Genomic DNA, 57,671 nt, shown 5'->3' with positions numbered 1-57,671 from the left:
CCTGGACATGCGGAGGTAATTGACGTCCGCGAGCCCAAACAGAAAGCCGGGGAACTGTTGCTGAAGGTCGAGATGGTAGGCCTCTGCGGGACAGATCTGAACAGCTTCCGCGGGCGGAATCCTCTCGTCACATTTCCCAGAGTGATCGGGCACGAGATTGCCGCGACAGTGGTGGAGGGATCTGCGAAGGTGCCCGCGGGAACGCGGGTCACGGTGTCGCCTTACACGAGTTGCGGTGCATGTGCCGCGTGCCTGAGTGATCGTGTCAACGCCTGCAAGAACAATCAGACCTTTGGCGTTCAACGTGACGGAGCGTTGACCGAATGGATCTCAGTTCCGGAGGAGAAAGTTTATGCGTCTCCTCTTTCGTTGAAGGAGCTGTGCATCGTCGAACCCCTGACTGTCGGCGTTCATGCTGTCGCTCGAGGACGTGTGAGCTCAAAGGATGTTGTCGCGGTGTTTGGCTGCGGAGGCGTCGGACTTGGCGCGATCGCCGGAGCTGCCTTTCGTGGAGCGCGCACGATTGCGATTGATGTCGACGACGAGAAGCTCAACACAGCGCGTGCTGCCGGTGCGACGGACGTCATTCACTCATTGAATGAAGATGTTCATGCTCGTTTGGAGGAAATAACCGACGGACATAGCCCTTCAGTTGTGATCGAGGCTATCGGCCTGCCGGAGACGTTTGTAGGCGCAGTCGAAGAGGTAGCCTTCACCGGCAGAGTGGTCTACATCGGATATGCGAAACAGCCGGTCGCGTACGATACACGTCTCTTCGTGCAGAAGGAGCTGGACGTGATGGGATCGCGAAACGCGCTGCCGCAGGACTTCCGCGAAGTAATTGCGATGCTTGAGGCCGGACGTTTTCCCGTAGATGCGGCGGTCTCGACGATGATTTGCATGGAAGACGTGCCTGGCATTCTCGAACGATGGTCGGAAGCGCCTGCGGCCTTCCGAAAGATTATGGTCCAGGTGGGGTAATCCCGAATTCACCCCTGCGCTTCGACCTTTTCGACCGGAGAGGACGAACTATTCGGCAGCGATAAACGCCATTGGAGCGCGCGTCTTACCTTGGTGAACCTGGCAAACAGTATGTGCTGTACAACTTCCTCTTCACCTTCAGCGGAATTTACTGTGAAGCGGATTGCGTGACGTTGTGCTGAGCTAGTGCACATGAATCGCCACAAGCTTGCTTTGCACCGGGACGCCACCCGCTATCCTCGTCCCAATCACCGCTTCGAAAGGTCGGATCGTATCCCCAGGGCCGGCAGCTGCTTTCAAAAGCTGCGCTGCACCACTCGGGGTGCAGGAAAATTCTACGGCCGCCTGGGTTCCGAAAGTTGTGAGTCCGCTGAATATCAGCATCTTACGTCCGGATTCGAGGCCGGGCATGAAGGCCAAAATGGCATAGTCCTGAGTAAGCGGTTGCTCAGCGCGAGAATAGAGAGCGCTCTCTCCCGGTCCCGGATGCCGATTAGCGATTCCTGAGTAACCATCGCCGGCCACGTGAGTGAAATCCGAGTTTGCGTCAATCTCACGCAATGCCGGATTTTCGGAGGCGGCTCCAATAAAGATCAGGTTCCGTCGTCTGGCTTCATCCCAAGTGACCAAAAGGCTGCGTTTCAATGTGAAAGTCGCCCGATGGCCATCAAAAAGCCGGGTCAGTTCATAGACACTGTTTACCTCACCGATACCCGTATATGTCTCATTCGTCGGGGATTCCCCTGCTTGACGGGGATCGCTCACCGAGGAAGACGCACGCAGTCCATCCTTGGAATTTCCGAGGAAAACAGCATTGCTAAAGATGACGAGAGGCGGATCTCCGGTCCAGAACGGACCCCACAAGCGGTCTAACGTCGCGTCACTTTGCGGGCGGTGCCAGCGCATGCCCAACCAAGTCCCGACCGCAAGGAGAGTGGCGAATGCCAAACCAAGTACGAGCCACAAGGTGCGGCGCTTTTTGTGAAGGTCAACTGGCTGGACAGGCTCAGGGTCCAAAGAGGCACGGGCCGGCTCAGGATCGAGTGGGGGAATGCGGTCGATTTCTGGAGGACCTAGAACATTGAGCCTGACTCGGTGTTGGAAGACGGGTCGATAGTGCCCCTTAGGGATTTCAACCGTGATTTCCTCGTCGATGCCCTCATTCTCAAAATACTCAGACAGCTTCCGCCGGAGATGGCGAGCGTAATTTCGAACGATGTTATCTTCGCCGGTGTGGAACGATTGTGGGCGGCCGAGCGCCTGAATACCGATTTGGTACTCGGTGATCTCCTCCTCGCGTCCGCGAAGCTTCCGATCGCAGACGTAGAGAAGAAAGTTGGTCAGGAAAGGTGACCGCACAAAGGCCGGGGACGCAACGATGCGCTGGACAAGAGCCCACTCGTCACCTTCTGGGGCAAGCCGGGCGTCCGCGTCGATTGTATTTTGAATACTGCCCTTGATCATCGCCCCCGCAGTTGGCCCAATGACCGACGCAAGCTCGACATCCATGATCCGCGAAACATACTGATGCCGTCAACGAGGCCCCGCAGGGTCCATTCCACGGTGGAATGGACCCTGGGCCACGTTGTCTCAACTTCCGTCATGTTACTGAAAAACAGAGGCTTGCCCGAAGCAGACCCGTCTCGCCCCGTTCTGCACGGTGATACCACGTTTCTGCGACCATTGCGGCGAGTTATGGTTCTGTTCGCCCCGAAAAGTCCCGCTTGAATGAAGCGTCGCTTATTTCTTGCCGCGCGACAGCGACAGTATGGAGCGTTCGGCCACTTTTCGGCACCTTGAAATCAGACCAATGAACCAACGAATGGAATGCGCTTTTACAAATTTTGGAGGCTTGACTATGAACAGAATTAGTTTTCGCAGCTGGCGATCAGGCATCACCGGGCACTTGGGTGCCCTTGTGCTGCTCATCCTGTCAGCGTGCATGATTCACGCGCAAGTGGCAGGATCAGGAAACATTCAGGGCACGGTAACGGACGCGACAGGAGCTGTTGTGCCCAGCGCTAAGGTAGTTCTCGCCGACTCCGCATCGGGCGTTACGCACGTGACGCAATCGAACAGTGTGGGCGAGTTCCTTTTTCCCAACATGCAGATCGCGACCTACAACCTGAAAGTGACAGCGACCGGATTCGAGACGTTCGAACAGAGGAACATCGTTCTTGAGGTCGGCAGCAGTATTGCGATCAACCCCAAACTGACGATCGGCAAAACCGACGAAACGGTTGAAGTCCACGCTGACGCCCTGGCACTGCAAACCGAGGACACCTCTTTCAAGCAGACCATTGACAAGGCGGCCGTGAATGAGATGCCGCTGAATGGCCGACAGATGACGGCTCTGATTACGCTTTCCGGGGGATCAAGTCCGGCACCGGCAGGCGACTTTACAGGCAGCAAGTACTCTTACCAGACGATCTCCGTCTCCGTCGCAGGCGGCATGGGCAATACCACGGAGTGGAAGCTGGACGGCGGCAATAACAACGACTATATGTCGAACAGCAATCTGCCGTTCCCCTTCCCCGACGCTGTGCAGGAGTTCAGTGTGGAAGCAATCGACCTCGGCGCACGCGGAGGTGGACATTCCGGCGGCCTGGTCAACGTCATCACAAAGTCGGGCACCAACCAGTATCACGGCGACGCATTCGAATTCATCCGCAACAACTTTCTCGATGCCACTAACTTCTTTTCCGCGAGCAAGGATACTCTGCACCAGAATCAGTTCGGCGGAACCTTCGGCGGCCCCGTAATCCCGGGTCACAAGAAGCTCTTCGGCTTCGCCGGCTACCAGCGGACGGTTTCGAAATATTCCACGTCGGTCAACACCATGTACATCCCGACCGCGGCCAACTTGCAGGGCGACTTTTCCGTAACGGATCCGCCCCCTGGATCGGTGAGCAGCTGCGGAAATAGCCCTCAGCAACTTTACGATCCGCTGACGGGCAATCCGATTCCGGGCAATAAGTACGCCTCGCCGCCGGCATTCAATAAGCAGGCGCTAAACCTGATGAAGTACCTGCCGACGGCAAGTTCCCCGGGAGTGGCCTACTTCGACCCCAACTGCGGCGTCGTGAAATTCTCGCTGCCGGGCGCCGTCTTCGACAACCAGTTTGTGACGCGCGCAGACTACTACATCAGTGGGAAACACAGCCTTTACGGCCGTTACATGATCGATGGCTACCAGTTCCCCGCGTTCTTCTTCCCCAATAACATCCTGGTCACATTCCAGGCGCCCGGCCAGTACCAGCGGGTACAGACGGCAGTGGTGGGTGAAACCTGGACCATCTCTCCGAATCTGGTCAATAGCTTCCATGTCTCGGGATCTAAAAGGGTGGACAATCGTGCTCCTGCCCCCGGCATTAACAGCAATACCCTTGGCATCACCCAATACGACCAAATGTCGACCGGTCTAGTGCTCACGGCGTCGACCTCAGGTAAAAACGCCAACTGGAGCACGTATTGCGGAACATGCACCAACGGATTCTTCAATGTCGACAATGAAGGCGTATCTGACGACCTGACCTGGGTGAAAGGAAAGCACCAGGTCGCGATTGGCGGCGAATTTGTACGCGTTCACTTCAACGCCGTGGTCGGATATGACGCGAACGGGAAGTATACGTTCAACGGCGAATATAGTGGCAGCGGCCCCACGGGGCAACTGAACGGCAAGACTGTTTACGGCGACTCAAACCTCGACTTCCTGTGGGGCGCTCTGAGCGCGTTCGATCAAAGCAAGCAGCAGCAGCTTGCTCTCCGGGGCTCGGTTCCGAGTCTTTATATCGAAGACACTTATCATGCCAGCCCGCGCGTGACGGTTGTAGGCGGCATCCGCTGGTCACCGGAGTTCATGCCCTCGGACTACTTCAATCGCGGCACAACATTCGATTACAGCGCTTTCCTGGCCGGCAAAACCAGTTCGGTCTATCCAAACGCGCCGGCAGGTACCTTCTTTTACGGGGACCCCGGGGTGACCAGACAGTTCACCCAGAACTCTCCGTGGCTGTTCGATCCGAACCTCGGAGTCTCGTTGGATCCGTTTGGCCGCGGCAATACGGTTATTCGCGCTGGTGTGGAAATGGCATATGATCTGGCCAATTACTACACGACAAACCGTGTTCACCAGAATCCTCCCTTTGCCACAGACGCTGTTGCCAGCCCCATCGGGCCCATTTGCTTCAGCGAGCCGTGGTTGGCAGGTGGCACCGGCTATGGATGCAACATGGTTGGCGGCAGTAACACCAGCCCCTATCCGCAGCCAGCTCTGCCGACGGCTGCCCAGGCGGTCTTCCCAGCGCAGGCCCAGTACCTCGTACTTCCCAAGCAATTCCATATTTCTGACACTATTCAGTGGACGTTCAGCGTTCAGCACCAGTTCCCACGCGGCTGGCAGGCTCAAATCGACTACATCGGAACCAAAACCAGCCACATGCAGGCTGGTCTTGGCCTCAGTCCGGCGATCTACACACCGGGAACCTGGGGTCCCAATGCGACGGGTTGCGGGCCAGTCGTGACCACCGGCCCTGCGGCCGTCGCCGCCGGGACTACCAATCCAAAGGTTGGCTCTCCCTGCTCGACGACCGCCAATCAGCGAGCGCGCTTCGCTCTGACCGAAGCTAGCCCGATTCAGGGCGATATGTATGCAGGAGGCGCAAGTTCTGCCACCATCGGCGATGTTGCCTGGGCGAACTATAACGGCATGGTAGCTACACTGCAGCACCGCCTATCATCCACCTTCAGCATGCTGTCGAACTACACCTGGTCGAAGTGCCTCAACACTCACGATGCGACCGGGGATACCGGCGGCAATGACGCTACGAATCCATACAACCAGGCCTTGGACTATGGGCGTTGCGGCTCCGACTATCGCAACATCTTCAATACGACATTGGTCGCCACGAGCAGATTTCCGCTCCAGGGCGTGGCTGGCTACCTCGCTAATAACTGGGAACTCGCACCGCTGTTCCATATCATGAGCGGCGCGCCGATCAACGTAACGAGTGGCTCGGATATTTCCCTGACGGACATTGGGAACGATCGTCCGAACCGCGTGCCCGGCGTAAACCCAATCAACCACGTGAAGATCCAGGGTGGAACTACAGCTACGACGCAGGCTACCCGCGGATACCTCAACCCCGCTGCTTTCTGTGCGAACAGCCCAACATCCCTGCCATGCCCCGATCCGGTTGCTCCCGGAACGTATGGAAACCTGAGCAGGAATGCCGTCAACGGACCGATGTTCTTCGAATTCGACGCTCAGCTCTCACGTATCTGGCCAGTAGCCGGAGATCGGTGGAAGTTGGATACTCGACTGGAAGCATTCAATGTCCTCAACCACCCGAACTTCGCCAACCCAAGCTCGAGCAATCCGTCGGGGAGCACATTCGGCACCATCACCTCCACGGCCGGCGGCGCGAGTATCGCGAATATTCCGGCACTAACCGCGAGGGTGTTCCAAGGCTCGGTAAAGATCATCTTCTGAGCTCCGGAACATAAACCAAACGGGGCGCCTTGCAGGTTCGGCGCCCCGTCCCTATCTCTTCGCACACGCTCGAAACGTTCTCGATACTCAAGGCGTGAGCACAAACGTGCAAACAGAGTGAGCTTCGCCCTGTACAGAGAGCAGCGATGTCAAAGTCCCTCCTTATGCATAGCTTCAGAAAATCGATCATCATCGTCATGACATGCTTGCCCCTAGTGGCCGCTGCTGCTGCCAGTGGTCAGTCCACACCGGTGACCCTCGACGGTTCGATCGCTATTCTAGAAAGTGCTCATGAGGCAGCCTCAGTGCGTCACGCGACAGAAGATTTGCGCACCGACTTCGCCAAAGTTTTTGGCCGCGCGCCCCGGCTGACAGATCGCCTAGAGGCCGCAGGCCCGACCGTCCTGTTGATTGCAGAGCGTTCAAGTCTTCCTGCAGGAATCAACTGCGTTGCAAGCAGCGAAACGGAAGCCTTCGCATTCTCTATCGTTAACGTGCAGTTGAACGGACAATCAATACGCGTGGTTTGTCTCACTGGCGCAGATGTGCGTGGAACGATTTACGCAATCTACGAGTTCTCGCAAAAATATCTCGGCGTCGATCCCATGTATTTATGGACGGACAAAGAGCCCCAGAAACATACCTCCATAAAGCTGCCAGTAGACTTCACGCATGCCTATCCCAGCCCGGTTTTCCGCTATCGCGGATTCTTCATCAACGACGAAGATCTACTGACCGGATGGGCACCATCAGCAAAGGGCGAACAGACGGGAATTTCCTTGAAGGCGTGGGATCAGGTTTTCGAGACTATTCTGCGGCTAAAAGGAAACATGGTGGTGCCCGGCTCGTGGATTTTTCCGGACGACGCGCAGGTCCATGCAGCCACCGAGCGCGGACTCATCGTCAACCAGCACCACGCTACGCCGCTCGGAGTAAATTCTGCCCGCTGGCCTGACAATATTCCCTACAATTTCTCGACCCATCCTGAAATATTGGAGCGCGCCTGGAAGAATGCTGTAGCGTCCTACCAGCCTGATGACGAGATATTGTGGACCGTGGGCCTGCGTGGACTTTCGGACCAAAGCTATGCCGAGCTCGATCCAAGTGTCCGCGACAACGATCCTCTGCTCGGGCAGAGGATCAGCCAGGCTATGGTTGAGCAGATCAGGATCGTGCGCGCTCGGTTTCCCGATGCGCACTTCATTACTAATCTGTGGCAGGAAGGCGATCGTCTGATGCGGGAGGGTTATCTGCATATTCCGCCAGAGGTCACCTTGGTATGGGCCGACACTGGCTACGGCGATATGCAGGACGGGGGCAGGGTGGCTTCTGGTCAGGGAGCCTATATTCACGTAGCCATGATGAACTCCCACGCCAACCAGCTTTCCGAATTGGTGTCAGTAAAGACGCTTCAGTCGGAACTTGGGCGATACATTCAGAAGGGCGCGACTGCATTCCTTCTCGTGAACACCAGCGACATTCGGCCTGTGGCCATGACAGCCCGTGCAGCGATGGACATTGGCTGGGGCGGAGTGTCTAAAGAAACGACCGACGGCGATGGGGCCTATTACCGCAGCTGGGCTCAAGAGGAGTTTGGCTCCAAGTCAGTCGCCGCCTTGGAGCACCTATACAAGGACTACTTTGCGGCGCCAGCGCTGCGTAGGCCCATATCGGTCGGAGCAGAGAGTACTGCCCCAAGGTTCTTGGGCGACCAGCATTACCATACCGATGCCCGCTATTTGATTCTTGAATCGCTCAGTGGTCATCAGGTGGCGTCCCTGGGTGGGCAGTCGCCCCGATGGTCCAGGCCGGGATTGGTCAACTTCCACGGCGATCAGGCGTTCCGGGCAATGCTCGACGCAGATATTGAAGATTGTCTTGCAGCGCAGCCGCGCTGGGACGCTGTCTGGAATGAGGCTGTCGCGGCGGAGAAGCTCGTCGACCTCGACCGGCGAAATTACTACCAGGCCCAGGTGCTCACTATGATTGCAATCAATCGCCAGAGTAACCGCATGCTTCTGGACGTGGCGCGCGCCGTCCAAGATGCCGGCGACCACCCCGAGAAGGCACGCAGCGAAGTCGCTAACGCGCTTATTTCTCTCGATTCGATCCAGCAATCCATGTCCGCCGCTGAATACGGCAAATGGAAAAATTGGTATCGAGGAGACTGGTTGACCAACGTATACCGTACTCGGACACTTGTGGAGGCCTATGCAGATCACCTCAACAATCCCCTGGCGCCATTGCCTCCTCCGTTGGTTTGGAATAGCTGGGAAGCATACTTCCACATCATGGGATATGAGGATGATCGGTCGGTCGATGTGCACTAAGCAGAACAAAGAGGGGGCGATGGAAAAACCAGTGCTGGCTATGAACAGTGTTTCCCTCGATAAATTAACAAGACCCTCACATTTCCAATCTACTTTCCTTCACAACAGCAACTTAGACACGGGCAGGAACGACACAAAGGAAGATATTCAATGAATCGCCGCCACTTTCTTATCAGCGCGTCCGTCGCGAGCGCGCTCTATCCGCTCCGCAGCTGGGCAACTCGTCTCCAATCGCCGTTCAGGATTTCCGTGATCAACGACGAGATTTCGCAGGATTTCGATCATGCGTGTTCGGTAGCAGCCAACGATTTCGGCATGAACTGGATTGAGCTGCGCTCGATGTGGGGTAAGAACGTATGCGAGCTCAGCGACGACCAAGTAGCGGATGCGAAGAAGATCTTAGCGAAGTACAACCTGCAGGTGACCGATATAGCGAGCCCGCTGTTCAAGACCGACTGGCCGGACGCACCGAAATCCAAGTACGGCGCCAAGGGCGATACATTTCGAGCAGCCGACACCACGTTCAAGCAGCAGGAAGAACTTCTTGAGCGGTGCATCGCGCTGGCAAAACAGTTCGGGACCAATAAAGTGCGCTGCTTCGACTTCTGGCGAATCGACGACGTGACTCCATATCGCGCGGCAATTGACGCCAAGCTGCGTGAAGCTGCAGAGGCGTGCGGCAAACAGGGTGTCTTGCTGGTACTGGAAAACGAATTTGAGTGCAACACCGCAACCGGCCGCGAGGCCGCAAGGTTGCTGAACTCCGTAAAGACGCCGCACCTTGCACTTAACTGGGATCCCGCGAATGCGGTCATGCGCGGGGAGCTGGACGCATTTCCAGGCGGCTGGAATCTGCTGCCGAAAGACCGCATTCACCACTGTCATTGCAAGAACGCGCAGAAGAATGCCGACGGGAAAATTGTATGGGCGCCGGTGGATGTGGGATACATCGACTGGGCTGCGCAGTTCCGTGCTCTTAAGAGCATCGGCTACCGCGACGCTGTGAGCCTGGAGACACATTGGCGTGGCGCCGGCACCGCGGAGCAATCATCTCGGATCAGTTGGGCCGGAATGAAAAAAGAACTGCAGACCGCCGGAGCCATTTAGCTCTTTTCGGAAAGTTCCCAGGCGACAGTTCCCTCTACGCACAAGAAGGAGTCTTTCTGAAATGAAGATCGAGCGGCAATACGCTCGGCTGGGTGGCGGCTGGCTTCTGTTACCCGCTCTCTTGTGCGCTACGGTTCTGGGCCGGGCGCAGGCGCCGCTCTACGCCGCAGCAACGGAGCCGTACCGTTTTATCGCGGCACACGGTCGTCGAGCAGCGATCTTTGGATACGCCGGGAGAAGCCTTGAATTCTGGGGCTATCCGTTTCAGATTCTCGATCGTTACACTGTCGATTTTCAGCAGATTGGAAGCCCAACCATCCTGAAGGGCTCAAATCTGCTCACCAGCATCGAGGTTGGCCCAGACAAGGTCGTTCGTCTCTGGACGGGACCAGGGTTCAAAGTGAGCGAGACCGATTTTGTGCCGCTCGATGAGCCGGATGCGATTGTGCGTTACGAAGTTACCGGCGTTAGACCAGTGAACATCGTCGTCCGATGGCGGCCGGAGCTAGATCTGATGTGGCCCGCATCGGCGGGTGGGCAGGGTGTGCAATGGAGCGATGCGCTCAAGGGCTACCTGATTTCCGAATCTACCTACGGGTACAAAGCTGTGCTTGCCTCGGCGGAGATCGAGGAGCACCAGCCGATCGTCAACAACGTGCGGCGCGAAACCCTGACCCAGACCTTCACTCTTCGCCCCAAACCGCACTCCGACGGTAAATCCAGTGCCACAGTTTATGTGGCGCTTGTATCGCCGGAGAATGATCCGCAGGTGGCTGTCCACCAACTTGAGGAACACGCGGCAAAGTTCGCTCAGGACGCGGAGGAGGATCTCCAGAAGTGGAAATCGGATTCGGTTTCGATCACCACGCCGGACAAGGACATCAATCGCGCTCTCGCCTGGGCAGATACAGATCTCGACCAGGCCTGGGCGTGTGATCCGAAGATCGGCTGTGGCGCAGTGGCCGGATTTGGGCCGTCGCGTCCGATAAGAAGACCGCAATATGACTGGTTTTTTGCCGGAGACGGAATGATCGCTGCGGATGCGATGCTGGCCGCGGGTCACAACAGCAGAGCGAAGGAGGAGCTGGAATTTATTCTTCGTTACCAAAGCGCCGCGAACGGAATGATCTGGCATGAGATTCCGCAGAGTGCCGGATTTCTGGACTGGGCAAACAACCCCTATCTCTACATCCACCCCGACGTGTCACTCCAGTTTCTCTCTACATTGGCTCGTTACTACGCGGCAACTGGCGATGTCGAATTCCTGAACAGTCACTGGTCCGCCATTCACAATGCGTTCCAATACTGCAAATCCCTGCTGTCTCCTCAAACGGGACTGCCCCTTATTCCCGCAGGGAAGACGGGGCCCAATGAGCAGGACCGAATGCTGGACGATCAGGGAATGTCGGCCAGCTGGGTGGCTGCGGCGGAGAGCTACGCTCAACTGGCCCACGCGACCGGGCACACGGACGAGGCGGATCTGGCCGCTCGGCTGAGCCAGCGCGCACGCGCTTCCTTTCCCTCGCGATACTGGGATGCTACGCAGCATTTCTGGATCAGCGGCTACGACGTCTCCGGCCGCGCAATGACGGTAAAGCGCAGCGGGCCTTCCGCAGCCTTGAAGGAGCATCTTTTTTCTCCAGAACAGGAGAGCGCGATGCTCGATAGGTTGGCGGGACCTGCTTTTCAAAGCGACTGGGGCACGCGCAGCCTGGCTGCGGGTTCGCCTAACTACGACCCGAATTCCTACTCGAAGGGAAGCGTCTCCGCCCTGCACACGGCACAGACCGCGGTCGCGTTCTGGGATGCACATCGTCCGCTGGCCGCTTGGCAGATTTGGAGCGGACTCGTCCCTTGGTCGTCGATGGATTCTCCGGGCTACATGGAGGAAGTACTGGCCGGTGACGTTTTTCAGCCGCAGGTTGAGTCTGTCCCCCAGCAGACGTGGTCGTCAGCGGGGTTGCTGGATTCAGCGATTTCCGGATTGCTGGGCGTTGTCATCGACGCCCCTGCAAACCGGCTCACTCTGGCACCGCATCGGTTTCCGGGGGGAGGCGCGGTAAGCATTGCGCACCTGCGTGCAGCTGGTGCGTCGGTCTCCGCGACGATTCAATGGCAGAGCCAGAGCATTGAGGCGACCCTCACCAATGACGGAAATCCGGTTCACCTTGAATTCGCGCCAGAAATTCCGCTGGGCGCCTCCCACTTAGTCGTGGATGTAAACGGGAAGCGAGCAGCCACCGCGATCAAATCATGGGATGAGGAGCAGGAGGCCCGAATAGAATTCGTGCTGCCGCATGGCGTCACACGATGCCGGTTTCAATACTCTGGCGGCGCGTGGATTGAGGTTCCACGTGCCGAACCGCTGCCCGGAGACGTCAGCCGCCAGCTTCGCATCCGCCAGGTTGCATTGCACGGGATGGAGCTCGTAATCGAGGCAGACATTCGAGTAGGAACCGAATCGTCGTTGAACCTAGAAACGCCTTGGCGCATCGTCGATGTGGAGGGCGGTTCAGCGAACGCGCTCTCCACCACCCGCACGGAGATTCACTTTACGCCGGCAACGGCTCCGAGCGGAACGGACCAGTACGTCCCCGCGCGGTTGCGCATTCGGTTTCAGTAACCCTAATCGGAGCCATGGTTGAATGCCAGTGATTTTGGAAAGCACTGTTTACCTACGATCCTCCGGAGGCAAGAAGAGGAAGCCTATGCGCCTTTCGATCTTGGGTCTCGGCCCTCTTATCGTTCTCCTGATTTCCGGTCCCACCCCTGACCTAGCCGCCCAACTCGCGCCAGCTCAACCCGCGAGTCAGGCTGGCGTGCGCAGCATCCCGGCCGCCGACAATCCGGCGGCTGACCCCAAAGCCGAAGTTGTGATGGGCAACGCTCGTTTTACAGTGCTGACGCCGGAACTCGTTCGTATGGAATGGTCCGCCAACGGCAAATTCGAAGATCACGCGTCATTCGCTTTTATCAATCGCCGCATGCCGGTGCCGAAGTTCGAAGAGAGCGTCGATAGCAGCCGCACAAAACTGATTATCACGACCAGCACACTGACGCTCCGCTATACGGCGTCAGGCGATGGGCACTTCACGGCAGACAATCTCTCCATTTCGGTTACGGTCGATGGCAAGCCGGTCATCTGGCATCCAGGACTCTCCGATCCCCAGAATCTGCTCGGCACTACGCGAACGCTCGACGGTGCACGCGGAAGCCACACCAAGGAACCCATCGAGGAGGGCCTGATTTCGCGCGCGGGTTGGGCGCTCGTGGATGATTCGACCCGCCCACTCTTCGACTCCTCCGACTTCCGCTTCCTCAAGGGCGAGAAGAGCCCGTGGCCATGGGTCATGGAGCGGCCTGAGAACGAAAGATCCGGATCCTATGTGGACTGGTACTTTTTCGGCTATGGCCACGATTACCGTAAGGCTCTCGGCGACTTTGTCCGTGTAGCAGGTCGGATCCCGCTACCTCCGCGGTTTGCGTTCGGCGTGTGGTGGTCACGCTACTGGGCTTATAGCGATCAGGAGTTCAACGACCTGGTGCACGGATTCCGTGAGAACGATACTCCGCTGGACGTTCTAGTGATCGACATGGACTGGCACATCAACAATGAAGAGCTCCAGGAGATGGGTAAAACCGATCAATCGGGTCAGAGACTCGGCTGGACCGGGTACACATGGAACAAGCTGCTCTTCCCTGATCCCGACGCGTTCTTGAAGAACCTGCACGACGATGGCTTGAAGATCACCATGAATTTACATCCGGCGTCGGGCATTCAACCATGGGAACAGGCCTATCCCGTAATGGCGCAAGCCATGGGTATCGATTCAGCCACGAAAAAATATGTTCCCTTCGACCCGACAGATAAGCAGTGGGCGACGAAATACTTCGATCTCGTGCTGCATCCGCTGGAAAAACAGGGCGTGGATTTCTGGTGGCTCGACTGGCAGCAGCAACAGTACACAAAGCTGCCCGGCGTGATGCCCACCTGGTGGTTGAATTACCTGCACTTTACCGATCAGCAGCGCGAAGGTAAGCGTCCGCTGCTCTTTCATCGCTGGGGCGGGCTCGGCAACCACCGTTACCAGATCGGCTTTTCCGGCGATACAGTCTCAGTGTGGGATTCGCTTGCATTCCAGCCTTGGTTCACTGCAACCGCTAGCAACGTTGGCTACGCATACTGGAGTCACGATATCGGCGGCCACATGCCGGGTGCTGTGGATCCTGAGCTTTACACGCGGTGGGTCCAGTTCGGCGCCTTCAGCCCCGTCCTGCGCACCCATACCACCAAGAACCCCGATGCCGAGCGCCGCATCTGGGCCTATCCCGAGCCCTACTCCGCGGTTCTTCGTTCCACGTTCCAACTTCGTCACGCGCTGCAACCATACCTGTATACCGAGGCCCGACGCACCTACGACACAGGCGTAGCCTTCTTCCATCCCCTCTACTACGACTGGCCTGAGGACGACCCAGCTTACACGACCAAGAACGAATACTTGTTTGGCGACCAGATGCTCGCCGCCCCAGTGACGATGCCGGCTGATCCTGTATCTGGTCTCGCGACAGAGAAGGTTTGGCTCCCGAAGGGTAATTGGATTGAATGGCCCACTGGAACGCATTTCACAGGGCCGACATTCGTCGAGCGTTCGTTTTCCATCGACCAGATCCCCATTTATGTCCGCCAGGGTGCAATCGTACCCATGCAGCCGCCAATGCAGTACACCGGCCAAAAGCCCGTCGATCCGCTCATTGTCAACGTATGGCCGCTGCTTCCTGGGACATCATCCAGCTACTCCGTCTATGAAGACTCTGGCGCGTCAGTCGACTATCAGTACGGTGTATTTAGTCGCACTCCTATCAAGGCCACGCAAACCGGCGACGTGCTGCGCGTCCAAATCGGACCCATCCAAGGTGGTTATCCGGGCATGTTGAAAAGCCGCGCCTACGAGTTATGCCTGCCTGATGACTGGCCGCCAGCGTCAGTCATTGTGAACGGCATACCAGTAAAGCATAGCGCGCCCGGCAAGACTGGCTGGTCTTTCGAAGGCAACACCCTTACCACCGTCATTCCTGTTCGAAGCAACAGTGTTGCGTCGCAGGTGACAGTTGAGGTGCGGCGGGCTGTCGGTCTTGTTGCTCGTCGAACTGAGTTAGATGGTTTCGCTGGCGCCATGACTCGTCTGCGCGGTGTCTACGATTCCCTGCAGCAGACCTTTCCGATCAGCTCCGCACCCGATCCTCTGATAGATGTCATGCAAACCGGCGACCGTCTGAGCTACCACCCCGAACAGGCCATAGAAGAGATTGCACACTTCAAGGCGGCTCTGCCCCAGGCCGAGAACTCAGTAGCAGAAACAGCTGCTGGGTTTGGTAGGCGTCTCAACGATACGAGCCGCCATCTCGGCGGCAGCGACCAGGTGCCCGGAAACCTCGCTCAAGAGCGCGAGCGCCGTCTGCATTCGATGGACCGCGCGCAAGCTCTTATGCAGGAGGCGGCTCGGCAACAAAATCATGCAGACGGACATAACCAATAAAGATCCCGTAGGGGCGAATTAGAGGAATAGCTGGGTTGCCACGATATCTACGGGTTCTAACGAGGTCACTCCTCCGGCCGTCTTCGGACGGCCGTTTTTTTGAATGGATAGCTCCCTCGAAGCTACGCCGAGTCGCCGACGGGCCGCTGGCAACCAGCAGTTCCTCAGGACGGCAGAACAAATCCGAGGATACGAGCGGCGCGCCTGCAATTCTCGGAGCTGCTTGTCCGCGGGCCGACACAGCAACGGATACTACCAAGCGACATTGTCCGCCCACGTCTCATCACTCGTCGGACCGACTAGGCTTGTGATCGAACGTGTTCGCTAGAGACAACTGAGCAAGCGAAAAAACCGCGGACCAATTTTCAGTTCTGTTTTCGGGAGGGTGCAATCGAACCCATCAGCATCCAACTTCGGGTCACAAAGGAATGGACAACGCCGTAAACCTAAGATTCTATTCTGGTTTATGGCGGGGACGACGGGGCTCGAACCCGCGACCTCTGCCGTGACAGGGCAGCGCTCTAACCAACTGAGCTACGTCCCCAAGCTGGATTACCAACTCGGATAATTGTTGCGATTGATTCAGCTTTCGCGCTCAAGCGCAGCTCAACACAATCGCAGCAACAGGTTTGAGTTTATCAGAATTTCGAGAGGCGCGTCCCGCTGGAGACCAGATTTCCTGCCGGGTGCATTTTGTCGCTCCATCATGTTTGCTGATCGCGCTTGCGCGAGACCTGCGCGGGCTTCACCACCATGGTCTCCTGCATCTCGATCAGTCCCGTCCCCGCGAGCTCCTTGAGCTTTTCCATCAATTGCTCGACCTTCTCAGGCGTCTCGATAAACTCGACCTTCAGCGGCAGTCGGTCCGATATCTCGACAAAGCTGCTCGAATGCATATGATGGTCTGCCCCAAAACCGGCAACCCCCTTCAAAACGGTCGCTCCCGAAACTCCATGGAAGAACAGGTAATCCAGAATCGCCGAATAAACGGACACACCATGCCGCGTCGATCCGTCGCTGAGATAGATGGAGACCTTGATAGCTTTTCCGGCAGACAACATATCCCTCCTTGTCGAGATGTGAAAGTTCGGCTAGGCGCCTGGCTGTGCGGCGCTAAGGAATCATTTTCGCCAGCGTCAGCCCGCACCATGCGGCTATCAGCCCCAGCATCACACTCAGGCACAGGTACAGTCCAGCAATCAGAAAGGCTCCGAGCTGCAGGTTCGAGAGGATCTCCCACTCAAACGTCGAGAAGGTACTGTACGCTCCAACAAAACCGACGGGGATCAAATACCTCCACGCCGGCGTCAGTTCAATATGCCTGCCAAGGTACTCCAACGAAAAGCCAATGATAAGGCAGGCGGTTATGTTGATAATGAACGTCCCGTACGGGAATCGTGTTCCCATCCTGCTCGCTACAGCCGACCCCACCCAGAACCGCGTGATCGATCCCAGCGCTCCGCCAAGTGCAACCCAAAAGTATTTCTGCACGCTTCGCCTCTCCTATCCTTCCAGCCCCATGCGCAAAAAGGCCGTCGGGAGCATCTGCTCCTCTTGCGTCCTAATTGTTCTTGGGAACTCAGGCGAGTCACTCCACGACAGAGTTCCCTGTCAGGAGTCATCAGCACTCCGTTTCGGAGCGCGGTTAGGGCGGATTCCATCGCCGCAATCAGCAGAACACAGAATCGTCCTTGCGGCAACCCAATCACTCGGGCCGCTTGTGGCCGGTTCTGTGCGAGAGCATCGAAGTGGTGGGCAGAGAGGGACTCGAACCCCCGACATCCTGCTTGTAAGGCAGGCGCTCTAACCAACTGAGCTATCCGCCCTTCGCCGCTCGATCTTCAGTGTAGGCGATAGAGGGCGCGAGCTCCAAACTCAGCCAGACCACCGCTCTTCACAGATTCCCCCGTAGCGCCTGCTCCCGCTCGATCGCTTCAAACAGTGCCTTGAAATTGCCCTTGCCGAAGCTGCGGCTGCCCTTCCGCTGGATGATTTCGTAGAACAGGGTCGGCCGGTCCTCGACAGGGCGCGTGAAGATCTGGAGCATGTACCCCTCGTCATCGCGATCAACCAGAATGCCAAGCTTCTCCAACTCGTCGACTGGTTCGTCGATCTTCCCCACGCGACCCTGCAACTCCGCATAGTACGTATGTGGGACTGTGAGGAAGCTCACGCCCTGCTCTTGCATCTTCGTAACTGTGCTGAGAATGTCGTTGGTCGCCAGCGCGATGTGCTGCACGCCCGGGCCCCCATAGAAATCGAGATACTCTTCAATCTGCGACTTCCTCCGGCCCTCCGCCGGCTCATTGATAGGGAACTTCACGTAGCCGTTGCCGTTGGCCATCACCTTCGACATAAGCGCGGAATATTCAGTGGAAATGTCCTTATCGTCGAAGTGCTGATACAGCGAAAAGCCCATCACCTTCGCGTAGAAGTCCACCCACTCATTCATCGCACCCCAACCGACATTCCCAACGATGTGATCGACGTGCAGCAATCCCACTGGATTCGCGATCGTGTCCTGCGCCACCGCCCGGTAGCCGGGGAAGAAAACTCCGCGATAATCCTTGCGCTCCACAAACGTGTGCACAGTATCGCCATAAGCCGCGATGCTGGAGGTCACTAAGCTTCCGTCCGCATCTTCGCTAACCGTCGGTTCCTGCACCGATCGCGCGCCACGCTTCGTCGTCTCCTCCCATGCACTGCGGGCATCATCGACCCACAGCGCGATCGCCTTCACACCGTCGCCATGCTTATGCACGTGCGCAGCGATCTCAGAATCCGAACGCAGCGCCGTTGTCAGCACAAAACGCACCTTACCTTGCTGCAGCACGTACGACGCGCGATCGCGGCGCCCCGTCTCGGGTCCCGCATACGCCACCAGCGACATGCCGAACGCAGCGCGATAGTAATACGCTGACTGCCGTGCGTTTCCAACATAAAACTCAATATGATCCGTCCCCTTGAGCGGGAGAAAATCACGCGCTACGGATTCGGGACTCGGAGCAATCGCGGCCATGAGGGCCCTCCTTCTAAATTCAACGGCGTTCACTACTCAACAGACAACTTCATCGCGCAACAACAGTCGCCCGGCTCGACAGAGTAGCAGGAACGATGGTTCCCTGGCACTCACCCAGGCTGATTCGCCGCAAACCTTCGCGTTCACAAAACCCGCGAATCGTAATCTCATCCCCATCCTGCAGGAAGCTGCGCTCCTCACCCGAAGCTAGCTTCAGGGGCTCGGCGCCCCGTCGCGTAATCTCCAGCAGAGATCCCTGCGAACCCGTTTGCGGGCCGGAAATCGTGCCGCTGGCCAGCAGATCGCCGGCACGCAGGTTGCACCCGTTGCTGGTGTGGTGCGCCACCATCTGCGCAAAGCTCCAGTACAGCTCCGTCGCACTTACCTGGGTCAACCGAATCGGTCCGAGCGATTGATTCCGCATCTGCTCGGTCGTCAGATATACCTCCAGCCGAACATCGATTCCCTGCTTCGCCGCATCTCGGACAACGAGATAATCCAACGGCATTGGATCGCCCTCAGCGCGCATTGCAAGCGGAACCCGGTAAGGCTCCAGCGCATCCATCGTCACCACCCACGGAGACACCGTCGTCGCGAAGCTCTTACCCAGAAACGGTCCCAAGGGCTGATACTCCCATGCTTGAATGTCACGCGCCGACCAGTCGTTCACTAACGACACGCCGAAGATACGCTGCTCGGCATCATCAATATCAATCGAGCTACCCAGCGCATTGCCTTCGCCGATGTACGCTCCAAGCTCAAGCTCAAAGTCCATTTGCTTCGAGGGCCCAAACGTCGGCACCTCAGCAGACGGCGGCTTCGTCTGCCCATTCGGGCGCTTCACCGGCGTGCCACTCACCACAATCGATGACGCGCGCCCGTGATAGCCAATGGGCACCCACTTGTAGTTCGGCATCAAAGGCTGGTCAGGCCGAAACAGCTTTCCCACATTCGTCGCGTGATGAATCGACGCGTAGAAATCCGTGTAGTCGCCAATCTCAACGGGCAGACGAAAACGCGCTCCCTTCATCGGCCGCAGCAACGGCCTCAAGCGATCGACAACACTCGAGTCCGCGTCGTGAGCAAGCATGTCAGTCAGCGCGCGCCGAAGCTCGCCATGCCTCTCCTTGCCACGTGACATCCACATATTCAGTGTCGGCTGCGCCCAGGCGACGTCCATCTCTTCGATCTTCGCCAGCTCTGCCAAATCCAGAAGCGCGTCGCCGATCCCCACACCGAGATGCTGCTCACCACTCTCCACCTCAAACGCGCAGAACGGCAGATTCTCCAGCGGGAATCCGCAGCCTGGATCGTTCGCCGATTCAACCCAGCTCTTGGGACAAGCGGTCATCGAATCCACCCCATCGCACGCAGTTCCTCGATCGGCTCCTCGAACGAGCAAGAACCAAAGCCTGCTAGAAATTCATCGCGCATCTTTCGAATGTCCCCCATCGAGAAGCTGCGTTCTCTCCAGCGCAGCTCGTTCTCACTAGCATCGAAGTGCCCGCAAGCTTCGTCTCCGAGAATCTCGCTGACCACGCCTTCGTCCGCGCCCTGATACGCCGCCGCGGCTGCCACAAACAAATTCACAAATCCATGCATGTATGCGGTCGCGGATTGCGGTTCATAGGTCAGCTTTTGTTCTCCTCTAATCGCGTGATGCAAACCAGCCGTCGCCTTCATACGCACGCGCTGCCGGACACACGTCGTCAGAAAAGCAGCCACTACATTCGATGGCGGTACGGCTTGCGGCACAACTCCTCCTGTACGAATTTTGGCGCACGCGCCCGCAGTCGCTGCAGCCGCAATCAAATCCTCCGGCGCACACCCGCTCGGCGCTTCGACAAACAACTCGCCTTCGCTCGGCATGCGCCGCCGAATCTCGGCGATGTTCTCGAGCCTCTCGGGCCTGCATTCCACAGCATCCAGCCTCAGCCCCACATCGATCGCCAACCGCATCTCAGCGTCATAGTCGCTGCCGAGCAACAGACTGATCGGCCACTCCACATACTCCGGCCATCGATCCCCAAACTCCGCGACCTTGCCTGCCGGCAACACCAATCGGCCAAGCGCCCACTCATCGCGGCCGCTCCGATAATCCGCGTAGTTCCGCACGGTCGTCTCAAGATCGAGCGCCGCCGGTGGAAACAAACCCGCGTAATCAATTGCTCCTGCCAGCAGCGCCTGCACGGCCATCATGCTACTTCGCATCTCCCGGATACAGCCGCTTTAACCCTTGCCAGCACTCGTAATACTCATGCTGCAGGATCTTCGATTCGAGCGCCCACCTGCTCGGCCTGACCGGAAGCCTCGTCTCGAACATGAACGCCAGCGTGTCCTCCACATGCTGCGGCTTCAACTCCGCCGCGCTTGCTTTCTCGAACGTCTCCGCATCCGGTCCATGGCCCGACATGCAGTTGTGCAGACTCGCTCCACCGGGCAGAAAACCTTCAGCCTTGGCGTCATACACACCAAAGATCAAACCCATGAACTCGTTCATCATGTTGCGATGAAACCAAGGCGGCCTGAAGGTGTGCTCTGCCACCAACCAGCGCGGCGGAAAGATCACGAAGTCCACATTCGCGACGCCTTCAAGATGAGAAGGCGCTGTCAGCACGCAGAAGATGGACGGGTCCGGATGGTCGAAGCTCACCGTGTTAATGCAGTTGAACCGCGCCATGTCGTACTTGTACGGCGCATAGTTTCCATGCCACGCCACAACATTGATGGGCGAATGATTGTACGTCGCATGCCACAGCCTGCCGAGAAACTTCGACACCACCTCGACATCGCCTTCGCGGTCCTCGAACGCCGCAACCGGCGTTAGAAAGTCACGCGGATTCGCCAGCCCATTCGCTCCAATCGGTCCGAGATCCGGCAGACGAAAAGGCTGCCCATAGTTCTCGCAGATGTATCCGCGCGCGTTGCCCTCCAACAGCTCCACGCGAAACTTAATCCCGCGCGGAATCACCACCAGTTCGCCGGGCTTGACGTCGATGATCCCGCACTCCGTCGCAAATCGCACCGCGCCCTGCTGCGGCAAAATCAGCATCTCTGCGTCTGCGTTGTAGAAGTAGCGGTCCTTCATCGATGCGGTCGCCGTATAAATGTGCACCCCCGCACCATCCTGCATCGCCGGATCGCCACTTCCTCCAATCGTTGTCACCCCCTCAACGAAATCTGTCGGCTCTGATGGAAACTCCGGGGGATTCCACCGCATCTGGTTCGGTGGGGTCGGCACCTCATCGAACGGCCCGCTGCGCCACAGTGTCTGCTTTTCGAATAGCTGATACGGCTCATGCACCACCGATGGCCGAATCCGGTACATCCACGTGCGCCGGTTCTTCCCCCGCGGCGCCGTAAACGACGACCCGCTCACCTGCTCCGTATACAGCCCAAACGCATTTCGCTGCGGCGAATTCTGCCCCACCGGCAACGCGCCCGCGCGCGCCTCCGTCGCAAACTCATTCCCAAACCCAGACTGATACGTCAGCTCCGCCATTCGTCTTCCCTTCTTCGCTAATCACTCGGCGGCCCGCCCGCACCCCGCAAGCTGCCCGAAGCATCATGGTCTGCCCGCGCATGCATCGTCAACCCGTGCGGTACACTCGCGCAGAGCGCGCGTCCTCACGCCTGCCATCCCGCGTCTCACCATCAATGCTTGTTCGCCTCATCATCAATGCGGATGACTTCGGTCTTACGCGCGGCGTCAACCGCGCCATCGCCGAGCTGCACGATGCGGGTGCCGTCACCTCCGCAACTCTCATGGCCAGCGGGGCAGCCTTCGACGACGCAGTCAACCTCGCACTTGCCCGTCCCTCACTCGGCATCGGTTGCCACATCGTTCTCGTAGACGGCATCCCGGTCTCCGACCCGGCAACCATCCCCACCCTCCTCGGTCCCGATCGCCGCACCTTCCGCACGTCGCTCGCAGACTTCGCACTCGGCGTTCTCCGCGGTGCCATTACACAAGCCGACATCCAGCGCGAGGCACTTGCACAGATCCAGAAGCTCCAGCGCGCGGGCCTTAAACTCACACACGCCGACACGCACAAACACACCCACCTCCTCTCGCGCGTCAGCCAGCCCATCATCCGCGCCCTCGAGCAGTCCGGCGTCCGTTCCATCCGCAATCCATTCGAGCCACGCTGGGCCGCCTCCATCGGCGGAAGCACGCGGCGCAGTCTCTTCGTTCGCGCCTTTCAACCCGGCCGCCGCCGCTTCGAGGCCTCGCTCCCGATCGCCAGCCTCCAAATTCTCACCACCCGCGGCACCATCGGCATCTCCGCTACGGGCCACCTCAACAGCACAACGCTCAACCAACTGCTCGAAAGAACCCCCGACGGCACGTGGGAGCTCGTCTGCCATCCCGGCTACAACGACCACGATCTCGACGCCATCAGCACACGCCTGCGCACCGAGCGCGAAACGGAGCTCAACGCGCTCTTCGCCGCCTTTGCAAAATCTTCATCAAACACCTTGCACCCTTCCGGCCTCCAACTCATCCATTACGGAGAGCTCGGCGGATAATTCGTCTCGCGCATCATTTCGTATCTCGGATCTCCCATGAAGATCGGCATCACCTGCTATCCCACCTACGGCGGCTCCGGCGTTGTCGCCACTGAGCTCGGCATCGAGCTTGCCGCTCGCGGTCACGAGGTGCACTTCATCACCTACTCGCAGCCCTTCCGCCTCAACGGCCGCGAAGAGAACATCCGCTATCACGAAGTTCCCGTCTCCAACTACCCGCTCTTCGAGTACCCGCCCTACGATCTCGCGCTCGCCACGCGCATGGCAGAGGTCGCAGAGATCTACTCTCTCGATCTCCTGCACGTTCACTACGCGATCCCGCACTCCGTCTCCGCGCTGCTCGCGCGCCAGATGCTTGCCGCTCAGGGTCTGCATCTGCCGTTCATCACCACGCTCCACGGCACTGACATCACTCTCGTCGGCCTCGACCGCTCCTACCTTCCCATCACTCGTTTCGGAATCGACCAGTCCGACGGCGTCACCGCTATCTCCGAGTACCTCCGCGAGCGCACCCGCGAAGCCTTCTCGGTACAGCGCCCCATCGAAGTCATACGCAACTTCGTTAACTGCGATCTCTACCGCCGCGACCCCGAGCTCGTCGCTCGCGAACGCCCGCGCTTTGCTCAGCCAAACGAGCGCCTCCTCGTTCATCTCTCGAACTTCCGTCCGGTCAAGCGCGTGCTCGACGTCATCTCTGTCTTCGCACGCATCTCCAAAGAACTTCCCGCACGCCTGATGCTCATCGGAGACGGGCCGGAGCGTTCCGCCGCCGAGTACCTCGCCAAGCGCATGGGCATTAGCGATCGCGTCGAGTTCGTCGGCAAACAGGAGAATGTTCACGAGCTTCTTCCACTCGCCGACCTCATGCTCATGCCGAGCGAGATGGAAAGCTTCGGCCTCGCCGCCCTCGAGGCGATGGCCTGCTGTGTTCCGACCATCGCGACCCGAGTCGGCGGTGTCCCAGAGCTTATCGAGCACGAGGAAAACGGTTTGCTGTTTGAGGTCGGCGACATCGCCGGCATGTCCGAGTCCGCCATCGAACTCCTCTCGGATCCCGACCGTCTGGAGGAGATGGCCAGCGAAGCTCGTCGCACCGCGCAGGATAAGTTCTGCGCCTCCCGCATCATCCCGCAGTACGAGCGCTTCTACCAGAGCATCATCCGCTCCTCGCCGAAACTTTCGGCCGGTTAGCCGGGTTAATCCAGCAGATGCCTGCGACTCTCTCACATCCCAATCCTCTTTTCACCGGGCCTATCCTCTAAGCACCGGCGCTACGCGCGCTCGGGTTCGAGAGGTTTTCATGAAACTCAAACTCACCATCGCCAGCCTGGCCGCGGCCACGATTCTTCTTCCCGCGGCACACGCCCAGATGAGCGGCACCTCGCATCCGGAAAAGCTCGACGACGCCATCACGACTTCGCCCGATCCCTCTACGACGCCGCATTACGTCAAGCCTTCGCCCGCTGTACCGATGACCGCCCCTGTCACCGCGACAGACACTCCTGAACCGGCAGCCGCTTCGCCGGCCGTAGCATGCATGTCCGCCGTCCCCCAGGAAACGACCCAGGGTCGCCGCCCGCTTGCTGCGGCCAACGATCCAGACGCCAACATCGTTCTGTCTGCGCCGGACGTTCCAGGCCAGGTGAACGAGGGTACCCCGCTCTACGTCGAACTCCAGACACCGCTCTCCACCACCGAAAGCCGCGTCGGCGACACCTTCCTCGCCGCACTCACTCAGCCAGTTAGGCAGCACGGCCAAGTCCTTCTTCCCATCGGCTCGCAGATCCGCGGCCGCATCTCCGAGATCCACGGCGGCCGTCGCATCAGCGGGCGTGCCTCCATCCGCCTTCGTCCTGAATCCGTCACCCTGCCCGACGGCTCCACGCACCCGCTCTACGCTGAGGTCACGGGACTCGGCCAGTTCTCCAGCTCACACGTCAATTCCGAGGGCACCATCATCGGCGACAGTCATCCTAAAGCCGCACTCACAGCCGTGGCCGCCGCTACCGGTGGCGCTGCCGTTGCCGGAGCCGCTCTGGGCGGAGGAGTCGGCGCGGCGGTTGGTGCAGGTGTCGGCGCAAGCCTCGGAACCATCTGGTGGCTCAAGCGCGACGTCCAGCAGGAACTCCCCTCCGGCACACGCCTCATCTTGTCGCTTGACCAGCCGCTCAATGTTTCCCCCACAGCTCAAACTGCAGAGCTGTCACACTAAGGGCCTTAACTCAAACCCGCCCAGCAGAAAGGCCCTCGATCCGTCGAGGGCCTTCTTGCATTCCGTGCAAACATTACAGCTCTATACGCTGAAGGATGCCGTGGCACGCTGAACGATGCCGTGGCGCCCTCCGCGTTCTTCCTTGGCGAGGGCGAAGCCCTTTGCGTGAGAGCTTTTCGCTTCTCAAGCCGAAAACGTCCCGCGATCACCCCAGCAGCCGCTTCCAGTTCTTCTGATTCCGCCGATAGCTCTTCTTCAAATCCTCGAGAATCCGCTGAAAGTCGCCGTTCTCCGTCAGCGGACGCCACGCCGGATTCTTGCTGAACCACGGATAGTTCTCATTGCCCAGGTAGATCGCTCGCCTTAGCCAGTGCAGCGCCTCCGGCGCGTCTTCTTCCACTGCGAAGTACGTCGCGAGCCTGTACGCCATCTCACTGTCCGCACCCGCAGCCGACAGCACATCTTCAGTAATAAACGTCGCCGCTCTCGAGCGGTCGCCTAACTGCACGTAGCACATCGCAATCGTCGGAAACACAATCCGCAGCGAAGCATCGTCTCGAATCACCTCTTCGAGCGTATTAACCGCGCGCGACAACTGGCCCTCGCGCATGTACTGATAGCCCTTCGAAATCCTCAGCAGCGGCTGCTTCGGCTCCAGCGTCAGTCCCTTGTCGATCTCGTCGCTCGCCAGCTCCAACTGATTTTGGTACTGGTACACACGCGCACGATGGTTATAGATAACCGCTGCATTCGATGGGTTCAACCGCAACGACGTGTTGAACTGATCAAGCGCTTCCTCGTACAGGCCATCGATGCGTAGCGTTATGCCGGCCACCAGGTGCACGTTCCAGTCGTTAGCTGCCTCCTGCAGCAGGTGCTCAATGCCATGCCGTGCGCTCTCTTTCTCGCCGCGCGACAGGAGCATATACACGCGATAGAGATTCGCCTCCACCGAATCCGGATCACGCTCCAGCGCGCGATCGAACGCCCTGCGCGCCTCCAGCACGTGCATCTGTCCGCCCATGCCATGCCGCGCATACTGCAGATGCGTTACGCCGAGCCCCGACCACCCAGGCGCATACCCGGGATCACGTGCCACAACGCGCTCAAACATCTCTCGCGCGCGATCCAGTTCATCCCGATTTCCCGTTCTCGACATGAACGACGACAACAGAGCCCGGGCCTGCAAATACTCCTCTGACACCGCTCCGCCCAGCGAGTTTTCACCACCAGATTGCGCGTTCCCGCTCGTGAGCTCGCCTCTGCCCTGCAACTCCGCGAACACTTGATCGCAGATCTCCGTCTGCACCGCGATCAAGTCAAACGTCCCCACGCTTATGGCCCCGCCCGTTCGCACGCTCTGCCTTTGCACGTCCAAAAGCTGCCAGTTCAGATCAAATCCCCGCTCCGACCGCAGAAAGCTTCCCGTCAGCACGAAGTCCACCAGCAGCCTCCGCCCCACACTCAACGGATCCAGCTGCCGTGTCGGAATATTCATCAGCGTGCTCGACGGCCGCACCACCAGCGATGGCACCTTTGCCAGTCGCGTCGCCACCGCATCCGCCAGCGCCTGCCCATAAAAGTGCGTGGCCTCCGTCGTGCCAAGGTTCACGAACGGCAGCACCACAATGTCCGTACCCTTCTTCTCCTGGCTCGTCGTACTCTCGCGAAACCGTTCCGCCAGCATCGACAAAATTCCCGTGGTCCGCTTCTCTTCTTCCGGCGTTTCGAGGTCCAGCCGCTGCTGCGCCGGCATGTTGATCGCGCCCTCGCCCGCCATCACCATCGAATCCAGTTGCAGCGACTTCACAATCGTCTTCAGCCCCTCACGCACCTCCGCGGCCGAGCCATACCGCTCCGACGGCTGTTTCTCCAGGCAGCGGAGAATCACACTCTCCAACTCGCCCGGAATATCCGGCACAATCTCTCGCAACGATGGCGGCGCCGCAAACTGAATCGCCCGAATACTCTGCAGCTCCTGCGCATCCGGCCGGTGGAACGGATGACGCCCGCTCACCATCTCGTACAGAATCAGCCCCAGCGCAAAGATATCGCTCTGCACGCTCGACTGCCCCGTCACGAACTGCTCCGGCGCCATGTACGCGATCGTTCCTCCGCGCGCGGTGTAAGTTGCCCCCGCCGGAATCTGCGGCGGATGCCCCGGCAGCGACGGATCAAAATTCCCGTTCGGCTCTTCGAGCTTCTCGCGCTTCAACTGCCGCGCCAGCCCGAAGTCCAGAATCTTGATCAGCCCGCCATCGGTCAGCATCACATTGGCCGGCTTTAAATCCCGATGAAAAATCCCCAGACCATGCGCCGCCTGCAGACCATCCGCAATCTGCATCCCGCTTGAAAGCACAAGCTGCACATTCGCAGGTCCCTCGGCAATGACCTTGTCCAGGCTCTTGCCCGGGATGTACTGCATCACAATGTAGGCTTCTTCATCCTCCTCGCCCACTTCGTAGATCGCGCAGACGTTGGGATGGTCGATCGCCGACGCCAGCCGCGCCTCCCGCAACTGCGTCGCCCGCACCTGCTCCGCCGTCTGCACCCCGCGCTTCAGCAGCTTCAGGACCACCGGCCGCTGCAGCAGCGTGTCGTTGGCCAGGAAGACCACGCCGCTTCCACCCGAGCCGATCTTCCGGATGAACTCATACTGGCGGATTACACGGCGCTTCATGGGGGCATTATCTCAAGTAACTCATTGATAACCATGTGGAAGAGCTCTGAAGCCAAACAACCAGGCACCAACCTGCACTTAATGCGATACTCGCTCGACGACCTGAATCGATATAGTTCCCGCGGCCAACAACTTGGCAGGCAGCCCCCAACCGAGTGAACTGCATCGAACAGAAGACCCCTGAAGCAGGCTGGCTTCGCTGTATTTGGTCAGCACGTTATCTCCATCACGACAAGGTACGAATGTCCGCGACCATCCTGCTCATTGACGACAACGCTGTGCAAGCGGCCACCCGGCAGACCATCCTCAAGCGCGCGGGGTATTTCGTCATTGCGGTCCTCAGTCCTCAGCGCGCGCTCGAACAGCTCCGCAGCAACGACTTCCCTGAGCCCATCGATCTCGTACTCACCGACCACATCATGCCCGGCATGACTGGCTCCGAGTTCGTCGCTCACCTTCGCGAGTTCCAGCCCAACCTCCCCGTGCTGGTCATCAGCGGCATGGCTGACGCCGAAGAGGAATACGAGAACCTTGGCGTCGAGTTCCGCCTCAAGCCCCTGCTTCCCGACAACCTCCTCGCCAGCGTCCACCGCCTGATCTCTTCCGGGACCGCCCAAAGCGCCTCCGCGTAAGCACGAGCCCCACAATTTCCCACCGCGAAACTCAAAACTGAACGAGCTCCGCGTTCAGGTCTACACTGCGCTCATGAAGAGCCCTTCGCTGCGAAACGCGATTCTCGTCTGCGCGCTGGCCTTCTTCTTCTCGTGGGCGTTCTTCTTTCTCAAACACAATCCCCTGCTCCGCGACATCATCCCCTTTGCCGAAGACCCCTACGATGCCATTGGCTCTTTAGCCTTCATCGCTGCCAACCTTCTGGCTGCAACGTCACTAGCTCGGGTTCTCCTGCCCCGCTTCATGGGCCGAAGCGGCGCCAGCATCTATGTCTCTCGCACACAAGCCGCCGTTTCGCTCTGCGTTCTCATGACTGTCTCGGCAGACACGATTGCAATGCTGCGGCATCTCTCGCAATGGTCGGGCACCCCAGGAGAACCTGACCTACTCGCGACTCTCGCCTCCATGCTTGCAGCGTCTATTGGCGTGCTGATCATCGTCTGCCATCGATCGCAACGCCCGGGCTTCCGAAATTGGGCAACCGCTTGCATGATTTTCTTCGCAGCTCTTCTCTGCCTCTGGTTCTACCCCGAGTCCCTGATCCACAACCTACTGCCTCACCTGATCACCTGCGACCTCGCCGACGTGCTCCTGGCCGTACCCGTTGCATCCTTCGCCCTTGCCCTCTTTCCGAGCCAACACTGTTCAACACCACGCATTGCCCGCACATCCCTTCGTTTCGCACGAATCCCTCACTGGACCATCGTGGCCCTTCTGGGACTTGCGATCGGCCTGGCCGCCTTCATCACAGAAATCCGCGAATCCGCAGCTTCCGTCCCCATCACACGGCTCGCCTTCGTCGGCTCTGTCTACGCCTATTTAGGGCTCTCCGGTCTGCTCATCGCGTACGCCTTTCTCCGCAAACCGCTTGGCTTCGAAATCACTTGCCCCAATCACCACCACTGATCTCACCGAGCCACAATCGCCACCGTCCGGTAATCACCCCCGGAAATCTGAGAAAATAGACACCGAGGACACCCGTTCCCGATGCTGCACCCCATGCCGTCCTTCGGCAGCCTCTCACTCCTGTTCGCTCTCATGTTCTGCGTCTATACGCTGTTCAGCGGAGCTATCTCCTTGCGCGCATTGGCAACGGGCCGCCCGCTGGCCCTCTCCCCCGAAGCCCTCCGCGAGACCTCGCGCCGCGCCGGCATCGCCAGCTTCATCGTCATCTCCTGCGCCGCCTTCGCGCTCATCTGGGCCGCCTTCACCAACGACTTCTCCGTCGACTACATCCTCCACCACACCAACCGCGACCTCAACCCGGTCTACAAGTTCTCCGCGCTCTGGTCCGGCCAGGAAGGCTCTCTCCTCCTCTGGGCCTGGCTGCTCTCTGCCTACGGCTTCGTCATGCGCATCCGCGACAAAGCCGACGTCACCCTGCACGCCTACGCCTCAACGATCCTCAGCGCCATCCAGGTCTTTTTCCTTCTCCTGCTCGTCTTCGCCGCGCCGCCCTTCGCCATCGCACCCGGTCCGCTGCGCGCCGACGGCTTCGGCCTGAACCCACTCCTCCAATATCCCGAGATGGTCATCCATCCCCCGATGCTCTATCTCGGATACGTTGGTTTCTCCGTGCCCTTCGCCTTCGCGCTCGGCGCGCTCATGATGCGCTACCCCGGCGAAAAATGGATTCACATCACCCGCCGCTGGACGATGGTCACCTGGCTCTTCCTCACCTGCGGCATCTGCCTCGGTATGCACTGGGCCTACGCCGTGCTCGGCTGGGGCGGCTACTGGGGCTGGGACCCCGTCGAAAACGCCTCGCTCATGCCTTGGCTCGCGGGCACCGCCTTCCTTCACTCCGTCATGATGCAGGAGAAGCGCGGCATGATGAAGATCTGGAACGTCTGGCTCATCTTCGCCACGTTCATGCTCTCAATCCTCGGCACGTTGCTCACACGCTCCGGCGTCGTCAGCTCCGTCCACGCGTTCGCCGAAAGCAACATCGGCAACTGGTTCTACGCCTTCCTTCTGATCGTCTTCATCGTCTGCCTCTTCACCTTCCTGCGCCAGCGCGATCACCTCAAGGCCGAAAACAAGCTCGAGTCTCTCGTCTCGCGCGAATCCAGTTTCCTCTTCAACAATCTCGTCCTTCTCACCGCCTGCTTCACCATCCTCTGGGGCACACTCTTCCCCATCCTCAGCGAGTACGTGCAAGGTTCCAAGGTCACCATGGGGCCGCCGTTCTACAACCGCGTCGCCGTTCCCATCGGCCTCTTCCTCATCTTCCTTACCGGAGTCGGCCCCCTCCTCGCCTGGCGCGCCACCTCGTTGCGCTCCATCCGCCGGAACGTGCTCCTTCCCTGCCTCGCCATCATCGTCAGCGCGATCGTTCTCATGATCACCGGCCTGCGCCCCTGGAACGAAGCCGACGGATCCACCGGCGCCATCTACTCGCTCGTCTGCTTCTCACTCGCCGCCGGCGTCATCACCGCCATCGTCACCGAGTTCCTTCGCGGCGCCAACGTCATCCGCAACCAGACCAGCAAAAATCTCCTGTCCTCCGCGATTCTCCTCACGCGTCGCAACACTCGCCGCTACGGTGGATACATCATCCACTTCGGCATCGTTGTCCTGTTCATCGGCGTCGCCGGCTCGGCCTTCAACCAATCGCGCGAGCTCGAGATGTCCTTCGGCGACTCCCTCCAGATCGGCTCGTACAAGTTCGTCTGCCAGTCCTACTCGCAAGACTCGAACCCCAACTACGACACCGACTTCGCTCTCCTCGACGTCCTCCACAACGGCAAGAAGATTACGCAGCTCACCCCCGAGCGCCGCTTCTACAACGCCAGCCAGGAGTACGAAACACGCGTCGCCATCCACTCCACCCTCGCCCGCGACATCTACGTCGTCTTCGAAGGCCGCAACCCCGAGACGGACAAGCCGATCATCAAGGTCTTCCTCAACCCGCTCGTCAACTGGATCTGGATCGGCGTCGCCATCGTCATCTTCGGCACCGCCATCGCTCTCGTCCCGCCACTGAAACCCCGCGCCCCGTCTTCCACAGCGGCTTTATCGTCCAAAGCTGACGCAGAGCGCCGCGAAGTCGTCCATGCGTAAGCGCCTCCTCCACGTCGCGCTGCTCTGCGTCCTCGCCGTCCCCATGCTCGGCGCCGGCGGACCCTCCTCGCGCTTTGACGCCCTCGGCCACAAGCTCATGTGCGTCTGCGGCTGCGGCCAGGTCCTGCTCGAGTGCAATCACGTCGGCTGCCCAGACTCCGACCGCGAGATCACCGAACTCCGTACCGAAATTGCTACTGGCCTTCCCGACCCCGGCGTGCTGAACTGGTTTGTCGCAAAGTACGGGCCCACAGTACTCGCCGCTCCTCTTCGCGGCGGCTTCGACATCGTCGCCTGGATCGTTCCCTTCGCGGCTCTCCTTCTGGGCATCGCAATCGTCGTCTTCCTCATCCACCTCTGGCGCCGCCGTTCACCCAGAGGCCCATCGGACGGTCCGCCATCGCCAGTCGACGACACAGTTCGGGATCGCATCCGCCGGGAGACTACATACTAGGTCACCCGGACGATTACCCATTAGTCACTTTTTCCTGTTACTCTTGTTCGCGTTCCATGACGCGTTCAGAGTTGCTCACGATCGTCATTGGTAGGGCCCGGGCCAACGGATTCGAATTCCGCCGCTGGTACACCACTCGCCTCGCCCTCCCCTGGACCTCCCACGAGGACGCCATCGCTGCGCTGGAGCAGCACCGCCAGTACTACGCCCTGCTCTTCTCCCACGAGTTCGCCATCGCCTTCTGGAAGCCCGGCGCCGAGATCACCTTCCAGGTCCCGTCCCGCACCTTCGCTCGCCGTATGCCGGACGGCTCCGTACAGATGGTCCACCGCAAGCCCTTCATCCGCCGCAGCGCCCGCAAGGATGCCTGGCGCTATCACCTCCGCGAGATGTCGCTCGCGGAAGAACCGCTCCGCTACATCCGCCGCTATCTCAACGTCGAAGACGATCTCGCAGAGGCCCCGCCGGAGACCGCGTCTCCCGCCACCCCAACGTCGCGCAAGTCTCCCTCGAAAGCGGCTACAAAACCTCAACGTCCCATGCCCGAGCACCCACCCGCGTTCCTGCGCCGCCCCTACCCCTGAGAATTGTCGATCCTCAGTCGCGCTAAGAACTTACAACTTAGAACTTACAACTACCCCCCGCCGGTCATCTCCTTCAGCGCCGCCTGCGCCGCTCTCTTCGTCTTCGGCACCGGATCAAGCTGCAGGCACTTCTTGTAGTTCTGCTCCGCCTCATCCAGCTTGCCCAGCTTTCGCGCGGCCTCTGCCAGCGCCAGGTGCGCATCCGGATCATTCGCATCCAGCGACACCGCATCCTTGGCCCGCATATACGCGCCCATGAAGTTGCCGTCGTTCTGGTAGAACCCGGCCACCTGCATATCCTCAGCAAATCGTTGCGAGCTCGTCACCACTGGCTCCGACGGTCTCTTACGGCTCGCCCGCGTCTTCGTCGGCACTCCCTCATCATCCTCGTCCGGCGAACCCGACGGCTGATCCGCACCTGAGCTCGAGTACCCCGACGAGCTCGAACTCGAACTACTGCTCGCACCCGAGCTCCCGGCATCCTGCAACCCACCCGGCGGCGCCGGCTTCACATCGCCTGCACCCGGTGACGACGAAGATGAAGACGATCCCTGCGCGTCATCTCCCGGAAACGGAAACTGCTGCGCCGGACTCTTAGGCGTCTGCTGCGCGTCCGGAGCACTCGGCGTCTGCGTCGCCGGCTTCGGAGTCTCCGTCTCGCCCGGATACGGAAATTGTTGCGCCGCATTCGACGGCACCGGCTTGTCCTGCGCCGGCCCACAGTCGCTCGCCGTCGTCCACTTTCCGTCAGGGCCCTTCGTCGCCCCTCCCGAGCAGGTCACATTTGGCTGCGGCGACGCAGGCCGTCCCTCCGGCGTCTGCTGCCACTGCGGGGTGTTCGCCTGGCTTGCGGGCGTCTGCGCGCACGCCACGCCCACTCCCAGCCCCGCCACGCACACCGCCAGCCACAATCGCCTCATACCTCTATTAGACGACAATCCCTCCCCGCTGGCACGCGACCTCGCCCCGCGACAACTCCGCAGTCTCTACCCTCTACTCTCTAACCTCTACTCTCTACCTTGCTATACTCCACCCCATGCCTCGGCCTGCAGCCCCCGCCACACCCCGCCTTCTCATCCGCTCTTCCGCCATCCACGCCGCCGGCGTCACCACCCTCGACCCCATCCCCCGCGGCCGCCGCATCCTCGAGTACGACGGCCCTCGCATCCCCAAGACCGTCGCCGACGACCGCTACGCCGACAAGCCCGTCACCTACCTCTTCTCCATCGAGGGCACCGACGACGTCATCGACGGCTTCTCCGCCGCCATGTTCGTCAACCACTCCTGCACGCCCAACTGCGAGACCGAAGAGGACAAAGGCCGCGTCTACATCAAGGCCATCCGCAACATCGCCGCCGGCGAAGAGCTCGTCTACGAGTACAACCTCCACGACTCCGACGACGACAACGCCGACTGCTACTGCGGCGCCCCGCAATGCCGCCGCACCATGTTCTCCGACGACGAACTCAAACGCCGCGCACGCCTCGCCAAACGCAAAGCCGCAAAGAGCAAGTAACGCTGGCGACTCATCGCTTCATCCTGCCTTTCACCATAGGCGGCCGTGGCGAACCTCCGCGCACCTTTGCGTCCTTAGCGTCAAAGCTTCTCAGCCGAGCCGACCTCAAAATCCATTCACTCGCCGAAAAATCCCATCCCGCAGCCGCTCGACATTGAAGTTGATCAGCAAACCGAGTCTCCGATCCGACAACTTCAAATACGAGATCAGCTGCGACAGGTGTACCGGAGCGACCGTCTCGATCGACTTCACCTCAACCACCAGCTCACCTGCCACAAGAATGTCAATCCTGTACCCAACATCCGCCAGCTTCACACCCTGATACACCACCGGAACCGGCACTTCCGTCTTGATCTCTAATCCAGACTGCGCCAATTCAAAGACAAGACACGCGCAATATGCGCTCTCCAGCAGCCCAGGCGCAAGCGCCGAGTGCACGCGAAACGCCGCATCCAGCACTCGCTTCGCCAACCCATTCAGCTCTTCAGGCCCCACATCACCCTCATCCCACCCCAACTGCCGTGGCCCCACCCCAACCGCCGTGGCGAACCTTCCCGCACCTTTGCGCCCTTAGCGTCAAAGCTTCTGCCAAGCATTACCGCTTCAACAGATCCACCGGCACATTCACATCCTGCACCCGGAACATCTCTGCCAGCGCCGGATGTTTCACCGCGATCGCGCGATACATCTCCCACGCCACGCGCCGATAGCTGAAGTGCCCCGCCACCCCTGACCTCAGCTCCGAGATATACAGCGCCTCTGCAAAATCCATCTTGAACAGCGCCCTGCATCGCGTGCCCAGCGGCAGCAGATACTGCGCGCTCTGCTTTGCCTCAGGTTCATCGGAATCGCACAATTCGCGATACGCCACCCGCGCCGCATCCATCGCGCTCTTGTATTTGTCCGCCAGCCCGGCCTCTTCCAGCGTTGGCTGCCCCGGACACACCGGCTCGTCATACCCATGCACATCGCTGAACGCCTGCATCAACTGCACGCACCGCCGGTGCCGATGCATATCGCGGAACCCGCCCACATCCATCAAAATGTCGAACCTGAACCCATGCCCCGCGCTGAACGCGCGAAGCAGTTCATCATGCCGCCCGCGGTGCGCCGTGCCCAGCTTCAGAATCTCATTCCGCCGAGCCTCACTCAGCGCCGCCACCGCCCCGCGCAACTGCCTGTACGAGTAATGACAGTGCGGATACAGCAACGACGTCGCAATCTCGACCTCAATGTCCTCGTCATCATCCAGCAGATCGACCACCGGCGCCGGATACACCGGAGCATCGCCCATCAACTCCCGCGCAGCCTGCGCCAGCTCCTTGCGACTCTCAATCGCGTACTCACTCGCCTCCGCATACTTCACCAGCGTCGGCGCGGCCTTCACCGGAGGCATCAACACCTGCAGAATCTCCTGCGTCGCTGCCGGATCAACAACACCTTCTCCGGCCATCTCCTCCAGTCGGTCGCGCAGCACGTTCCACGCCGGATCGCTCGCCGCCGCACGCAGCTTCCCGCCCAACTCGCGAATCTCCGCAAACTCACTCGACAGCAGCCGCGACACCTGCGTCTCCAGCGTGCGCGCATTCACAATCTGTCCCAGCGACGTGTTCGTCGCCAGCGGCAGCAGGTACCGCGCCGCATCAAACGCCCGCGCCTTCAGCGTCCGCGCATACGTCTCGCTCTTCATCTCGCTTGGCTGCGGAATCGCCTGCGCCAGCGCCGCAAACATCCCCATCCCAATCTCTTCGTACGCCTTGAACAGCGCTTCAACCGCCGCCGTGTACTGCTTGCGCGCTCCCTTGCTCAGTTCCGGAGTGCACCACCCGCTCTGCCGAAAATTTTGATATCGAGTAGACCGCTCCTGCCCGTCCCACCTGGTCTCATCCACCAGCGTGATCGCTGCCAGCAGCGACAGCTTCTCCACCGCAAACGGAATATGCGCCAGGTCCGCGATCGACCTGTGCCCATACTGGAAATAAAACGTGTTCAGAAACTGCTCAGCCTTCTGCGAGCTGATCTCCACCAGCGACTCCCGCATGGTCAGCGCCGACCGCGAGTACCTCGCCATCGCATACGCCAGCACCTCCGGCTCCGCTCCATGGATCGCATACACTTCGGTCGTGCTTTCAGCACCCGGCTTCGGTTCAGTTGTCGAGGTCTGGGGCAGGTCAGGGGCGGCGGCAGGGGAAGACATGTCCGCACAAGAATACCGCGCCCAGCCCGTGTTGGAATCTGGTCAGTTTCTCAGACAGCCGCCCCGCCAGACCCCCCTGACCTATCGATCTCCGACGAGAAGCCGACTTCCTCAACGAGTCCCACAGATAGCCTTCAACCAGCCTTGAACATCTGCTTGATCCCGCGCAGCGCCTGCCGTGTCCTCTCCTCGTTCTCAATCAGCGAAAACCGCACATGGCCATCGCCGTGTTCTCCAAACCCAACCCCAGGGCTCACCGCCACCTTAGCCTCCAGCAGCAGCTTCTTCGAAAACTCAATCGAACCCAGCTTCCGGTATTGCTCCGGAATCCGCGCCCACGCAAACATCGTGGCCTTCGGCATCTCGACCGGCCACCCAAGCTTGTTCAACCCCGGCACCAGCACGTCGCGCCGGTGCCTGTAGTTCTCCACAATCTCACGCACACAATCCTGCGGCCCCTCCAGCGCTGCAATCGAAGCCACCTGGATCGGTGTAAACGTCCCATAGTCGAAGTAGCTCTTGATCCGCGCCAGCGCCGCCACCAACTCCTTATTCCCCACCATGAATCCCACACGCCAACCCGGCATGTTGTAGCTCTTCGACAGCGTAAAGAACTCCACCGCAATATCCTTCGCGCCGGGAACCTGCATCACGCTCGGAGCCTTATACCCATCAAAGGTCAAATCCGCATAAGCCAGGTCGTGCACAAGGTAGATTCCCAGCTCCTTGCAAAGCTCCACCACCTTCTCGAAGAACGGCAGGTCCACACACTGCGTCGTGGGATTCGCCGGAAAATTCAGGATCAGAATCTTCGGCCTTGGTTCCATCCTGCGCAGATCATGATCCAGCTTCTCCAGCAACGAAGCCTGGTCCATCCCGTCCACCGTAATGCTCTGTACCTTCGATCCAGCAATCACCGGCCCAAAGATATGAATCGGATAGCTCGGATTCGGCACCGCCACCGTGTCCTCATCGTCCAGCAGCGCCAGGCACAAGTGCGCAATCCCTTCCTTCGACCCGATCGTCACAATCGCCTCAGTCTCCGGATCCAGATCCACCCCATACCTGTTCCTGTACCAATTACAAATCGCCCGCCGCAGCCGCGGAACGCCCTTCGACAGCGAATAGCGGTGCGTTCTCGTCTTCAGCGAAGCCTCAATCAGCTTGTCCACAATATGCTTCGGTGTCGCGCCATCAGGATTCCCCATCCCGAAGTCGATAATGTCTTCGCCGCGCTTGCGTGCCGCTGCCTTCAACTCCGTCGTTATGTTGAACACATACGCCGGCAGCCGCTGCAGTCTTCTAAACTCTTTCATGCTTTCCTCTGCTTACTTTTTACCTTGACTATTCAATAATGCGCGCGCTCCGAACCGCATGAAACATTCGAAAGGGCTTTCACCAATCGGAATCCCCTTGTCGCACGTATGCTGCGCCTCGGCAGGGGTGGGCTTCGGCTGGCCCAGCGCGGCTCCGAAAGGTCATGGAGCAAGTCTACCCACAGCTCAACTCGGAAGGGCGTATTGCTGATGAGAAGCCGACTTGTCTGTACTAAACGCCGCCTTGATGAGCGACTTGGCGATTTTGCGCCAAGTGAAAATTGGTAGCTGACGATAAGGGCGCTTGTGACGGCTTCTCTAGGACTCGACCACCTTCATCTGTTCTTCGTTCATACGGCCGCCATGAACCTTGAACTCGGACACAGCAAGGTCAATCTCTTTCAGGTCTTCCGCGGTCAGTTCAAGGTTGGTTGCTTTGATGTTCTCCTGAAGGTGCGTGACCTTGCTCGTGCCGGGGATTGGGACGATGAACGGCTTTTTGGCCAGCAACCATGCGAGCGATAGCTGCGCCGTCGTTGCGCCTTTCTTTTTCGCCAGCTCGGTAATGCGATCGACGAATGGCTTGTTCGCGGCAATGCTTTGTGGCTGGAAACGATCGAATCCAGAACGCAGATCCGATTTCGGATCAAAACTGGTCTTCGCATCAAGTCTCTGCGTCAGGTAGCCCATGCCTATTGGTCCCCACGGCACGAAGCCGATTCCCAACTCCTCACAGGTGGCGAGCAAGCCGTTCTCTTCTGGGTCGCGGTTCATAAGCGAATACTCTGTCTGAAGTGCAGCAACGGGCTGAACCGCGTGTGCCTTGCGGATGGTGTTCGGGCTCGCTTCCGAAAGCCCAAAGTGCAACACCTTGCCGTCCTCGATAAGCTCCCTCACCGCACCAGCGACGTCCTCGATCGGCACGCTCGGATCCACCCGATGCTGGTAGAACAGGTCGATGTAGTCCGTCCGCAGACGCTTGAGGCATCCGTTCACCATCCACTTGATGTGCTCAGGGCGACTGTTTAGACCGCCCTTCTCGGTAAGGTCAAAGCCGAACTTCGTGGCGATCTTCACCTCGTGGCGGAACGATTCAACCGCTCCGCCAACAATTGTTTCGCTTGTGTACGGGCCGTACACTTCAGCCGTATCGAAGAACGTAATGCCGTTGGCGTGAGCCTCACGGATGACCTTGATCGCCTCGTCAATGGGGGCTGCAGGGCCGTAGTTTGTGGCCAGATTCATGCAGCCGAACCCAAGCTCTGATACTTCCAGCGCTCCCAGTTTGCGTGTCTTCATGTCAAAATCCCTTTCCAATTCAACGCTAAGCGGAGGGGCTGCCACAGCGGTAGCCTGATCGACTGAAATCATTGCCTATTCGGCCGGAGACGCTTCTATATATGGCCAAGCTCTTGTCTGCTGTCTTATGTTTAGATGTGCCAGGGAGAAGAGAGTAATGCCTGAGAAATTGGAGCAGAACGAGAGTTCCCCCATCGCACAACGACTAAAGGAGCTGAGTGGGGCGATTACCAAAGCACTCGGTCGATCCCCCCAGTTGTCAACGCCGCTTCTCGGGCTCACGCTCTACCAAAATACTGCTCCGACTGCGCCGAATCCCTGCACCTATGAGCCGAGCCTCCTTGTCATTGCGCAAGGCAGGAAGCGCGTAGATCTGGGCAAGCAGAGCTATGAATTCGGCGGATCAACCTTCCTCGTCACATCGATCGAACTTCCAGTCGTCAGCCGCGTGTGCGCCGCAAGTGCGGAGAAGCCGTACCTGGCCTTATTTCTCAAACTTGATATGGGGATGGTTCGCGACGTTCTCCATTCTGAAGAGGTACGCATCCCTCCTCCGTCTGTTGGAACGCGCGGCATGAGTCTTGGCAATACAACGGTAGAACTGCTCACGCCATGTATACGTATGGTCGAGATTCTCGCCACTCCCCAGGACGTTCCATTCCTGGGCAAACTGCTCCAACGGGAGATTATCTACCGGATTCTGCAAAGCTCGCAGGGAGATCGACTGCGTTCGGTTGCAACGCTCGCGGACCACGACTACAGAACCGCAAAGGCCGTTACCTGGTTGCGTGAAAACTTTAAGAGGCCGCTTAACGTGGATGAGCTAGCCACATTGGCGGGGATGAGCAGATCGACCATGCATCATCACTTCCGAACTCTCACCGCAATGAGCCCTCTTCAGTTTCAGAAACAGCTTCGGCTCCATGCGGCACGGCAGAAAATGCTCACAGACGAACTCGATGCGGCGAGCGCGGCCTTTGAGGTTGGATACGAGAGCCCAAGCCAGTTCAATCGGGAGTATAAGCGTTTCTTCGGAAAGCCACCAATGCGCGATGTGCACGCATTGCGTGCGTCTGTGTGAGCGGGGGACTTCGTTGGCGTTGTTATCGCGGTGCCTGGTATTCACTAGTCCCCCCTGAGGCGGCTTGTGTTTCCTTTATCACCAGCGATTCCAGATCTCACTTGGCAAAGACAGACCAAATCACTCGTCGACTGTGCCTGCAATAGGCCAGAGGATAGTTACCCGGAAGCGCGCTTTTCGCCACTAACTCAAATACTCGGTGCCTCAGCTTAGCAACTGCGAGTTTCCCTCACCTTCCTCGCAGTGTGGCGATCGCTCTTCTTCGAGGTCCTGCCGGAATAGGGCCATCGCACATCTCCGGCGGTAAGCTCATTGCATACCTTCGAATGATTGCGACAATGCTCTAATACCGAAGGACATCACTGCAGGAGAACTCATGGCCACTGACCTCACCGGCAAAGTCGCGCTCGTCACCGGAGCCTCCCAGGGCATCGGTCGCGCCATCGCCCTCGATCTCGCGAAACATGGCGCCACGGTAGCTGTCGCGGCGCGGAGCACAGACAAACTGGAATCGCTGGCCTCTGAAATCACCTCCACCGGAGGCACCGCCAAAGCCTTCGCCCTCGACGTCACCTCCGAGGACTCCATCAAGTCCTGCGCCAAAGCCGTCCTTGCCGACCTCGGCGCCTGCCACATCCTCGTCAACAACGCCGGCATCACCCGCGACGGCCTCGCCCTTCGCATGAAGCTCGCAGACTTCGATGACATCCTCCGCGCCAACCTCACCGGTAGCTTCCTCCTCACCCAGGCTGTCATCAGCAGCATGATGAAAGCCCGCTGGGGCCGCGTGATCAACATCACGTCCGTCGTCGGCGAGACCGGCGCCGCCGGCCAGGTCAACTACGCCGCGTCCAAAGCCGGCCTCATCGGCCTTACCAAGTCCCTCGCCCGCGAGTTCGCCTCCCGCAACATCACCGTCAACGCCGTCGCCCCCGGCTTCATCTCCACCGCCATGACCGACGCCCTCACCGACGACCAGCGCTCGGGAATCCTCGCGCAGGTCCCGCTCGGCCGCTACGGTACGGTGGACGACATCGCCTCCGCCGTCACCTTCCTCGCCTCCGACGCCGCGGCCTATATCACCGGTCACACGCTCGACGTCAACGGCGGAATGTACATGGGTTAGCTAGGTTCCCTGATATCAACGACTCACAAACCTAACGAATCCGAATTGGTACAGTCAAAGAAAGATATAGAAGATTCCCCTTGCCACCACTACCTTCGGTGGTTACTTTACGGCTAATGGCAAACATGCACACAGCTCTGCCGCTCTCTGAAACTGCGGCTTTTACGGTTCCTGAGCCGATTAATATTGGGGTGACCATTCGCGGGTTCCGTCTGCAAAAAGGGCTGTCCCAAGGTGATATTGAGAAGCGCACGGGCCTGCTTCGCTGCTACCTTTCGCGTGTGGAAAACGGTCATACGGTGCCCTCGCTGGAGACGTTGCAAAAGATCGCAGCCGCCCTGGACATATCTCTAAGTCATTTCTTTTCTGAAGATCCAGTTCGCGACGTCCCGGGGTTTTCGTTGAGCGAGGACGAGATTCGTTTCCTCACGCAGGTGCAGCGCTATGCTGCAAATCTCACCGAAAGCGACCGCCGGCTCCTGCTGGCCATGGTCCGCAAATTCGCCGCTACGGTGTCCACGAGCTTTGAGTAAGTCTTTGATTCTTCGTGGAATAGTCGCGGGACGATGATTCAATTTTGAGGCATTTACACGTATAAAAAGTGCGTATTTGCGCACTTTTGAGGGCTCAATTTTTGGCCTTTTCAGCCTCTCGCGTACCTGGACAGGGCATATCCGACCAGCGACAGGATCAGCGCCGCAGCCGCGAACGTAGCCCGCTGCCGGGCACGATAGCTGGCTTTACCGGTGGTCATCTTCGGCAGCAGCGGAACTCCCAGCGCCAGCCCGCTCAGCAGGCCACCGAGGTGGGCTGAGTTGTCGATGTGCGGAATGTTGCCGGGGTTCACGTGCAGCTTGGCCCACTCGGCCGCAGTCAGGGAGGGCGAGAACTGCGGCGCAATGCCCAGCGCCAGGTTAATCACCGCAAACAGGATGACCTGCCGCCGGAGGTTCTTCAGCTCTTCCCAGGGGAGGTTGAGCTTGCGGTTCGAGAGCAGAACAATCAGGATGCCGGCAATGCCGAAGATCGCGCCGGATGCGCCCACGGCGATCGCGTCGGTGCGCGTGATGATGCTCGCCGCAGCGGACAGCAGATTCCCGGTGACGCCGGTGAGAAGGTAAACCCAGGCGAGGCCCCACCGGCCAAGCAGCGGCTCGCCGAACAAGCCGAGGTTCCAGAGGCACCACAGGTTGGTAGCGATGTGCAGGATGCTGGCGTGGACAAAGCAGGCCGTGACCAGCCGCCACCACTGGCCGCCGCCGATGGCCACCCAGTCATCGCATCCGCCGAAGTAGTACAAGACGTTGCCGTCAAACTGAGCGGTCAGAATTGAGCCGAACTGATGCGCCTTCCAGAGAGGGATGATCGGGCTCCAGCGAAACATCGCCGCGAAGACCAGGAGGTTAATCGCCATCAGGATCGACGTGGCAGGGTAAGCCGCAATCAGCGAGGGCCACGGGCGCTTGCGCACCTGCGGGCCGCCACCCCGCGTCACTTCACCGGCTCGCGCGGCGACGGCGGAGGCCGGCTCATGCGCATGTCCCTGCGCGTACACGACATCAGGGTTTTGAGGATTCGAGGACAAAAAGACTCTCAAGGAGCGGAATCAATCACATCATAGCGGAGGAAGAGAATAAGAGGGTAGAAACGAACGAAGGCTTTGACGCAAAGGGCGCCAAGTCACCCCAGCGAACGAGTTCGCCCTGCACCCAGACGACGCGAAGGAACGCCACGGTAGTGGTGCTCTACTATCCTGTTCTCTATTGTCTGTTTCTTTACGCTTGTTTCCAGAGGCGGTCGCGGAGTTCGGGCGACACATGCTCACGGAGCATTGCGGAGACCATGCCGGGGACGGGCGTGGTCATGAGCACCAGGGCCCACAGCAGAAGCGAGAAGATCACACCGGAGACTGCCACGGCTTCCAGACTGATGGTGATGCTCTGCGGAACATGAGCCAGGAGCAGAGCGCGGTCCGTTCCCAGGTGCAGATGCACGCTGCTGGCCAGGTGTCGAATGTTCTCCAGCCGGTGGACAACCACCGCTGCGAGGAAGAAGGCCACGCAAGCCATGGTGGTTACGGCCAGCAGCAGCAGATCGACCATACGGTGAATCCGCTGCTTCCCGCGGCAGTGCGCGCAGCCGTGAAGGTGGGCCTCGTAGTCGCCGCGCAGTCCTGCAGGCGTGCCGGAGATGTCATAGCGCCATCCCGAAAGGATGTGGCCGATGACCTGGTCTGTGCAGGGGGTATGCGCGTCTTGGAGGGGATGTCGGGAAAGAGTCGGCATTTCTTTTACGCAATCTTGATTTTACTTCACTGGCTGGTGACCGGGAAGCTGCAAGCTAGAGTCTTTGCGTTGCCGTGTGGGTGGACCCATCTCTTATTTAAGTCCATGTTTTACAACCGAATTGGCTCCAATGCAACATCCTGTTGGGCCAATAAGACCCGATTACCCAAAAGGGTCATTCGGTCGCCAATAGCCTGCTCCGCCGCCAGCCGGGCCAATTCGGGTAAGTTGTTCTGTTCACTGAGATGTCCCAGCACGATAGTATGCGCGCCGCCGTCATAGTCCCTCATCAGGAACTCGGCGGTTGCGGCGTTGGAGAGGTGGCCAACCCGGCTGAGAACGCGCTGCTTCACGCTCCACGGGTAGGGTCCGTCCTTGAGCATCTCGAGGTCGTGGTTGGACTCGAGCAGAAGGACATCCACATTCTTGAGCGCAAGTTTTACATTCGGCGGGACATAGCCGAGGTCGGTCGCAACGGCCATGCGGATCGACTCGCCGGGAGCATAGAAGACGAATCCGCAGGGGTCGGCGGCATCGTGGGGAATGGTAAAGGGGCAGACCTCGAGCTCGCCGATGCGGAAGCTGCGCCCGGCTTCGAAGAATTCGAGTGCGGGGAGTTCGGTGGGGTTAATTTTGGGACGAACCTCTTCCGGCGTGGACGCTTCGGTTTCCGGCTCTTCGCAGGGGGTCTCTGTCCCGGCCTCCATAGCCTCGCGCTCGCGCTGGATCTTTTCGAGCCAAGCCTTGTAGCTCATGCGCTTCTGGGGGGTCAGCATGCGGACCCAGGCGCGGTGCGTGGCCTCGGTGAAGAAGACGGGGATCCTGAGCTTGCGCGCGAGTACGGAGAGACCGGCGACATGGTCGAGGTGTTCGTGGGTGATCAGGATGGCCTTGAGGTCGGCGGGGTCTTCGCCGGTGGCGGCCATGCGCTTGAGCAGTTCGCGGCAACTCAGCCCGGCGTCGACGAGGACCGCAGTCCTGCCCGCGGCGACCACCGTGGCGTTCCCACGAGATCCCGAGGCTAGAACTGTCATGCGCATCGGTATGAGGATACAGCGGCGGAGGCTGTGCAGAAACGGGTGGGAATCAGGGAGGGGACGGGAGGCAGGGGGTAGAGGGTAGAGGGTAGACAAGGGCAAAGGCGTTTCACGCAGAGCGCGTACGCGCTCGCAAAGAAGTGCGCGAAGGTCGCCACGGCGGTTGTGCGTCTGTTTTCTACTCTCTACCCTCTAACCTCTATCCTCTACCCTCTGTTTTCGCCGGATTGCGCAGCGGTGCGAGGAAGGTGACGATGGAGCGCATCACCAGTTCGTTGCGCTGGTTGTAGACCGTGGTGCGGGAGCGGACGACACCGTACTGAGGGCGGGATTGCGAGTGGCGGACGGTGAGAATCTCGGCCTCGGTGCGCAAGGAATCGCCGGGGCGCACGGGAGCGGTCCAGCGCATCTCTTCGACGCCCGCGCCGAGCATGCCGCCGGCGATGTGCAGCGACTCGACGCGGAGACGCATGACGATGGCGGCGGTCAGCCAGCCTGAGGCGGCGAGACCTTTGAAGAACGAGCTCTCGCCCGCGGACTGGTCGATGTGAAAGGGCTGCGGGTCGTAGCGCTCGCCGAATTCTTTGATCTCCTCGGCGGTCACTTTGTACGACCGGCTGGAGTTGAAGGTCATTCCCGGGTGCAGATCTTCGAAGTAGAGTTCTTTGGTGCTCACGAGGTCTCCTGAAATTAGGCAGTGAGGAATTAAGGGCGTGAATAGTGAGTAGTGAATAGTGAATAAGGCAGAAGCAAAGACGACGTCGGTTCAGTTTCGAGTTGTGAGTTTCGGAGTTGTGAGTTTAAGCAGGTTCCTCGCTGCGCCCGGAATGACAGAAAGAAAGACAACGGCAGATGCAAAAGCAACAACTACTCGTGACTGCCTCTAACCAATAACTAGTTCTTCGCGTAATCGTAGAACCCTTTGCCGCTCTTGCGGCCGAGCCAGCCGGCGTCGACCATGCGGATGAGGAGAGGGCAGGGGCGGTACTTGGGGTCGCCGAGGCCGGACTCGAGGACGCGCATGATGTCGAGGCAGACGTCGAGGCCGATGAAGTCGGCGAGTGTGAGCGGGCCCATGGGATGGGCCATGCCGAGGCGGAAGATCTCGTCGACGGCTTCGGGCGTGGCGACGCCTTCCATGACGGCGAACATGGCCTCGTTGAGCATGGGCATGAGGACGCGGTTGGAGACGAAGCCGGCGGCGTCGTTGACTTCGACGGGTGTCTTGCCGAGCTCGAGGGAAAGACTGTGGACGCGCTGGAATGTGGCGTCGGTGGTCTGGAGGCCGCGGATGACCTCGACGAGACTCATGACCGGCACGGGGTTGAAGAAGTGCATGCCGATGACGTTGCCGGGGCGCGTGGTGGTGGCGGCGAGCTTAGTGATGGAGATGGACGAGGTGTTGGAGGCGATGATGGCGTCGTCGGAGAGCAGATCGTCGAGCTCGCCGAAGATGTATTGCTTGATTTCGAGACGCTCGGTGGCGGCTTCGACGACGAGCGTGCAGTCCTTGAGAGCGGCGAGATCGTGCGCGGGCTTGACGCGCTGCTGGATGGCCTCGACTTCGGCGGGGTCGACTTTGCCGCGGGCAGCTTCGCGGTCGAGATTGGTGCGAATGGTGGCGAGGCCGCGGTCGAGCGCTGCCTGGTTCGCGTCGCAGAGGACTACCTCGCAACCGGCGCGCGCCATGACGTGGGCGATGCCGTTGCCCATGGTGCCGGCGCCCACGACGCCCAGCCGTTCCTTCACCGCCATTTGGACAATCCTTTCATCGCTCGTGGCAAGAGAAGCGAGTTTATCAGCCGCGCACGACGCCTGCGAAGCGGAACGGAGTTATGCTCAGAGCGAACCCGATTCAAAGCTGATTTGCGGAGTGGCGAGCGATGACGACGCCTGACGCGGAGGTCCTGATTGCCGGGGCCGGACCCACGGGCCTGGTGCTGGCGCTGTGGCTGGCGCGGCGGGGCGTTCGCGTGCGTATCGTGGACAAGAATCGCGAGCCGGTGGCGCATTCGCGGGCGCTGGCGGTGCAGGCGAGGACGCTGGAGTTTTATGCGCAGCTCGGGTTTGCGCAGGAGCTGGTGGAGCATGGGCACCAGGTGCCGGCGATCAATCTGTGGGTTTCGGGCAAGCAGGTTGCGCATGCGCCGTTTGGGGATTTCGGGCGGGATTTGAGTGCGTTTCCGTACGCGCTGATCTTTCCGCAGGATGAGCACGAGCCGCTGCTGATTCGGCATCTGGCGGAGGCTGGCGTGAATGTCGAGCGGTCGACGGAGCTGCTGAGCTTTGTGCAGGACGCGGATCAGGTGGTGGCGCGATTGCGTCTGCGCGACGGGACGGAGCAGACGTGCCGCGCCGGCTTCCTGGCGGGGTGCGATGGGGCGCGGTCGGTGGTGCGGCAGGGGCTGCGGATTGGGTTTCCGGGCGGTGAGTACACGCATCTGTTTTATGTCGCGGATGTGGTGGCCGGCGGTGCGGTGGGGAATGGCGAGCTGCATGTGGCGCTGGATCACACGGATTTCCTGGCGATCTTCCCGCTGGACAGCCATGGAAGGATGCGGTTTGTGGGGACGATTCGCGATGAGATGGTGAATGAGAAGGAGGCCGATGCGCAGCCGCAGCTGAGCTGGAACGATGTGTCGAAGCGGGTGCTGAACTGGATTCACGCGGACGTGCAGCGGGTGAACTGGTTCTCGACGTATCGGGTGCATCACCGGGTGGCAGAGCATTTCCGCGAGGGGCGCGTATTTCTGCTCGGAGATGCCGCGCACATTCACTCACCGGTGGGTGGGCAGGGGATGAATACGGGGATTGGCGACGCCGTGAACCTGGGCTGGAAGCTGGCTGCGGCGCTGCGGGGGCGCGCGCCGGCAACGATTCTCGACACGTTCGAGCCGGAGAGGATTGCGTTCGCGCAGCGGCTGGTGGCGACCACGGACCAGGCTTTCACGGCTGTGACGTCCAATGGCGATCTGGCGCGGCTGGTGCGGCTGCATATTGTTCCGTACCTGATTCCGGCGCTGTTCTCTGCGAACCGCAGCCGGCGGTTCATGTTCCGCACGGTGTCGCAGATCGCGATTAACTATCGCTCGAGCGACTTGAGCGAGGGACGCACGGGGAAACTGCATGCGGGTGACCGGCTGCCCTGGGTGAAGCTGTCTGATGAGGCGGACAACTTCGCTCCGCTGACTTCGCTGGACTGGCAGGTGCACTACTACGGGAACGCTCTTTGTCCTGACATTCGAAGGCTGTGCACGCAGCGCGGGCTGGCGCTGCACACCTTTGCGTGGCAGGCGCAATTTGCCGAGCAGGGTTTGCGCGAGAACGCCGCCTATCTCATTCGGCCGGACGGCTATGTTGCGCTCGCTGACCCTGCGGCGAAGGCGCGCACGCTGGCGGAGTTCCTCGACAGCCACGGCTTGACGTTTGGATGAATTTCACCGGCCCGTTTCGGTGCAACTTCGGTGTGACTTCATGCAAGGTTTTTCTTGAATTGCATGACCGCGGAACGTATAAATCAGCCACGATCTCTTTTCACCATCGCGGCGGGGACTGATGCAATGTCCTGGCCGCGTAAATCAGGAGTCTGCTCGACATGGACCGGGCCCGCCATTCTCTATGCGCCGATCGGCTTGCGCGTGTTGGTCGTCTCACGACCACTGCGGCAGTCTTTGTCGCGCTCTCGTGCTGGTCTGCCTGGGCCTCGAACTCCGTTCCCGACTGGGTGAAGGCTGCGGCCCAGCAGCCGCTTCCGAAGCTTCCTGAAAGCACTCGCGCCGTCATCCTGCTCGATGAGGAGACATATACCGTCGACGCAAAGGGGCAAGCTGTCGAGCATATCCGCAAGGTCGTCAAGATCCTTCGCCCGCAAGCACGCAAGCTCGAGTCCACCTATCCGGCCGTTGAGTACGACAAGGAATCCAAGGTGCTCTCGTTTCATGCGTGGAGCATCGATCCAGCCGGCCACGAATATGCCGTTAAGGACAACGAGCTGCACGACGTAGCGATTGGAGAGGGGTTCGAGCTCTACGACGACAGCCGCGCCAAGGTCGCCGATCCTCCCGGCCGCGATCCCGGCGGCGTCATCGCCTGGGAATATGAAAGGCGCGAGCGTCCCTATCTGGCTGAAGCCGACTGGTCCTTTCAGGGCGGTCTTCCCCGGCTCAGCGAGAGCTTCAATCTCATCCTTCCTGCCGGCTACACCTTCACGACCACATGGGCGCACCACCCGAAGATAGAACCCATCGACCTTGAGAATCAGAAGTACCGCTGGGAGATGAATAACGTGCCTGCGATCGATCTCGAGCGCATCCCGTTGTCGCCTTCCACTGAATCGCTGGCGGGACGCATGACGGTACACTACTCCGGGCCTGGGCTTGCTTTCCCTGAAGACGGGACGTGGAGGGGCGTCGGCGAGTGGTACACCGCGATCTCACGCGATCGGCTCACCGCAACGCCCGAAATCGCCGCCAAGGCTGCCGAGCTCAGCGCGGGCAAAACCGACTTCTATGACAAGGCCGAGGCCATCGGCAGCTTCGTTCAGCGCAATATCCGCTACGTAGCGGTTGAGATTGGTGTCGGCGGTTTCCAGCCGCATCCAGCGGGCGCGATTTTTCACGGCGGCTACGGCGACTGCAAGGACAAATCCACTCTTCTCTCTGCCATGCTATCCACCGTCGGCATTCACAGCGCGCTGGTAATGGTGGATACAAACCGCGGCGTGGTTGATCCCGACGACCCATCGATTTCCGCCGGCAATCACGTGATCGGCGCGATCGAGATCCCGAAGGGCTACAACTCGCCCAAAATGCACAGTGTCATCACCGCGGGAAACGGCAAGCGCTATCTCATTTTCGACCCCACGTGGGAACAGACTCCCTTCGGCCAGGTCGAGGATAATCTCCAAGGAAGTTATGCGCTTCTAATCGAGGGCTCGGACAGCCAGGTCTTTCAGATTCCCGTCCTCAGCCCGGACCTGAACACCGTCCACCGCTCCGCCACGCTCACGCTCACTGCTGATGGCTCCCTGAAGGGTAGCGCCGCCGAGAGCTGGCTCGGCGATATTGCCGCCGACCCTCGGGGATATCTCGCGGAGATTGATGTCGATAAGCGGCAAAAGGCCTTCGATCGCCTGATCGGCGAAGACTTGATGGCCGCCTCGCTGACTGACCTGAAGATTCAGAACCTTGCCGCGCTGGACAAGGACCTTACGACAAGCTTCGACCTCTCGGCCGAGCACTTCGCGAGCTCTGTTGGCCCGCTGCTGATGGTGCGGCCGCGCGTCTTCGGCAGTTACACGCTGCCTGTCGATCACAAGAAGCGGGACGTTGCGATCGATCTTGGCGCGACGATGCAGGCCACGGACAGCTTCGACATCCAGCTGCCAGAGGGCTATACGGTCGACGAGCTGCCCGATCCGGTCAAGGAAGACGCGGGCTTCGCCACGTATCAGAGCTCGACGGTTCTGAATGGCCGCACGCTCCACTACACCCGCACTTATACCGTCCGCCAGGTTTCACTGCCGCCGGACAAGTACCCCGAGTTGCAGCGCTTCGTCGCAACCATCGCCGCTGACGAGGACAGTCGCGTAGTCCTGAAGCGCACGACCAGCACCACGGCCTCACTGCCCTAAGGAGCACCATGAACACCACCGCCCCGCAGCGCATCACCGGTAAGCCGCGCCGCATCGTCTCCGCATTTCTTCTCGTCACCGCGTTCGCGCCCGCCGCTCTCGCGCAGAAGTTCATCCAGCCCACGCAGGAAGAGCTGTCGATGACGTCGCTGCCGGGCTATCCGGGCGTCTCCGCGGTCATCCTGAACAAAGAGGAGATCACAACGGACGACAAGCACTCGGCCCAGCACTATGCGCGGATCAAGATCCTCAGCGAAGACGGCAAGAAATATGCGAACGTGGAGCTGCCCTATGTGACGACCACGGAGGGCGAAAACGACAACACGGTCGGCAATCAGAAGTCTCTCGAAGCCATTCAGGGCCGCACCATTCACCCTGACGGCACGGTCGTTCCCTTCACCGGCAAGCCTTACCTGAAGGTGATGGAGAAAGGCAAAGGCTTCAAGTACCAGGCGAAGGTGTTTACGCTGCCGGATGTCACAGTGGGCAGCATCATCGAGTACCGCTACAGCACTTTTATCAACGACCGCGGTTATGAGCCGCCGATCTGGCTGATCCAGGGCGATCTCTACGTCAAGTCCGCGCACTTCCTCTGGTATCCGACCGCTGAAGACATGGGAGATGCACACGGCGACCTGATCCATACGATCAGCTGGTTCCCGATTCTTCCCAAAGGGGCGGAGATCGTGAAGCACGACCTGCCTGGCGGCAGCGTAAGCAGCGGCCTCCCTTTCAGGTCGTATGAGCTGACGATCAAGGACGTTCCTCCGGAACCGGATGAGGAATACATGCCACCGGTTGGCAACTACAGCTACCGCGTTTACTTCAACTACATTGCGGCTCGCACCGGCGAAGAGTACTGGAAGAACGAGGGAAAATACTGGTCCAAGGCGGTTAACTCGTTCGCGAACCCGAACTCCGATCTGAAGTCCGCCACGCAGCAGATCATTGCGGGCGCGACGACGCAGGACCAGAAGCTGCGCGCTATCTATGCCGCTGTGCAGAAGCTCGAAAACACTGACTACACCCGCCAACATGAAGCCCGTGAGGACAAGGCTAACGGGCTGGGCAAGGTCAAGGATGCCGACGATGTGTTCAAGCACGCGCGGGGTAATTCCACGCAGCTGACTGAACTTTTCATCGGCATGGCGCGGGCAGCCGGCATGGATGCGGATGCAGTGCTCGTCCCGGATCGCTCCCAGCACGTCTTGATGAGCCAGTGGCTTAGCCTGGACCAGTTCGATGACGTGATCGCTGTTGTCAACGTCGACGGCAAGGACGAGTTCTTTGATCCGGGCGAACGCTACTGCGGCTATGGCCATCTGGCGTGGCAGCATAGCTTTGTTACCGGCCTTCGGCAGAAAGGCAATGAGACCGCCTTCGTGGAGATTCAGGGCGACGGCTACAAGAACAATGTCATCACGCGCGTTGCCAACCTGAAGATGGATGCGACGGGCGAAGTGAACGGCACGATCGACATGACCTATATGGGAGTGACGGCGCTGGGCTGGCGTCATACTGCGCTGAGCGGCGACGACGAGAGCCTGAAGCATGAGCTCCGAACGTCGATCGAAGAGAAGATTCCGCATACGCTCGAGGTGAAGGACGTGAGTGTCTCGAACATTGCGGACTACGAGAATCCACTCAAGGTTACCTATACGGTTCAGGGGACTGTCGGGTCGTGGACGGGCAAGCGGCTGGTTGTGCCGGCCGACCTGTTCCAGGTCAACAACAAGGCCACCTTCCCGCATGAGAAGCGTGACGTTGCCGTGGATTTCAAGTATCCGTCATCAACACGCGATGCTCTTCGGATCAACTTTCCGCCGAACTTCTCGATTGAGGCGGCGCCGTCGATTGCGAAATATGCGCTGAAGCAATTGGCCGGATACGGCATGATGGTCGAATCCGCTCCGACCAACTTCACGACGCGGCGCGATTACGTTTTCGGCGAAATCTACATCCTTCCGGACCAGTACACTCAGCTGCGCACGTTCTATTCGCAGCTCGAAGCCAACGACCAGCAGAGCGTGGTGCTGAAATCCACGGCTGCAGGAACGACGACTACGGCGTCGAGCACGGGTGGAGCGAACTGACCAACATGATCCGTTCGGGAACCTCATCCCGCCTCAGATGCGCGAGCCGAGCTGAAAGCATCTCGGTTCGCGCGGGATCGCTACTCTGTTGGGCAACGCTCTGCCTGCTCAGCAGCGTGCCTGCGCGCGCGATCACCTGCAACGTCCGCACGTCGCCCATGACCGCGGGCGACATCGCCATGGCTCGGGGCGACTACGTCAAAGCCGAATCCCTCTACGCTGGCGAGAGTAAATCCGGCCCGGAAGCTGACCGCACCCATGCCGCTCTGATCCGCGCTCAGCTACGCCAGTCAAAGATCGCGGACGCTGAAAAGGACGCGGTCGCGTGGTCGACGGCGCAACCCAAGAACCCGTGGGCGCTCGTCGCGATCTCCGAAGTCCGCTGGCGCGAGGGCCGCCCGGACGACACCCTGCGCACGCTCGAAACCATCCGCACCCTCGATTACTGCAACCCGCAGGCGCATGCCGATCTCGCCAACCTATACCGCATGCGCGGTCTCTACGCTTCCGCCAACCGCGAGCTGACCCTCGCGCGCAAATTTGACCCTGTTGATGCCCAGATTGAGTTCGCCTGGCTTCACCTGCAGCCGCCTGCAACGCGGCTCACTGAAATCACCGACCTGCTGAGTAACGCGGCCTGGCTATCGGCCGATCAGATCAACGGGCTCTCCCGTGAAAAACAGCGCCTCTTCGAGGCACCCCCCAGCGGTTGTCACTTGGTCTCTCCCGTCACGAGCACCTCCATCCCCTTCCGCGCGATGCAGAACGGACCGCAAGCTCCCACCTACTGGGGGCTCGACGTTGGCTTCGATGGCAAGCAGCGCCGCCTGAAGATTGACACGGGAGCGAGCGGCCTGCTCTTGAGCAAGTCAGCCGCGAACGCGCTTCACCTCGAGCCCTCGGCCAACTTAAAAATTCATGGCATCGGCGATGACGGTGACGTCGACTCTTACATCGCCAAGGTGCATAGCATTAAAATCGGCGGCCTTGAATTCCAGGACTGCTATGTCCAGGTGCTGGGTATCACACCGAAGACCATGGCCGCGGACGACGGCCTCATTGGCGGCGATGTCTTCTCGCACTTCCTGCTCACGTTCGATTTTCCGGGCCGCGCACTTAAGCTCGACCCGCTGCCGACACGCCCGGACGAGACCGCCGGCGCAACACCCACGCTCGACACGGGCGTCGCCGCCGCCTTTGCCGAACCCCAGGACGCCTATCGCGACCCTTCCATGAAGGACTGGGACGCCGTCTGGCGTTCCGGCCACGACCTCATCATGAACGTTCGGCTCAACGCCCACGGTCCGTGGCGTCTCTTCCTCCTCGACACCGGTTCATCCATGGACCTCATCTCGCCTGATGCAGCGAGTGAGGTCGCCAAGGTGGACAAGGGCTCGTGGACAAGGGTTGCGGGCATCTCCGGCGAGGTCAAGAAGACCTGGACCACCGGCCCGATGAAGCTCTATTTCTCCCACTTCGTCGCGCCGGTTCAGGGCATGGTGGCCATCGACACCAGCCGGCTGGCCCCGTCCGCGGGCTTCGAAATCTCGGGCCTCATCGGCACTCCCACTCTGCACCAGTTCACGCTGTCGATTGATTACCGCGACAACCTCGTCCACTTCTCTTACGACCCCAGCCGCTTAACCCGCTGCGTAGCAGGCGTAAAGTTCGCCGACTGCTACTGACGTTTGCCGCCGCTTCCGATCGCAACAGTCGGGCAAGATTGACGCTGTTGTATCGCCGGGGCGCGCGCTATCCGGAAAGACTTCAGTCGATGGGGCGAGTAGCAGCTAACCGCAGGACCATGTCTGCAATGCGCTGCAGGGCTCCGGGGCGTGCGAGCTTCCTGGCCGCCGCTGCCATCCGCTTGCGCTTCTCAGCATCGTGGAGCAGGTTTACCAGCATCTGTTCCATCGCCTCGGGCGTCGCGTCGCGCTGCAGCAACATTACCGCCGCGCCGGCGGTGGCCAGCACCTCTGCGTTCTTGCGCTGATGATCGTCAGCGGCCTGGGGGAAGGGTACGAGTAGCGAAGGCTTGCCGGCCGCGCAAAGCTCCGCAACGGTGCTCCCGGAGCGAGCGAGAACGAGGTCCGCTGCAGCGTACTGGACGGGCATGTCGGTGAGGAACGCCTCCACGCTCCAGCGCGTCGGGTCGGCACCGCTTGCCGCAAAGGCGGCTCGAGTCGTCTCAAGATGCCGAGCGCCTGCCTGATGGACGATTGTCAGGCCGGGCACCTGGCGCAGCAGGCCGGAGATGATCCTCGGCAGCACGTCGTTGAAGACCGCGGCGCCCTGGCTGCCGGCGGTTACGAGCAGCCGCGGTGGCGCGCCGAGCGGCCTTGGCGGCAGATGAAAGATCTCCTGGCGCACCGGGACGCCTGTGACTTCGGCGTTGCGAAAGAACTTTGCTGTCACCGCGAAGTTCACGGCGGCCGCGCTCACACGCTTGCCGAGCAGCTTGTTGGTCATCCCGGGAACCGCATTCGGTTCATACGCCAGCGTCGGAATCCGCTTCAGGAGTGCGGCGATCATCGCGGGCCCGCTGGCATAGCCGCCAACACCAATCACGACCTGCGGACGAAACTCTTTCAGCAGGCGCATGCAGTGCAGCACGCCGAGGGGGAGATCGCCGAAGGTCTTGAGACGTGTCTTCAGGCTGACATTCTTCAGTTGCCCGGAGCGCACGAGCTCCAGCCGGAAGCCGGCTTCGGGGACCAGCTTTGTCTCGAGTCCGCGCGCCGTGCCGATGAAGAGGACGTCAGCGCCATGCTTGTCCCGGAGTTCACGGCCGATCGCGAGCGCCGGGATGACGTGGCCGCCAGTTCCGCCGCCGGCGATTACGATTCGCAAACCGCTGACTGGCTGGCTGGCTGGCTCGCTGACTGGCTGCATCAATCAATCTCGCGCGTGACGTTCAGCAGCACGCCCATGCACGCCAGCGTAACGAACACACTCGTTCCGCCGGACGAGATGAACGGCAGGGTGATGCCTTTGGTCGGGAGCAGCGCAACCACAACACTCATGTTGAAAAATGCCTGCACCAAAATCGCGGTGGTAAGGCCGAAGGCGAGGAAGCGCGCGAAGGGATCGGTGGACAGGAACGCGGCGCGGAGACCGCGATAGCCGAGGATGCAGAAGGCGGTCACGACGCAGATTGCGCCGATGAGGCCCAGCTCCTCGCAGATGTTCGCGAAGATGAAGTCTGTATGCGGCTCGGGAAGGAAGAAGAGTTTCTGGATTCCTTCGGTGAGACCGCGGCCGAAGATACCGCCGGAGCCGACGGCGATGAGCGACTGCATGATGTGGAAGCCCGCGCCCTTGGGATCGGCTTCTGGATTCAGGAAGGCCTTCATGCGCGCAGCGCGAAAGGCTACGTGGAAGAGCATGTAATAGAGCACTGGCGCCGCGGCGGCGAGTGCCAGGCCGATCCACTTCATCTGCAGGCCCGCGAGATACAGCATCAGCAGCAGCACGGCAGCGCAGACCATCGCTGTACCGAGGTCGGGCTCCTTGAGGATCAGCAGGATGTAGACGAGTGGCGGAATCACTGCGGGAAGGATTGTTTCCTTCACGTTGTCGATCGCATGGATGCGCGTTTGAAGGAACCACGCGAGGAAGAAGACGATGACAGGCTTCGCGAGTTCAGATGGCTGAAGTGATGCAGGACCCAGATGCAGCCAGCGATGAGCGCCGTTCATGCTGCCCCAGGCGAAGACGCCGAGCAGCATCAGCGCTGTAACCGCCATCATTGGGAAGATGAGTCGCGGGTTGTTGTACTTGCGGTAGTCGACGCGCATGAGGCCGAAGAGCGCAACCATGCCCAGCGCGGCCCAGATGGCCTGCTTCGAGACGAATGCGTAGGGCGAGCCGAGCGTGGCCTTCGCCATGACTGCGGACGCGGAGAAGACGCACACCAGCCCGAACAGCACCAGCAACAGCACCGTGCCAAACAACCATTTATCGACGCCGACGCGCTTTGCCATTCCCTGCCCTACTCCAGCGCGCCGACGAGTTGCTTGAAGACGCGGCCGCGATGCTCGTAGTTCTCAAACTGATCGAAGCTGGAGCACGCCGGCGCGAGCAGAACCACATCGCCCGATTTGGCTTCTTGCCGCGCCCAGGCGACCGCTCGATCCATCGTTTCAGCTTTCTCTATCTTCACGACGCCGGCGAGATGTGACTCGATCTTTTCCGCCGCCGAACCAATGGTGATAACCGTCTTGACGCGAGCGCGCAGCAGCGGCGAGAGGGTGGTATAGTCCGAGTCCTTGTCCTTGCCACCGAGGATCAGATAAATGCCGCCGGGGAAAGCCTCGATCGCTTTCGCTGTTGCGTCGACGTTGGTCGCCTTCGAGTCGTTGAACCAGCGCACGCCGTTCAGCTCGCGCACGAACTCCAGACGATGCTCGACTGCGTGGAACGCTGCGACGGCCTCGCGGATCACCTGCGCATCGACTCCTGCCAGGCGCGCGGCGCAGACGGCGGCGAGGACGTTTTCGACGTTGTGCGCGCCGGCGAGCGGGATTTCGCTGACAGGCATGATCGGTTCGGCCTCGCCGTTTTCTTTCGCGCGGAAGAAGATGCTCTCGCCGTGCACGAACGCACCTTGCTTGACCTGGCGACGCGGACTGAACCAATAGATCTGCGCTTTTGTTTTCGCGGCGACGAGTTTTGTCGGCTCGTCTTCGGCGTTGAGGATCAGGAAGTCGTCGGCGGTCTGGTTTTCGGTGATGCGCGTCTTGGCGGCGGCGTAGGCCTCGAAGCTGCCGTGGCGGTCGAGATGGTCGGGCGTGATGTTGAGGACGAGTGCGATCTTTGGGCGGAAGGTCTGGATCGTCTCCAGCTGGAAGCTCGAGACCTCAAGCACGCTCCAGGTCTCGGTAGTTGCTTCAGCGACCATGTCGACGACGGGGCGGCCGATGTTGCCGCCGACGAGTGTTGGCTTGCCGCTGGCTTTGAGAATTTCGCCGATGAGTGTCGTGGTGGTGGTCTTGCCGTTTGAGCCGGTGATGGCAACGACCTGGCCTTGGAGAAATTGCGCTCCGAGTTCGAACTCGCCAATGATGGGAATGCCGAACGCGCGGACGGTCGAAAGCTCCGGGGTGTTCAGTGGCACGCCGGGTGAGACGACGATGAGGTGCTGGCGCCGGAAGGTCAGCAGGCCATGGCTTCCGGTTTCGACCATGATGCCAGCGTCGAGCAGCGCGGGAAGTTCTGCGATGAGGCCCGCGGGGCGGATGTCGCTTACGGTCACTTGAGCGCCACGCGCTTTGAGGAAACGCGCGGCGGCGATGCCGCTCTTGCCGAGGCCAACTACGAGTACACGCTTGTTCTTGAGTTCCATATTGTTCTTGAAGCTGCCTCTCGTTTATCGCAGCTTCAGCGTCGTGAGTGCAAACAGGGCAAAGACGAGCGCCATGATCCAGAAG

General features: G+C 59.9%; 43 protein-coding genes, 2 tRNA genes and 1 riboswitch (1 of these 46 running past the window's edge). Of the genes, 22 read left to right on the top strand and 23 right to left on the bottom strand.

The annotated features are described in order from the left end of the window. A protein-coding gene (locus tag VGU25_12895; protein ID HEV2578099.1) for a zinc-binding alcohol dehydrogenase family protein crosses the window boundary here: on the top strand, positions 1-981 show its 3' portion. It extends 24 nt beyond the left edge of the window; only the last 981 of its 1,005 coding nucleotides appear in the window; its start codon lies off the left edge, out of view; the stop codon is at positions 979-981. Positions 982-1,164: 183 nt separating this feature from the next. Here VGU25_12895 and VGU25_12890 read toward each other — a convergent pair whose 3' ends face one another. Further along, the gene (locus VGU25_12890) at positions 1,165-2,490 is read right to left on the bottom strand and encodes a hypothetical protein (GenBank protein HEV2578098.1); all 1,326 of its coding nucleotides are present in this window, start codon (positions 2,488-2,490) and stop codon (positions 1,165-1,167) included. A 349-nt stretch (positions 2,491-2,839) separates the two neighbouring features. Between VGU25_12890 and VGU25_12885 the strand changes: the two genes are divergently transcribed. The 5 genes from VGU25_12885 to VGU25_12865 all read left to right on the top strand — a co-directional run bounded on the left by VGU25_12885 (position 2,840) and on the right by VGU25_12865 (position 15,446). Continuing rightward, positions 2,840-6,472 carry a carboxypeptidase-like regulatory domain-containing protein gene (locus VGU25_12885; protein HEV2578097.1) on the top strand — a complete coding sequence of 1,211 codons (3,633 nt, stop codon included), beginning with the start codon at positions 2,840-2,842 and terminating at the stop codon, positions 6,470-6,472. Positions 6,473-6,618: 146 nt separating this feature from the next. After that, a complete protein-coding gene (locus VGU25_12880) occupies positions 6,619-8,802 on the top strand; it encodes a glycosyl hydrolase 115 family protein (protein ID HEV2578096.1) in 2,184 nt (727 codons plus the stop codon). 249 nt (positions 8,803-9,051) lie between these two features. Then, positions 9,052-9,909, top strand: a complete 858-nt coding sequence (locus VGU25_12875; protein ID HEV2578095.1) for a sugar phosphate isomerase/epimerase family protein — start codon at positions 9,052-9,054, stop codon at positions 9,907-9,909. 61 nt (positions 9,910-9,970) lie between these two features. Further along, entirely contained in the window at positions 9,971-12,532 is a 2,562-nt protein-coding gene (locus tag VGU25_12870) for a hypothetical protein (GenBank protein ID HEV2578094.1), read from the top strand. An 85-nt stretch (positions 12,533-12,617) separates the two neighbouring features. After that, positions 12,618-15,446 carry a TIM-barrel domain-containing protein gene (locus VGU25_12865; protein ID HEV2578093.1) on the top strand — a complete coding sequence of 943 codons (2,829 nt, stop codon included), beginning with the start codon at positions 12,618-12,620 and terminating at the stop codon, positions 15,444-15,446. 467 nt (positions 15,447-15,913) lie between these two features. On the opposite strand, the gene VGU25_12860 is transcribed toward VGU25_12865, so the two are convergent. The 8 genes from VGU25_12860 to hmgA all read right to left on the bottom strand — a co-directional run bounded on the left by VGU25_12860 (position 15,914) and on the right by hmgA (position 21,967). Next, positions 15,914-15,990 (bottom strand) — tRNA-Asp (locus tag VGU25_12860). A gap of 160 nt (positions 15,991-16,150) precedes the next feature. Further along, a complete protein-coding gene (locus VGU25_12855) occupies positions 16,151-16,507 on the bottom strand; it encodes a DUF190 domain-containing protein (GenBank protein HEV2578092.1) in 357 nt (118 codons plus the stop codon). 52 nt (positions 16,508-16,559) lie between these two features. Further along, on the bottom strand, positions 16,560-16,937 hold the full coding sequence (gene crcB / locus VGU25_12850) for a fluoride efflux transporter CrcB (protein HEV2578091.1): 378 nt from the start codon (positions 16,935-16,937) through the stop codon (positions 16,560-16,562). Positions 16,938-17,051: 114 nt separating this feature from the next. Further along, positions 17,052-17,120: riboswitch (Fluoride riboswitch) on the bottom strand. 75 nt (positions 17,121-17,195) lie between these two features. Further along, a tRNA-Val gene (locus VGU25_12845) sits at positions 17,196-17,272 on the bottom strand. A gap of 68 nt (positions 17,273-17,340) precedes the next feature. Further along, positions 17,341-18,465 carry a 4-hydroxyphenylpyruvate dioxygenase gene (hppD, locus tag VGU25_12840; GenBank protein ID HEV2578090.1) on the bottom strand — a complete coding sequence of 375 codons (1,125 nt, stop codon included), beginning with the start codon at positions 18,463-18,465 and terminating at the stop codon, positions 17,341-17,343. A 49-nt stretch (positions 18,466-18,514) separates the two neighbouring features. After that, positions 18,515-19,816: a fumarylacetoacetase gene (gene fahA / locus VGU25_12835; GenBank protein ID HEV2578089.1), complete on the bottom strand. Its 1,302-nt coding sequence runs from the start codon at positions 19,814-19,816 to the stop codon at positions 18,515-18,517. After that, positions 19,813-20,664, bottom strand: a complete 852-nt coding sequence (locus VGU25_12830) for a hypothetical protein (protein HEV2578088.1) — start codon at positions 20,662-20,664, stop codon at positions 19,813-19,815. Before VGU25_12830 ends, fahA begins: the two co-directional genes overlap by 4 nt. A gap of 1 nt (position 20,665) precedes the next feature. Next, positions 20,666-21,967 carry a homogentisate 1,2-dioxygenase gene (hmgA, locus tag VGU25_12825; GenBank protein ID HEV2578087.1) on the bottom strand — a complete coding sequence of 434 codons (1,302 nt, stop codon included), beginning with the start codon at positions 21,965-21,967 and terminating at the stop codon, positions 20,666-20,668. Positions 21,968-22,122: 155 nt separating this feature from the next. Between hmgA and VGU25_12820 the strand changes: the two genes are divergently transcribed. From VGU25_12820 to VGU25_12810, 3 genes are all read left to right on the top strand, one after another. Continuing rightward, a complete protein-coding gene (locus tag VGU25_12820; GenBank protein HEV2578086.1) occupies positions 22,123-22,995 on the top strand; it encodes a ChbG/HpnK family deacetylase in 873 nt (290 codons plus the stop codon). Positions 22,996-23,031: 36 nt separating this feature from the next. Continuing rightward, on the top strand, positions 23,032-24,186 hold the full coding sequence (bshA, locus tag VGU25_12815) for an N-acetyl-alpha-D-glucosaminyl L-malate synthase BshA (protein HEV2578085.1): 1,155 nt from the start codon (positions 23,032-23,034) through the stop codon (positions 24,184-24,186). Between the two features lie 109 nt (positions 24,187-24,295). Next, positions 24,296-25,207, top strand: a complete 912-nt coding sequence (locus VGU25_12810) for a hypothetical protein (protein HEV2578084.1) — start codon at positions 24,296-24,298, stop codon at positions 25,205-25,207. Positions 25,208-25,412: 205 nt separating this feature from the next. On the opposite strand, the gene VGU25_12805 is transcribed toward VGU25_12810, so the two are convergent. Beyond that, positions 25,413-27,887 (bottom strand): protein kinase, encoded by a 2,475-nt coding sequence (locus VGU25_12805; protein ID HEV2578083.1) that lies wholly within the window; start codon positions 27,885-27,887, stop codon positions 25,413-25,415. A gap of 242 nt (positions 27,888-28,129) precedes the next feature. Between VGU25_12805 and VGU25_12800 the strand changes: the two genes are divergently transcribed. The 5 genes from VGU25_12800 to VGU25_12780 all read left to right on the top strand — a co-directional run bounded on the left by VGU25_12800 (position 28,130) and on the right by VGU25_12780 (position 32,660). Further along, a complete protein-coding gene (locus tag VGU25_12800) occupies positions 28,130-28,519 on the top strand; it encodes a response regulator (protein HEV2578082.1) in 390 nt (129 codons plus the stop codon). Between the two features lie 73 nt (positions 28,520-28,592). Beyond that, positions 28,593-29,465, top strand: coding sequence for a hypothetical protein (locus tag VGU25_12795; GenBank protein ID HEV2578081.1), 873 nt, complete (start codon positions 28,593-28,595; stop codon positions 29,463-29,465). An 81-nt stretch (positions 29,466-29,546) separates the two neighbouring features. Continuing rightward, on the top strand, positions 29,547-31,622 hold the full coding sequence (locus tag VGU25_12790) for a heme lyase CcmF/NrfE family subunit (GenBank protein HEV2578080.1): 2,076 nt from the start codon (positions 29,547-29,549) through the stop codon (positions 31,620-31,622). Further along, complete coding sequence (locus VGU25_12785; GenBank protein HEV2578079.1) at positions 31,615-32,076, top strand: cytochrome c-type biogenesis protein CcmH; 462 nt, start codon at positions 31,615-31,617, stop codon at positions 32,074-32,076. Before VGU25_12790 ends, VGU25_12785 begins: the two co-directional genes overlap by 8 nt. A gap of 56 nt (positions 32,077-32,132) precedes the next feature. Next, entirely contained in the window at positions 32,133-32,660 is a 528-nt protein-coding gene (locus VGU25_12780; GenBank protein HEV2578078.1) for a hypothetical protein, read from the top strand. A gap of 50 nt (positions 32,661-32,710) precedes the next feature. Here VGU25_12780 and VGU25_12775 read toward each other — a convergent pair whose 3' ends face one another. Next, positions 32,711-33,580 (bottom strand): tetratricopeptide repeat protein, encoded by an 870-nt coding sequence (locus VGU25_12775; protein HEV2578077.1) that lies wholly within the window; start codon positions 33,578-33,580, stop codon positions 32,711-32,713. A 116-nt stretch (positions 33,581-33,696) separates the two neighbouring features. Here VGU25_12775 and VGU25_12770 point away from each other — a divergent pair, with 116 nt between their 5' ends. Further along, positions 33,697-34,176, top strand: a complete 480-nt coding sequence (locus VGU25_12770; protein ID HEV2578076.1) for an SET domain-containing protein-lysine N-methyltransferase — start codon at positions 33,697-33,699, stop codon at positions 34,174-34,176. A gap of 105 nt (positions 34,177-34,281) precedes the next feature. Here VGU25_12770 and VGU25_12765 read toward each other — a convergent pair whose 3' ends face one another. From VGU25_12765 to VGU25_12750, 4 genes are all read right to left on the bottom strand, one after another. Further along, entirely contained in the window at positions 34,282-34,707 is a 426-nt protein-coding gene (locus VGU25_12765) for a GxxExxY protein (GenBank protein ID HEV2578075.1), read from the bottom strand. Between the two features lie 64 nt (positions 34,708-34,771). After that, positions 34,772-36,373: an FAD-dependent thymidylate synthase gene (locus tag VGU25_12760; GenBank protein HEV2578074.1), complete on the bottom strand. Its 1,602-nt coding sequence runs from the start codon at positions 36,371-36,373 to the stop codon at positions 34,772-34,774. A 134-nt stretch (positions 36,374-36,507) separates the two neighbouring features. Continuing rightward, positions 36,508-37,689 carry an alanine transaminase gene (gene alaC, locus VGU25_12755; protein ID HEV2578073.1) on the bottom strand — a complete coding sequence of 394 codons (1,182 nt, stop codon included), beginning with the start codon at positions 37,687-37,689 and terminating at the stop codon, positions 36,508-36,510. Between the two features lie 318 nt (positions 37,690-38,007). Then, positions 38,008-38,988 (bottom strand): aldo/keto reductase, encoded by a 981-nt coding sequence (locus tag VGU25_12750; protein ID HEV2578072.1) that lies wholly within the window; start codon positions 38,986-38,988, stop codon positions 38,008-38,010. 157 nt (positions 38,989-39,145) lie between these two features. Here VGU25_12750 and VGU25_12745 point away from each other — a divergent pair, with 157 nt between their 5' ends. The 3 genes from VGU25_12745 to VGU25_12735 all read left to right on the top strand — a co-directional run bounded on the left by VGU25_12745 (position 39,146) and on the right by VGU25_12735 (position 41,728). Continuing rightward, positions 39,146-40,069: an AraC family transcriptional regulator gene (locus tag VGU25_12745; GenBank protein HEV2578071.1), complete on the top strand. Its 924-nt coding sequence runs from the start codon at positions 39,146-39,148 to the stop codon at positions 40,067-40,069. Positions 40,070-40,445: 376 nt separating this feature from the next. Further along, on the top strand, positions 40,446-41,195 hold the full coding sequence (gene fabG, locus VGU25_12740) for a 3-oxoacyl-[acyl-carrier-protein] reductase (protein HEV2578070.1): 750 nt from the start codon (positions 40,446-40,448) through the stop codon (positions 41,193-41,195). Positions 41,196-41,320: 125 nt separating this feature from the next. Further along, positions 41,321-41,728, top strand: a complete 408-nt coding sequence (locus VGU25_12735) for a helix-turn-helix transcriptional regulator (GenBank protein HEV2578069.1) — start codon at positions 41,321-41,323, stop codon at positions 41,726-41,728. A 110-nt stretch (positions 41,729-41,838) separates the two neighbouring features. Here VGU25_12735 and VGU25_12730 read toward each other — a convergent pair whose 3' ends face one another. The 5 genes from VGU25_12730 to VGU25_12710 form a co-directional block, all read right to left on the bottom strand. After that, entirely contained in the window at positions 41,839-42,780 is a 942-nt protein-coding gene (locus tag VGU25_12730; GenBank protein ID HEV2578068.1) for a rhomboid family intramembrane serine protease, read from the bottom strand. Positions 42,781-42,970: 190 nt separating this feature from the next. Then, positions 42,971-43,480 carry a hypothetical protein gene (locus VGU25_12725; protein ID HEV2578067.1) on the bottom strand — a complete coding sequence of 170 codons (510 nt, stop codon included), beginning with the start codon at positions 43,478-43,480 and terminating at the stop codon, positions 42,971-42,973. Positions 43,481-43,590: 110 nt separating this feature from the next. After that, a complete protein-coding gene (locus VGU25_12720; protein ID HEV2578066.1) occupies positions 43,591-44,520 on the bottom strand; it encodes an MBL fold metallo-hydrolase in 930 nt (309 codons plus the stop codon). Between the two features lie 196 nt (positions 44,521-44,716). Beyond that, entirely contained in the window at positions 44,717-45,193 is a 477-nt protein-coding gene (locus tag VGU25_12715) for a MaoC family dehydratase (protein HEV2578065.1), read from the bottom strand. Between the two features lie 218 nt (positions 45,194-45,411). Then, positions 45,412-46,272, bottom strand: coding sequence for a 3-hydroxybutyryl-CoA dehydrogenase (locus VGU25_12710; GenBank protein ID HEV2578064.1), 861 nt, complete (start codon positions 46,270-46,272; stop codon positions 45,412-45,414). A gap of 128 nt (positions 46,273-46,400) precedes the next feature. Here VGU25_12710 and VGU25_12705 point away from each other — a divergent pair, with 128 nt between their 5' ends. The 4 genes from VGU25_12705 (at position 46,401) to VGU25_12690 (ending at position 53,927) form a co-directional block, all read left to right on the top strand. Continuing rightward, positions 46,401-47,951, top strand: coding sequence for an FAD-dependent monooxygenase (locus VGU25_12705; protein ID HEV2578063.1), 1,551 nt, complete (start codon positions 46,401-46,403; stop codon positions 47,949-47,951). A gap of 161 nt (positions 47,952-48,112) precedes the next feature. After that, positions 48,113-50,149, top strand: a complete 2,037-nt coding sequence (locus VGU25_12700) for a DUF3857 and transglutaminase domain-containing protein (GenBank protein HEV2578062.1) — start codon at positions 48,113-48,115, stop codon at positions 50,147-50,149. A gap of 8 nt (positions 50,150-50,157) precedes the next feature. Further along, a complete protein-coding gene (locus VGU25_12695) occupies positions 50,158-52,242 on the top strand; it encodes a DUF3857 domain-containing protein (protein HEV2578061.1) in 2,085 nt (694 codons plus the stop codon). A gap of 5 nt (positions 52,243-52,247) precedes the next feature. Next, on the top strand, positions 52,248-53,927 hold the full coding sequence (locus VGU25_12690) for an aspartyl protease family protein (GenBank protein ID HEV2578060.1): 1,680 nt from the start codon (positions 52,248-52,250) through the stop codon (positions 53,925-53,927). Between the two features lie 82 nt (positions 53,928-54,009). On the opposite strand, the gene murG is transcribed toward VGU25_12690, so the two are convergent. Genes murG through murD form a run of 3 tightly spaced genes read right to left on the bottom strand, consistent with a single transcriptional unit; the run spans position 54,010 to position 57,586 of the window. After that, positions 54,010-55,134: an undecaprenyldiphospho-muramoylpentapeptide beta-N-acetylglucosaminyltransferase gene (gene murG / locus VGU25_12685; protein ID HEV2578059.1), complete on the bottom strand. Its 1,125-nt coding sequence runs from the start codon at positions 55,132-55,134 to the stop codon at positions 54,010-54,012. Further along, positions 55,134-56,225 carry a putative lipid II flippase FtsW gene (gene ftsW, locus VGU25_12680; GenBank protein ID HEV2578058.1) on the bottom strand — a complete coding sequence of 364 codons (1,092 nt, stop codon included), beginning with the start codon at positions 56,223-56,225 and terminating at the stop codon, positions 55,134-55,136. Before ftsW ends, murG begins: the two co-directional genes overlap by 1 nt. 8 nt (positions 56,226-56,233) lie before the next feature. Further along, positions 56,234-57,586: a UDP-N-acetylmuramoyl-L-alanine--D-glutamate ligase gene (gene murD / locus VGU25_12675; protein ID HEV2578057.1), complete on the bottom strand. Its 1,353-nt coding sequence runs from the start codon at positions 57,584-57,586 to the stop codon at positions 56,234-56,236. Positions 57,587-57,671 lie beyond the last annotated feature (85 nt).

Source organism: Acidobacteriaceae bacterium (assembly GCA_035944135.1).
Classification (GTDB): Bacteria; Acidobacteriota; Terriglobia; order Terriglobales; family Acidobacteriaceae; genus Granulicella.
The sequence above is the reverse complement of the archived record's forward strand: the minus strand, read 5'-3'. Positions and strand labels throughout refer to the sequence as shown.

Coding starts and splice junctions, on each gene's coding strand:
- VGU25_12880 (HEV2578096.1), top strand. CDS start 6,619: ATGTCAAAGTCCCTCCTTATGCATAGCTTCAGAAAATCGATCATCATC.
- VGU25_12795 (HEV2578081.1), top strand. CDS start 28,593: ATGAAGAGCCCTTCGCTGCGAAACGCGATTCTCGTCTGCGCGCTGGCC.
- VGU25_12865 (HEV2578093.1), top strand. CDS start 12,618: ATGCGCCTTTCGATCTTGGGTCTCGGCCCTCTTATCGTTCTCCTGATT.
- VGU25_12745 (HEV2578071.1), top strand. CDS start 39,146: ATGCCTGAGAAATTGGAGCAGAACGAGAGTTCCCCCATCGCACAACGA.
- VGU25_12855 (HEV2578092.1), bottom strand. CDS start 16,507: ATGTTGTCTGCCGGAAAAGCTATCAAGGTCTCCATCTATCTCAGCGAC.
- VGU25_12720 (HEV2578066.1), bottom strand. CDS start 44,520: ATGCGCATGACAGTTCTAGCCTCGGGATCTCGTGGGAACGCCACGGTG.
- VGU25_12805 (HEV2578083.1), bottom strand. CDS start 27,887: ATGAAGCGCCGTGTAATCCGCCAGTATGAGTTCATCCGGAAGATCGGC.
- VGU25_12870 (HEV2578094.1), top strand. CDS start 9,971: ATGAAGATCGAGCGGCAATACGCTCGGCTGGGTGGCGGCTGGCTTCTG.
- ftsW (HEV2578058.1), bottom strand. CDS start 56,225: ATGGCAAAGCGCGTCGGCGTCGATAAATGGTTGTTTGGCACGGTGCTG.
- hmgA (HEV2578087.1), bottom strand. CDS start 21,967: ATGGCGGAGCTGACGTATCAGTCTGGGTTTGGGAATGAGTTTGCGACG.
- hppD (HEV2578090.1), bottom strand. CDS start 18,465: ATGGCCGCGATTGCTCCGAGTCCCGAATCCGTAGCGCGTGATTTTCTC.
- VGU25_12695 (HEV2578061.1), top strand. CDS start 50,158: ATGAACACCACCGCCCCGCAGCGCATCACCGGTAAGCCGCGCCGCATC.
- VGU25_12690 (HEV2578060.1), top strand. CDS start 52,248: ATGATCCGTTCGGGAACCTCATCCCGCCTCAGATGCGCGAGCCGAGCT.
- VGU25_12890 (HEV2578098.1), bottom strand. CDS start 2,490: ATGGATGTCGAGCTTGCGTCGGTCATTGGGCCAACTGCGGGGGCGATG.
- VGU25_12710 (HEV2578064.1), bottom strand. CDS start 46,272: ATGGCGGTGAAGGAACGGCTGGGCGTCGTGGGCGCCGGCACCATGGGC.
- VGU25_12700 (HEV2578062.1), top strand. CDS start 48,113: ATGGACCGGGCCCGCCATTCTCTATGCGCCGATCGGCTTGCGCGTGTT.
- VGU25_12830 (HEV2578088.1), bottom strand. CDS start 20,664: ATGATGGCCGTGCAGGCGCTGCTGGCAGGAGCAATTGATTACGCGGGT.
- VGU25_12810 (HEV2578084.1), top strand. CDS start 24,296: ATGAAACTCAAACTCACCATCGCCAGCCTGGCCGCGGCCACGATTCTT.
- VGU25_12820 (HEV2578086.1), top strand. CDS start 22,123: ATGCTTGTTCGCCTCATCATCAATGCGGATGACTTCGGTCTTACGCGC.
- VGU25_12770 (HEV2578076.1), top strand. CDS start 33,697: ATGCCTCGGCCTGCAGCCCCCGCCACACCCCGCCTTCTCATCCGCTCT.
- VGU25_12750 (HEV2578072.1), bottom strand. CDS start 38,988: ATGAAGACACGCAAACTGGGAGCGCTGGAAGTATCAGAGCTTGGGTTC.
- VGU25_12775 (HEV2578077.1), bottom strand. CDS start 33,580: ATGAGGCGATTGTGGCTGGCGGTGTGCGTGGCGGGGCTGGGAGTGGGC.
- bshA (HEV2578085.1), top strand. CDS start 23,032: ATGAAGATCGGCATCACCTGCTATCCCACCTACGGCGGCTCCGGCGTT.
- VGU25_12800 (HEV2578082.1), top strand. CDS start 28,130: ATGTCCGCGACCATCCTGCTCATTGACGACAACGCTGTGCAAGCGGCC.
- VGU25_12705 (HEV2578063.1), top strand. CDS start 46,401: ATGACGACGCCTGACGCGGAGGTCCTGATTGCCGGGGCCGGACCCACG.
- alaC (HEV2578073.1), bottom strand. CDS start 37,689: ATGAAAGAGTTTAGAAGACTGCAGCGGCTGCCGGCGTATGTGTTCAAC.
- VGU25_12780 (HEV2578078.1), top strand. CDS start 32,133: ATGACGCGTTCAGAGTTGCTCACGATCGTCATTGGTAGGGCCCGGGCC.
- VGU25_12725 (HEV2578067.1), bottom strand. CDS start 43,480: ATGCCGACTCTTTCCCGACATCCCCTCCAAGACGCGCATACCCCCTGC.
- fahA (HEV2578089.1), bottom strand. CDS start 19,816: ATGACCGCTTGTCCCAAGAGCTGGGTTGAATCGGCGAACGATCCAGGC.
- fabG (HEV2578070.1), top strand. CDS start 40,446: ATGGCCACTGACCTCACCGGCAAAGTCGCGCTCGTCACCGGAGCCTCC.
- VGU25_12785 (HEV2578079.1), top strand. CDS start 31,615: ATGCGTAAGCGCCTCCTCCACGTCGCGCTGCTCTGCGTCCTCGCCGTC.
- VGU25_12790 (HEV2578080.1), top strand. CDS start 29,547: ATGCTGCACCCCATGCCGTCCTTCGGCAGCCTCTCACTCCTGTTCGCT.
- VGU25_12760 (HEV2578074.1), bottom strand. CDS start 36,373: ATGTCTTCCCCTGCCGCCGCCCCTGACCTGCCCCAGACCTCGACAACT.
- VGU25_12735 (HEV2578069.1), top strand. CDS start 41,321: ATGCACACAGCTCTGCCGCTCTCTGAAACTGCGGCTTTTACGGTTCCT.
- VGU25_12885 (HEV2578097.1), top strand. CDS start 2,840: ATGAACAGAATTAGTTTTCGCAGCTGGCGATCAGGCATCACCGGGCAC.
- murD (HEV2578057.1), bottom strand. CDS start 57,586: ATGGAACTCAAGAACAAGCGTGTACTCGTAGTTGGCCTCGGCAAGAGC.
- murG (HEV2578059.1), bottom strand. CDS start 55,134: ATGCAGCCAGTCAGCGAGCCAGCCAGCCAGCCAGTCAGCGGTTTGCGA.